Source organism: Bradyrhizobium sp. Rc2d (genome assembly GCF_900099855.1).
Lineage (GTDB): Bacteria > Pseudomonadota > Alphaproteobacteria > Rhizobiales > Xanthobacteraceae > Bradyrhizobium.
The window spans coordinates 1-53,551 of record NZ_FNCU01000057.1 but is presented as its reverse complement, the minus strand read 5'-3'; the positions used below and the strand labels follow the sequence as shown (position 1 = coordinate 53,551).

Annotated in this window: 57 protein-coding genes and 6 pseudogenes; 36 read left to right on the top strand and 27 right to left on the bottom strand. The window is 59.3% G+C overall.

The window, feature by feature from the left end; translation table 11 throughout:
* The coding region (locus tag BLV07_RS39830) for a GNAT family N-acetyltransferase (RefSeq protein ID WP_244551372.1) at positions 1-520 on the bottom strand (520 nt) is incomplete at its 3' end.
* Between the two features lie 233 nt (positions 521-753).
* On the opposite strand from BLV07_RS39830, the pseudogene BLV07_RS39825 reads away from it, so the two are divergent.
* Positions 754-1,385, top strand: a pseudogene (locus tag BLV07_RS39825) (tyrosine-type recombinase/integrase).
* A 125-nt stretch (positions 1,386-1,510) separates the two neighbouring features.
* Here BLV07_RS39825 and BLV07_RS39820 read toward each other — a convergent pair.
* Entirely contained in the window at positions 1,511-2,491 is a 981-nt protein-coding gene (locus tag BLV07_RS39820) for a catalase family peroxidase (protein WP_091897367.1), read from the bottom strand.
* 1,151 nt (positions 2,492-3,642) lie between these two features.
* Here BLV07_RS39820 and BLV07_RS39810 point away from each other — a divergent pair.
* Positions 3,643-3,855, top strand: coding sequence for a hypothetical protein (locus BLV07_RS39810; RefSeq protein ID WP_091897361.1), 213 nt, complete (start codon positions 3,643-3,645; stop codon positions 3,853-3,855).
* 947 nt (positions 3,856-4,802) lie between these two features.
* Positions 4,803-5,141: a cupin domain-containing protein gene (locus tag BLV07_RS46975; protein ID WP_143035655.1), complete on the top strand. Its 339-nt coding sequence runs from the start codon at positions 4,803-4,805 to the stop codon at positions 5,139-5,141.
* A gap of 1,042 nt (positions 5,142-6,183) precedes the next feature.
* On the opposite strand, the pseudogene BLV07_RS39800 reads toward BLV07_RS46975, so the two are convergent.
* Positions 6,184-7,066: pseudogene (locus BLV07_RS39800) on the bottom strand (NAD(P)H-binding protein).
* Between the two features lie 311 nt (positions 7,067-7,377).
* Here BLV07_RS39800 and BLV07_RS39795 point away from each other — a divergent pair.
* Both BLV07_RS39795 and BLV07_RS39790 read left to right on the top strand, forming a co-directional pair.
* On the top strand, positions 7,378-8,217 hold the full coding sequence (locus BLV07_RS39795) for an alpha/beta fold hydrolase (protein WP_176946069.1): 840 nt from the start codon (positions 7,378-7,380) through the stop codon (positions 8,215-8,217).
* A complete protein-coding gene (locus BLV07_RS39790; RefSeq protein WP_091897352.1) occupies positions 8,214-8,612 on the top strand; it encodes a hypothetical protein in 399 nt (132 codons plus the stop codon). Before BLV07_RS39795 ends, BLV07_RS39790 begins: the two co-directional genes overlap by 4 nt.
* A gap of 24 nt (positions 8,613-8,636) precedes the next feature.
* Here BLV07_RS39790 and BLV07_RS39785 read toward each other — a convergent pair whose 3' ends face one another.
* Positions 8,637-9,809, bottom strand: coding sequence for a DUF3734 domain-containing protein (locus BLV07_RS39785; protein WP_091897349.1), 1,173 nt, complete (start codon positions 9,807-9,809; stop codon positions 8,637-8,639).
* Between the two features lie 448 nt (positions 9,810-10,257).
* On the opposite strand from BLV07_RS39785, the gene BLV07_RS39780 reads away from it, so the two are divergent.
* The 9 genes from BLV07_RS39780 to BLV07_RS39740 all read left to right on the top strand — a co-directional run bounded on the left by BLV07_RS39780 (position 10,258) and on the right by BLV07_RS39740 (position 18,998).
* Positions 10,258-11,136 (top strand): LysR family transcriptional regulator, encoded by an 879-nt coding sequence (locus BLV07_RS39780; protein ID WP_091897346.1) that lies wholly within the window; start codon positions 10,258-10,260, stop codon positions 11,134-11,136.
* 154 nt (positions 11,137-11,290) lie between these two features.
* Positions 11,291-11,635 carry a hypothetical protein gene (locus tag BLV07_RS39775; protein ID WP_143035654.1) on the top strand — a complete coding sequence of 115 codons (345 nt, stop codon included), beginning with the start codon at positions 11,291-11,293 and terminating at the stop codon, positions 11,633-11,635.
* Positions 11,636-11,991: 356 nt separating this feature from the next.
* Positions 11,992-12,741, top strand: coding sequence for an SDR family NAD(P)-dependent oxidoreductase (locus tag BLV07_RS39770; RefSeq protein ID WP_091897341.1), 750 nt, complete (start codon positions 11,992-11,994; stop codon positions 12,739-12,741).
* A gap of 95 nt (positions 12,742-12,836) precedes the next feature.
* Positions 12,837-13,760 carry an AraC family transcriptional regulator gene (locus BLV07_RS39765; RefSeq protein ID WP_091897338.1) on the top strand — a complete coding sequence of 308 codons (924 nt, stop codon included), beginning with the start codon at positions 12,837-12,839 and terminating at the stop codon, positions 13,758-13,760.
* A 141-nt stretch (positions 13,761-13,901) separates the two neighbouring features.
* Entirely contained in the window at positions 13,902-14,450 is a 549-nt protein-coding gene (locus tag BLV07_RS39760) for a carboxymuconolactone decarboxylase family protein (protein WP_091897335.1), read from the top strand.
* A 110-nt stretch (positions 14,451-14,560) separates the two neighbouring features.
* Entirely contained in the window at positions 14,561-14,938 is a 378-nt protein-coding gene (locus tag BLV07_RS39755) for an SPW repeat domain-containing protein (protein ID WP_091897332.1), read from the top strand.
* 317 nt (positions 14,939-15,255) lie between these two features.
* Positions 15,256-15,930 (top strand): peroxiredoxin-like family protein, encoded by a 675-nt coding sequence (locus tag BLV07_RS39750; protein ID WP_091897330.1) that lies wholly within the window; start codon positions 15,256-15,258, stop codon positions 15,928-15,930.
* An 87-nt stretch (positions 15,931-16,017) separates the two neighbouring features.
* The gene (locus tag BLV07_RS39745; protein ID WP_091897382.1) at positions 16,018-17,121 is read left to right on the top strand and encodes an alkene reductase; all 1,104 of its coding nucleotides are present in this window, start codon (positions 16,018-16,020) and stop codon (positions 17,119-17,121) included.
* 296 nt (positions 17,122-17,417) lie between these two features.
* On the top strand, positions 17,418-18,998 hold the full coding sequence (locus BLV07_RS39740) for an OprO/OprP family phosphate-selective porin (RefSeq protein WP_091897327.1): 1,581 nt from the start codon (positions 17,418-17,420) through the stop codon (positions 18,996-18,998).
* A gap of 33 nt (positions 18,999-19,031) precedes the next feature.
* Here the strand turns inward: BLV07_RS39740 and BLV07_RS39735 are convergent, their stop codons facing one another.
* Positions 19,032-20,063, bottom strand: a complete 1,032-nt coding sequence (locus BLV07_RS39735) for an AraC family transcriptional regulator (RefSeq protein WP_091897324.1) — start codon at positions 20,061-20,063, stop codon at positions 19,032-19,034.
* Between the two features lie 132 nt (positions 20,064-20,195).
* On the opposite strand from BLV07_RS39735, the gene BLV07_RS39730 reads away from it, so the two are divergent.
* From BLV07_RS39730 to BLV07_RS46970, 3 genes are all read left to right on the top strand, one after another.
* The gene (locus BLV07_RS39730) at positions 20,196-20,732 is read left to right on the top strand and encodes a carboxymuconolactone decarboxylase family protein (protein ID WP_091897321.1); all 537 of its coding nucleotides are present in this window, start codon (positions 20,196-20,198) and stop codon (positions 20,730-20,732) included.
* 44 nt (positions 20,733-20,776) lie between these two features.
* Positions 20,777-21,283, top strand: a complete 507-nt coding sequence (locus BLV07_RS39725; RefSeq protein WP_091897318.1) for a YkgB family protein — start codon at positions 20,777-20,779, stop codon at positions 21,281-21,283.
* 782 nt (positions 21,284-22,065) lie between these two features.
* Positions 22,066-22,485, top strand: a complete 420-nt coding sequence (locus tag BLV07_RS46970; protein WP_143035653.1) for a hypothetical protein — start codon at positions 22,066-22,068, stop codon at positions 22,483-22,485.
* Between the two features lie 720 nt (positions 22,486-23,205).
* On the opposite strand, the gene BLV07_RS39715 is transcribed toward BLV07_RS46970, so the two are convergent.
* Positions 23,206-24,060, bottom strand: a complete 855-nt coding sequence (locus BLV07_RS39715) for a LysR substrate-binding domain-containing protein (protein ID WP_091897312.1) — start codon at positions 24,058-24,060, stop codon at positions 23,206-23,208.
* 187 nt (positions 24,061-24,247) lie between these two features.
* Between BLV07_RS39715 and BLV07_RS39710 the strand changes: the two genes are divergently transcribed.
* From BLV07_RS39710 to BLV07_RS39690, 5 genes are all read left to right on the top strand, one after another.
* The gene (locus BLV07_RS39710) at positions 24,248-24,559 is read left to right on the top strand and encodes a DUF485 domain-containing protein (protein WP_091897309.1); all 312 of its coding nucleotides are present in this window, start codon (positions 24,248-24,250) and stop codon (positions 24,557-24,559) included.
* 4 nt (positions 24,560-24,563) lie between these two features.
* On the top strand, positions 24,564-26,087 hold the full coding sequence (locus tag BLV07_RS39705; RefSeq protein WP_091897306.1) for a solute symporter family protein: 1,524 nt from the start codon (positions 24,564-24,566) through the stop codon (positions 26,085-26,087).
* Between the two features lie 68 nt (positions 26,088-26,155).
* Positions 26,156-26,902, top strand: coding sequence for a haloacid dehalogenase type II (locus tag BLV07_RS39700; RefSeq protein WP_091897303.1), 747 nt, complete (start codon positions 26,156-26,158; stop codon positions 26,900-26,902).
* A gap of 50 nt (positions 26,903-26,952) precedes the next feature.
* The gene (locus BLV07_RS39695) at positions 26,953-28,029 is read left to right on the top strand and encodes a Rossmann-fold NAD(P)-binding domain-containing protein (RefSeq protein ID WP_091897301.1); all 1,077 of its coding nucleotides are present in this window, start codon (positions 26,953-26,955) and stop codon (positions 28,027-28,029) included.
* Positions 28,026-28,268, top strand: a complete 243-nt coding sequence (locus tag BLV07_RS39690) for a DUF2798 domain-containing protein (RefSeq protein ID WP_091897298.1) — start codon at positions 28,026-28,028, stop codon at positions 28,266-28,268. Before BLV07_RS39695 ends, BLV07_RS39690 begins: the two co-directional genes overlap by 4 nt.
* A 445-nt stretch (positions 28,269-28,713) precedes the next feature.
* Here the strand turns inward: BLV07_RS39690 and BLV07_RS39685 are convergent, their stop codons facing one another.
* From BLV07_RS39685 to BLV07_RS39665, 5 genes are all read right to left on the bottom strand, one after another.
* Positions 28,714-28,965 carry a hypothetical protein gene (locus tag BLV07_RS39685; protein ID WP_041751139.1) on the bottom strand — a complete coding sequence of 84 codons (252 nt, stop codon included), beginning with the start codon at positions 28,963-28,965 and terminating at the stop codon, positions 28,714-28,716.
* Positions 28,962-30,611: an IS66 family transposase gene (tnpC, locus tag BLV07_RS39680; RefSeq protein WP_091897295.1), complete on the bottom strand. Its 1,650-nt coding sequence runs from the start codon at positions 30,609-30,611 to the stop codon at positions 28,962-28,964. Before tnpC ends, BLV07_RS39685 begins: the two co-directional genes overlap by 4 nt.
* A 70-nt stretch (positions 30,612-30,681) precedes the next feature.
* Positions 30,682-31,029, bottom strand: a complete 348-nt coding sequence (tnpB, locus tag BLV07_RS39675) for an IS66 family insertion sequence element accessory protein TnpB (protein WP_018272609.1) — start codon at positions 31,027-31,029, stop codon at positions 30,682-30,684.
* Entirely contained in the window at positions 31,026-31,421 is a 396-nt protein-coding gene (gene tnpA / locus BLV07_RS50500) for an IS66-like element accessory protein TnpA (RefSeq protein ID WP_091897292.1), read from the bottom strand. Before tnpA ends, tnpB begins: the two co-directional genes overlap by 4 nt.
* Before the next feature lie 253 nt (positions 31,422-31,674).
* Complete coding sequence (locus BLV07_RS39665; protein ID WP_091897289.1) at positions 31,675-31,974, bottom strand: hypothetical protein; 300 nt, start codon at positions 31,972-31,974, stop codon at positions 31,675-31,677.
* Positions 31,975-32,340: 366 nt separating this feature from the next.
* Here BLV07_RS39665 and BLV07_RS39660 point away from each other — a divergent pair.
* Together BLV07_RS39660 and BLV07_RS39655 are read left to right on the top strand one after the other, a co-directional pair.
* Positions 32,341-32,517 (top strand): annotated as a pseudogene (locus tag BLV07_RS39660) (DinB/UmuC family translesion DNA polymerase); the annotation flags it as partial.
* A 67-nt stretch (positions 32,518-32,584) separates the two neighbouring features.
* A complete protein-coding gene (locus BLV07_RS39655; RefSeq protein WP_091897283.1) occupies positions 32,585-33,481 on the top strand; it encodes a 3'-5' exonuclease in 897 nt (298 codons plus the stop codon).
* Between the two features lie 177 nt (positions 33,482-33,658).
* Here the strand turns inward: BLV07_RS39655 and BLV07_RS39650 are convergent, their stop codons facing one another.
* The 4 genes and pseudogenes from BLV07_RS39650 to BLV07_RS46965 all read right to left on the bottom strand — a co-directional run bounded on the left by BLV07_RS39650 (position 33,659) and on the right by BLV07_RS46965 (position 35,204).
* Entirely contained in the window at positions 33,659-33,907 is a 249-nt protein-coding gene (locus BLV07_RS39650; protein WP_091897280.1) for a hypothetical protein, read from the bottom strand.
* Between the two features lie 211 nt (positions 33,908-34,118).
* A pseudogene (locus BLV07_RS39645) lies at positions 34,119-34,311 on the bottom strand (cold-shock protein).
* A gap of 239 nt (positions 34,312-34,550) precedes the next feature.
* Positions 34,551-34,748 carry a hypothetical protein gene (locus tag BLV07_RS39640; RefSeq protein WP_176946068.1) on the bottom strand — a complete coding sequence of 66 codons (198 nt, stop codon included), beginning with the start codon at positions 34,746-34,748 and terminating at the stop codon, positions 34,551-34,553.
* Between the two features lie 207 nt (positions 34,749-34,955).
* A complete protein-coding gene (locus BLV07_RS46965) occupies positions 34,956-35,204 on the bottom strand; it encodes a hypothetical protein (protein ID WP_143035652.1) in 249 nt (82 codons plus the stop codon).
* A 1,313-nt stretch (positions 35,205-36,517) separates the two neighbouring features.
* On the opposite strand from BLV07_RS46965, the gene BLV07_RS39635 reads away from it, so the two are divergent.
* The 7 genes and pseudogenes from BLV07_RS39635 (at position 36,518) to BLV07_RS49345 (ending at position 41,303) form a co-directional block, all read left to right on the top strand.
* Entirely contained in the window at positions 36,518-37,183 is a 666-nt protein-coding gene (locus BLV07_RS39635; RefSeq protein ID WP_091897275.1) for a hypothetical protein, read from the top strand.
* 34 nt (positions 37,184-37,217) lie between these two features.
* Complete coding sequence (locus BLV07_RS39630) at positions 37,218-37,421, top strand: hypothetical protein (RefSeq protein ID WP_091897272.1); 204 nt, start codon at positions 37,218-37,220, stop codon at positions 37,419-37,421.
* Between the two features lie 3 nt (positions 37,422-37,424).
* Positions 37,425-38,090, top strand: coding sequence for a metallophosphoesterase (locus BLV07_RS39625; protein WP_091897269.1), 666 nt, complete (start codon positions 37,425-37,427; stop codon positions 38,088-38,090).
* 178 nt (positions 38,091-38,268) lie between these two features.
* Positions 38,269-38,517, top strand: a complete 249-nt coding sequence (locus tag BLV07_RS39620; RefSeq protein ID WP_091897266.1) for a hypothetical protein — start codon at positions 38,269-38,271, stop codon at positions 38,515-38,517.
* Between the two features lie 115 nt (positions 38,518-38,632).
* A complete protein-coding gene (locus BLV07_RS49350) occupies positions 38,633-39,988 on the top strand; it encodes an AAA family ATPase (protein WP_244551371.1) in 1,356 nt (451 codons plus the stop codon).
* Positions 39,989-40,171: 183 nt separating this feature from the next.
* Positions 40,172-40,507: a DUF6634 family protein gene (locus BLV07_RS39610; RefSeq protein ID WP_091897263.1), complete on the top strand. Its 336-nt coding sequence runs from the start codon at positions 40,172-40,174 to the stop codon at positions 40,505-40,507.
* 363 nt (positions 40,508-40,870) lie between these two features.
* Positions 40,871-41,303, top strand: a pseudogene (locus BLV07_RS49345) (hypothetical protein).
* Positions 41,304-41,391: 88 nt separating this feature from the next.
* Here the strand turns inward: BLV07_RS49345 and BLV07_RS49340 are convergent.
* On the bottom strand, positions 41,392-41,865 hold the full coding sequence (locus BLV07_RS49340; protein ID WP_091897373.1) for a hypothetical protein: 474 nt from the start codon (positions 41,863-41,865) through the stop codon (positions 41,392-41,394).
* Positions 41,866-42,050: 185 nt separating this feature from the next.
* Between BLV07_RS49340 and BLV07_RS39595 the strand changes: the two genes are divergently transcribed.
* Positions 42,051-42,563 (top strand): DUF1269 domain-containing protein, encoded by a 513-nt coding sequence (locus tag BLV07_RS39595; protein ID WP_091897260.1) that lies wholly within the window; start codon positions 42,051-42,053, stop codon positions 42,561-42,563.
* 49 nt (positions 42,564-42,612) lie between these two features.
* On the opposite strand, the pseudogene BLV07_RS39590 reads toward BLV07_RS39595, so the two are convergent.
* Positions 42,613-43,292 (bottom strand): annotated as a pseudogene (locus tag BLV07_RS39590) (helix-turn-helix domain-containing protein).
* Between the two features lie 783 nt (positions 43,293-44,075).
* On the bottom strand, positions 44,076-44,474 hold the full coding sequence (locus tag BLV07_RS39585; protein ID WP_091897257.1) for a site-specific integrase: 399 nt from the start codon (positions 44,472-44,474) through the stop codon (positions 44,076-44,078).
* 83 nt (positions 44,475-44,557) lie between these two features.
* Between BLV07_RS39585 and BLV07_RS48090 the strand changes: the two genes are divergently transcribed.
* A complete protein-coding gene (locus BLV07_RS48090; protein ID WP_176946066.1) occupies positions 44,558-44,701 on the top strand; it encodes a hypothetical protein in 144 nt (47 codons plus the stop codon).
* Between the two features lie 24 nt (positions 44,702-44,725).
* Here BLV07_RS48090 and BLV07_RS46955 read toward each other — a convergent pair whose 3' ends face one another.
* The 6 genes from BLV07_RS46955 to BLV07_RS39550 all read right to left on the bottom strand — a co-directional run bounded on the left by BLV07_RS46955 (position 44,726) and on the right by BLV07_RS39550 (position 49,116).
* The gene (locus BLV07_RS46955; protein WP_143035651.1) at positions 44,726-45,022 is read right to left on the bottom strand and encodes a hypothetical protein; all 297 of its coding nucleotides are present in this window, start codon (positions 45,020-45,022) and stop codon (positions 44,726-44,728) included.
* A gap of 415 nt (positions 45,023-45,437) precedes the next feature.
* A complete protein-coding gene (locus BLV07_RS39580; RefSeq protein WP_091897254.1) occupies positions 45,438-45,713 on the bottom strand; it encodes a DUF3551 domain-containing protein in 276 nt (91 codons plus the stop codon).
* Between the two features lie 454 nt (positions 45,714-46,167).
* Positions 46,168-47,136: a tetratricopeptide repeat protein gene (locus BLV07_RS39575; RefSeq protein WP_091897251.1), complete on the bottom strand. Its 969-nt coding sequence runs from the start codon at positions 47,134-47,136 to the stop codon at positions 46,168-46,170.
* Between the two features lie 193 nt (positions 47,137-47,329).
* Positions 47,330-47,575: a hypothetical protein gene (locus BLV07_RS39570; protein WP_091897248.1), complete on the bottom strand. Its 246-nt coding sequence runs from the start codon at positions 47,573-47,575 to the stop codon at positions 47,330-47,332.
* Positions 47,576-48,586: 1,011 nt separating this feature from the next.
* Positions 48,587-48,817, bottom strand: a complete 231-nt coding sequence (locus BLV07_RS39555; RefSeq protein WP_091897370.1) for a hypothetical protein — start codon at positions 48,815-48,817, stop codon at positions 48,587-48,589.
* Positions 48,818-48,894: 77 nt separating this feature from the next.
* Positions 48,895-49,116: a hypothetical protein gene (locus tag BLV07_RS39550; protein ID WP_091897240.1), complete on the bottom strand. Its 222-nt coding sequence runs from the start codon at positions 49,114-49,116 to the stop codon at positions 48,895-48,897.
* Positions 49,117-49,226: 110 nt separating this feature from the next.
* On the opposite strand from BLV07_RS39550, the gene BLV07_RS39545 reads away from it, so the two are divergent.
* Together BLV07_RS39545 and BLV07_RS39540 are read left to right on the top strand one after the other, a co-directional pair.
* Entirely contained in the window at positions 49,227-49,538 is a 312-nt protein-coding gene (locus tag BLV07_RS39545; RefSeq protein ID WP_091897237.1) for a hypothetical protein, read from the top strand.
* 190 nt (positions 49,539-49,728) lie between these two features.
* On the top strand, positions 49,729-50,124 hold the full coding sequence (locus BLV07_RS39540) for a hypothetical protein (protein WP_091897234.1): 396 nt from the start codon (positions 49,729-49,731) through the stop codon (positions 50,122-50,124).
* Between the two features lie 392 nt (positions 50,125-50,516).
* Here the strand turns inward: BLV07_RS39540 and BLV07_RS46950 are convergent, their stop codons facing one another.
* Together BLV07_RS46950 and BLV07_RS39530 are read right to left on the bottom strand one after the other, a co-directional pair.
* Positions 50,517-51,647: a hypothetical protein gene (locus BLV07_RS46950; protein ID WP_143035649.1), complete on the bottom strand. Its 1,131-nt coding sequence runs from the start codon at positions 51,645-51,647 to the stop codon at positions 50,517-50,519.
* Positions 51,648-51,660: 13 nt separating this feature from the next.
* On the bottom strand, positions 51,661-52,188 hold the full coding sequence (locus BLV07_RS39530; protein ID WP_091897228.1) for an ImmA/IrrE family metallo-endopeptidase: 528 nt from the start codon (positions 52,186-52,188) through the stop codon (positions 51,661-51,663).
* 286 nt (positions 52,189-52,474) lie between these two features.
* On the opposite strand from BLV07_RS39530, the gene BLV07_RS48085 reads away from it, so the two are divergent.
* Positions 52,475-52,624 carry a hypothetical protein gene (locus BLV07_RS48085; protein ID WP_176946065.1) on the top strand — a complete coding sequence of 50 codons (150 nt, stop codon included), beginning with the start codon at positions 52,475-52,477 and terminating at the stop codon, positions 52,622-52,624.
* A 338-nt stretch (positions 52,625-52,962) separates the two neighbouring features.
* Here BLV07_RS48085 and BLV07_RS39525 read toward each other — a convergent pair whose 3' ends face one another.
* Positions 52,963-53,163, bottom strand: coding sequence for a hypothetical protein (locus BLV07_RS39525; RefSeq protein WP_091897225.1), 201 nt, complete (start codon positions 53,161-53,163; stop codon positions 52,963-52,965).
* Between the last annotated feature and the right edge of the window lie 388 nt (positions 53,164-53,551).

Here is a 53,551-nt window from a genome sequence, read left to right as displayed (position 1 = left end):
AGCCGTGGCGCTCATAAAGGGAAATGTTTCGCGGATTCGAACTTTCAAGGTAGGCGGCGATGCCCTCCTCGTCACATCGTCGAAGAGCGTGTTTCATCAGCAATGTGCCGAGGCCTTGGCCGATCCAGTTCGGATCGGCGGCAATGAGGGGCAGATACCAATGTGGCTCGTGGGGATGATGTTCGGCCATTCCCTGGAGCAGGTGTGGAATATCGTCGGCGATCTCCGGACGCAGGGACTGCGCCATGATTGCGCCCATGGCCGCTTCATCAGGCTCGACGCCGGGCGGCAGCCACAGGGCGGCCGCGCGAGCCCCTTCCGTGATGTAAGCGGTGCCATGCTCGAATGCCCGTCCGCCAAATGCGTGAACGAACTCAGGCATAATCCTGAGATATTCGGATGAGTCGGGCCAAACCCAACGGGCCATTGGATCGGCTGCAAAGCCGAGCACAATGGTGCTGATCGTGCTCGCCTGAATGTTCGCGCCCGCAGATTTGACTTCCGACGCAGCTGACATCATGCCGTCTCCCAGTCGATGGCGTCGGCCAAATTTATCAGATGCCTGTTTCCAAACAGAGCAGAACGGCTGTACCAACGAGCCTTCGCGGCTGCGAAACAATGTCCATTCCGGGTCATTCACTGCGGAGCTAAAGCGGCCCCCAGAGCGCCCCGCGGCCGCAAGCCTCTGAAAGCAGACACGATGTGCGCGTCAACACGCATGCTCGGTACCCTCACAAACCGAGGAGTACGATCATGCCTGACGAAAACAGCCTCTCCGCCAAAGCTCGTCGGACACCCTGGAACAAGGGAAAGCTGATCGGAGCCAAACCTCCGCTGCGGCCAAACCAAGTTTGGTCGATCCGAACCCGGCTCCTGATCGAAAGACGGACCCGCGACCTTGCCCTTTTCAACCTTGCGATCGACAGCAAGTTGCGTGGTTGCGACGTCGTCGCCTTGAGGGTCGAAGATGTCGCTCCGAATGGCTATGCCGTCGATCGTGCGACCGTCCGGCAGAAGAAGACCGGGAGGCCGGTCAAGTTCGAGTTGACGGATCAAACCCGGCAAGCCGTTGACGACTTCTTGAAGGAAGCCGGCAAGAGGCCAGGTGAGTATTTGTTCACTGGGCGCCGCGGGCGCAATCGGGCGATGACAACCCGCCAATATGCTCGCCTGCTCGCCGATTGGGTGGCAAGCATCGGCTTGACTCGAGGGTGTTTGGCACCCACTCCCTGCGCCGGACCAAGGCAACGCTGATCTACCGGCGCACAGGGAATCTGCGAGCCGTGCAGCTCTTGCTCGGCCACACCAAGATCGAAAGCACGGTGCGCTATCTCGGCATCGAGGTGGACGACGCGCTCGCGATTGCCGAACAAGTTGATGTCTGAATCACCTGGGCAGAGCGGACAGGCTCTGCCCATCGGCCGTCAGCAGCTTCGGGCCACCAGGAGGCATTTGCCCAGACTGGGTACCCGAACGCGAACGTGACGATATTATTTCCACGGTTTGACGGTCAGGGATTGCGTCGCGAGAACGAAACAGCATATGCCGCATCGCGGATGTCGATCAGCGGATCATCGGACTTCTCGATTCCATCGGTGAGCTGACCCGGCAGAAACAGCAATCTTTTCTGGACCTCGACACTGTTCTCCGCCGCCCTGTCGATCGTCAGCACTCCAAGCTCTACCACCTTACGATTCGCGGGCCAGGGTTTTGTCGGATCTTTCGTGGAATCGTCCGCCGCAGCGAGTTGTGCCTTGAAGTGAAACGTCACCGGCCCCCGCTTCAGACGATCTGGCAACTCTTCCATCAAGAAGTCCGGTGTCCGTTTCGTCGCGTCAGATTTATCCAGGTGAACGATGTTCTCAGGCAGCATCTGATACCGGACTGCCTGCCTCTCATCCGCTTTGTTGACGAAAACGAACGCATCAATGCCGTTGTATTCTTCGTCGGCGAAGCTGTCTGGCGTGGCCACAGTGCCGAAAGCGGCAGGAACCGAGGGATGGCTCGCCGCGAACTGTTCGAATTTCGTCGGCCTGGTAGCATTCGGCGGGCTGTCCGCCAGCGCCAAGAGCAGGTCGCGAAACTCTTCGCCTGTAGACACAGGAAAGAACTTGAAGGAATTGATCACAATGTCGGTGTCGCTGCCGTCCGGCAGATGGAACTTCACTGCCATCCCGTGCGGATTGGCATTTTCGGACCCATCCGGTAGGTTCGGTACCCCCGAGGAGTCCGAGAAGCGCACCGTCACCGGGATCGTGGCGCCGCTGAATAGAGCCGCTCGGCTTAGCCCTGCGGCTTCCGGGGATGCCTTGAAACTTCCCTCGCCCACAATGCCTTTGGCGTGATTGGCCCGGAATCCGGTGTGTATCCCGAATACCTTGTTCATTGCATTGACGAGCTGTTCCGCGAGGGGCTGGTCCTGGGCCAGTGCAACAACGGGCAAGGCCAAACTCAAACCAACCAGCGCAGCAACGGCTTTGTAGTTTGTCATGGGGGCCTCCTTATGAAGGCGCAGTGGAGTATAGCACCAAAAGGCGGGCTATGTGCGAGTTCAGTCTCGGTATGAGCTCAGTCAGCGCGAGCGCATTCCTTGCCTAGCCGCGCCGCGTTTCTTCTCGCCGAGCGATGGCCGAAATGGTAGAGGAGCCAATTGAGAACGCTGAACGTCGGGTCGAGCATCCACTTCCAGGCGAAAGTCGAGACGATCGCAAGTTGTCCCATTTGAACCTTTGATCGGGCTGTCGGACGAACCATCAATCGGGGGAAACAGAGGTTTCCCATGCGCACAATCTTAGTTGCAATCGCAGCCATTACCTTCGTCGTTACCGGAACAACTATGCTGGGGTCCTATCCGCGTTTGACGAAGTTTCATGTTGCCAGCATAGCGATGGGTCACTGTAAGAATTTCCACAGTCTGACCGGGGCATCTGGTGATTATAGATCGAATTAGGCCCCCCAAATCAACTCGGTCCACCGACGTATGAGAACGACCTGCGAACCGAGAGCAAAGGGCCGCAGGAGCTGCCTGGCGACAGCTCCTGCGGCCGGCGCCGTGGTGTTCCGCACGATCACCACGGCACCTTCTGGTTAACACATAGCTCTGCCGGCGTGCACTGTCAGGCGAACCGTTACTGCCTCAGCTGGAGCTGCTCCAGTCCAGCCTCAATCACTTGGAGGTCCTCAAGTAGCGCATCTCGAGATTCAGCCGGATTGATGCTAGATGTGGACTGTAGCTGTTCGAGCAACTGGCGCCGAAGATCTCGCATATTCTCCAGGGCTTGCCGGTTCTTCAGACGCACATAAGCCGACACGATCGTTTGAATGCTTGTTACCAATGAGTAGCTCCAAAAAGAAAATTCTAAAATAGGTTGCATCGTAACCCCTGCGGCAGATAACCCGCAAGCCGCCCTCACATAGACTTTGGTAACCAACCAGGCCCCAAGATGCCCTTTGGGACGGGGCCGTGGGGGACATACGCAGTCTTGTGCTTAGGAAGAAGGCCCGCCGCCATCAGCCAGCCCCGGCGGTGCCTTCCCGCACTTCGTTGACTTTCAATTTCACGTATATGGATGCCGGAACCGGCGGTGAGCCGTTTTTGTATCGAAAATTTTGCGGCGTCCAATTGCCATTGGAGAACGTTTCATGCCCAAGGAGAATTGTCTGATTGTTCGTGCTGCCGGAAAACAACTTGACCTGTTGCGGGGCGAAGCAGCTCGCATCTCGCAAGAAGCTAACGTCGGCTGGTGGACCGACCGCGCCGAGATCGGCACCAGGTTCTGCTTTGAAGATTCTAAATCAAAAGAGTCATTCGCACTCATCTGCGACCGCCTCGGCATCACCTGCCGAGATGGCTAGCCAATGAAAAATCCGCCTCGCGCGCCGGCAGGGGTTTGGACTGTAGATTGCGATCCGGACTTCTGACCGCACGTGCTTCCAAACACGGCGGCCCGGCAGCATGAATCGGCGGGCCTCGTGTTCACCGCCTCAGCCGGCGGATGTGCCGCAAGCCACTGCCGGTTGCGCTTCCTGTGCGATCGGAGCCGGCGCTTCATGCCAAGCCCCCGTTCCGTAGGCGCTCCTGGAGGGCGTGCGCATGATCCGAGATGATCTGCGTGACGCGGTGCATCCCCTCGATGGCCGTATCCGCATCGGGTTGCGCCAGCATCACGACAGCAAGTCAGTCAGCAGAACGATATTCTGGATGTCCGCCTCATTCTCGAAGCGATCAGGCAGCTGTAGCTCAACAACGTTGCTCATTGCTGCGCCCTCCCATTGTGCTGCACAGCATAAGCTGGAATAGCTCCTCGACGAGGAGGGAGCCGCCTCTACGCCTTTCCAGAGTATGGCGCCCTCATCGAGATAGGGGGCGATCCAGAGCGCTTCGCCCTCTGGAATTTCCCCGCGACTGTCACGGCCAAGGAAATGCTATTGCAGGGATGCCGCAGCGGATTGCGGTTACGGCTGGCGCGCTGGCGGCCTGTTACACGGGGCTCAGCGGGTTCGGCAGGCACGCAAGAGATACGGCGCGCGGATGCGCTCCGGAAGTCGATGATGTTGGTGATGGTGGTGGTCTCAAGATTTGGCTTCTAAGGGCCGCTTGCCGTGACGGACGGCAATGCCGTGGTCTTAGAACGAGCCTTGAGCACACGCGGCGTAGCAGCCTATGAGGAAGCCTCTTCACATGTTCGTATCCTCGGTCTGCCTTCTGGCAATCGCGGGCATCAGCACGCTTGCTGGAGCCCAAACTTCCGCGCCTGGAGTAATGGCGCTCGCGCCGTCCGAAATGAAATGGATGCCGCAAGGTGGCTTGGTACTTCCAGGAATGGAGCAAACAAACCTGGTGGGCGATCCAACCAAGCGCGCCCTACACGGTCCGTTTAAAGTTTCCCGCCGGGTACAAGCTTGCTCCGCATACGCACCCGGATTCCCGGGAAGTGACGATTCTGTCGGGGAATTGGTATACCGGTTACGGTGAAAGGTTCGATCCGGTATCGCTGAAAGAACTTCCTGCTGGACGCTTTTACACCGAGCCCGCAAACGTCGCCCACTTCGTCGAAGTACGCGAGCCTGTATTGATCCAAGTCAGTGGCACAGGACCGAGTGGACGCAAGTTCGTCAATCCGGCCGATACTCCGAAATAGTATTGGGCGGCGACGAGATATGCGGCCCTCATTGCAGCAACTCGCAGACGCCGGATTCGCAGACCTGGCGCAGCGCGTGGAAGTTTGTCTCGCCTTTTCCGCTCTCAGGTTGGACGAGCAGATTGACAACTTCCACCGTGCATTCCGCCTGACCTGATCTCGACTTGGTGGCCGCCAAGGCCGTGCGGTCTCAACAGGGACAGGCTTACGCGTCACATGCTTGTAACTTTCCAGACGTGCTTTTCAGAAATTTTTGACTTGGAGCTGTCTTGTTGCAGCGATGCCCGCATCCCAGTTTTACTATCTGTGGTCAGACATGCGGAGAACGAACAAAATGCGTGTATTATTGGCGATGTTCCTCGCGGTGATCTCACTCACCCAGGCCTACGCAGAGGCGAAAATGAACAGCACAAATGCCGCGTGCAGCTATACATTGGCAAACGGGGAAACGTACAAGATACCCGCGGGCCAGAATCTGTGCTGGCGTGTCCCCCCGCCCTCTTCCAAGGTGTACACGCTCCTGCGTTGTGATCCGCCATTTCAGGAAATCAACCGGGTACAGCAGGGCGATGGCCGCTGCAACAGGTACGAGGAACGGCAATAACCCCGGCCGGACACACGCCTCGACATTGTTTTTATCGCGATGCCACCACCTACCTACCATAGCTGCGTAGCTCAGCCGGTGGAGAACGCTACTCTAATCACGTCCTAGGTTCGAGCCTCATCCCGCTCACAAACGAGTTAATCACTCGTGGCTCTCGAGTAGTACTGCGAGTGGCTTGCAGGACGGTTTCGAGCCGCCGCCGTTCGCGGCCTGGAGTGCGTGCGGTCATCGAACCATCTCCCGCTACGTGATCCTTGCATCAGGCAGCCGGCTAAAACGGCGCTTTCGTCCAGTCGGAATTTCACCTCAGGGCGCTCACAGCACCAGCATGCCCTCTCGAGTCACTCGGCGCCCGATGTTCCGCTCCTATGACGTCGTGCTCGATAAGCCAAACCTGGGTTTGGCAGGGCGCACCGGTCAGACCAATTGCATTGCGGATCAAGCAACGGCATCCTCTGACTTGAACCCCTCCTGGTGTTGCCTAACGAACTCCTGGACAGTCATTGGCGCTCTGCCCGTCACCTCCGCGATGACCTCGTCTTCGCCCGCGAAGATTCCGTTCTGATAGTCGAGGGCCACCGCGCAGAGATGCTGCGTCAAAAACGCTGGCCGCCCCGCCTTCTCGAGGCGCTCTCGATACTGCGGGATCGTGATCGGCTGGTACGTGATTTTCCGGCCGAGCACCTCACTTACCGCTGCGGCAATCCCTGCCTGGTTCATCTCAATCGGACCGTGAAGAGAGTGGGTCTTTCCGGCATGAGGCTCGGGTTTTGTCAGGATTTCTGCAATAAGCCGCGCTTGATCCTCAGCCGCTATCGGCGCGTGGCGGCATTTCGATAACACCTCGTTCGACGATGGCGTTGCGGTTACCCGGATACAGCAGCCATTCCGCGAAAAATGTCGGGCGCAGGTGCGTCACCGGTACTCCGGACCAGTCAAATACGCGCTCGGCGATCCAGTGGTCGCGGGCGGCGTGGCTCTCCGATTCTCGCCGGGCGGAGATCTGCGACATGTTCACGACGGCACCGATGCCCGCCTCCTTGGCCGCTTGCGCGAAATAGACGGTTGCTTCGATCAATCCGGGCTGGATGGGAAAGACGAAATACGCTGCAGCTATGCCGTCCAGCGCGCTTCGGACCTCCTCCAGATTGAGAAGATCGCCGACCACGATCTCGGCGCCGGCCGCGCTTAGCTTGGCAGATCGCTCGTCCTCCTTGTGGATCAGTGCCCGGACATCGAAGCCCTGCTCGAGCAGCTTGTGCGTCGCATTTCGTCCGGTATCGCCGGTCGAGCCGGTGAGGAGGAATTTCGGCTTTCCCATTTTTGCAATTCTCCGCTGCGTCTCAGAACGATCCATGTCTATTGGCTTATGATCATCATTCAATAGAACGAATCAATCAATAGCCGGTGATCGGTGAGCTTATTCCGCGATGGAATAAGTCTTATTGCCGTATCAGGAGTGGCTCGCCGTCGGCCCAGATCGTAAGAGCCAGTGAGTCACGTCTAGAAAAGCCATGCATCGTTAGGAAAAACGCAATGAACGAACCAGGAGGGACGCAAGTGTTGCCCCCGCGCTTCGAACACGTTGAATGGCCGTACGCACCCAAGTTCAGACGCGTCAACGGCTGTCGCATGCACTACATCGACGAAGGCGCCGGTGCTCCGGTGGTTCTCCTGCACGGCAATCCTGCGTGGGGATTCCTGTACCGGAAGTTCGTGAAGCCGCTGGCTGCGGCCGGGCGACGTGTCATCGTTCCGGACATGATCGGATTCGGGCTCTCTGAGAAGCCTGTGCGCGAACAGGCGCATACTCTCGACGGTCACATTGCGAACCTGACAAGCCTGCTGCGCCAACTCGGTGTCCGTGACGCCACCATGGTCTGTCATGATTGGGGCGGCCCGACGGGCTTAGGGTTCGCGTTGTCGAATGCCGACCGCGTGCGCGCTCTGGTCATCATGAGCACATGGGCATGGCCGCTTCCACCGGCCGAATTCCACAAACGCATCTTCCCCTGGCGAATGATGCACGCGCCCGCCGTAGGTCCGTATCTTCTCGGCCGCCACAACGCCCTCGCCGGCCGCGGCATGTATTTGTCGGTGGTCGATCGAAAGAAGTTCGCAGCCGGGGCGCAGAGCATCTACGAAGGTATACTGCCGGATCCGGGAGCGCGTCTTCTGACGTGGACGTGGCCGCGCTGGATTCCGCTCGACGAGAGCGCCCGGGGCTTTTCGCGCTTCGAATGGCTCGAGCGCGAGCTAAGGCGATCGAGATTTCCGACGCTTCTGGTGTGGGGCAGAGAGGACGACGTGTTCGATTACAAGACCTTCGCGATGCGCTTCAAGGAACTCCTGCCGCATGCCGAGGGACCCGAACTGGTGACGGGACGACATTTCCTGCAGGAGGATTCCGGTGCCGAGATCGCGCAGAAGATCAACGGTTTCCTCGACCGCATCGAGAGGAGACAGTCATGACGCAGATCGAAATCATCGATAATCCTGGGCTTAATGGAACGAGAAGGGCACTGGTGCTGACCGAGGATCGGGTCGGACACTACCCCGAATTCCGGGATTTCTTCGTGCGTCGCTTCGCTCTGGATTCTACAGGTTTGTCGCGGCCGGGCTACGTGCGAGCGCCTTCCGGAATGACCTACGCGCTCGTATTCATCGGACGGAGCGGCGAGCCCTTTCCGGACGGGATCGAGATTTACGCCCTGCCCTATGCATTCGAGACCTTGGACGACGCCAATGTCGACACCGATTTGTGGGCGCTGCTCAGGTGGATCATCGAAGGTGTCGGCGGCGAATGGCGCGTCGAGGACCTCGACGCAACCGGGCGCCTCTACCAGCTGCCCGTCAGTGTCGGATAGACATTTCATGGCGCTCACCTCACCTTACTTGGCGGCGAGTGCCGTGAACTCTCCGGCCTCGTGCAGGATCACACCCGACAGCGGATCGAACTGGCCGACCCAGGGCTCTCGCGCGAGCACAGCCTTTGTATGGGCGTAGCCCGCGTCCCAACGCTGTTTGATGCCGGCGGGGCTGAAATCGACGTCTTTTGTATGGTCCTCGTCATCGAGCTGCGGAACCAGCAGCTGCACCACATGCATCCGGGTCTGGCAGCCGTAGCTCATCAATTCGCGCACCTCCGGCTTGTCGCGCTCGGCGTCCGGCAATCGCGCTACGAGCTCGTTGATGACGTGGCGCAACCGGTGTGCTTGCTGGTGTCGCGTGATCTGGCTTGCGATCCGGCTGGAATATTGGACATCCTTATGACGGCTGAGAACCTCGGCCATGCTGGTCGGCTCGGCGCCTACCGGATTCCAGAGGTGCACGGTGAAGATCAGCGAGTCCCTGCGTGGGTTGTCGTCGAGCACCACCTCGGTCGGCGTGTTAGAGAGTATACCACCGTCCCAGTAAAGCTCACCGTTTACGCGGACGGCCGGAAATGCCGGCGGCAGCGCGCCGGATGCCATGATGTGCTTGACGTCGAGCTTGCAATGCCGGCTGTCGAAATACGTCATCTGGCTGGTGCGCACGTGTGCCGCTCCGACGGTGAGGCGCGGGCTTCCCTTGTTGATCAGATCGAAGTCGACGAGCTCGGCGAGAGTGGTCTCAAGCGGCGCTGTCGAATAGTAACCGGCGTGATCCGGCCCCAGTGGGTAGCGATCACCTGCATGGGCTAATGGATTGGGCTTGAAGAAGCCGGGTATGCCTTGCGTCAGCGTGGTCCAGTAGGACCATCGATCAGCGAATCCCGGCAACACGCCCCGCAAGTCCCAGTGGTGAGCGCGCTGCACCCTGCTCCAGAATTCGATGAGGCGTGCCAGCCGGTCCTGCGGCGTGTTTCCGGCGATCACGCTGGCATTGATCGCTCCGATAGATGTGCCGACGATCCAGTTTGGCTCGATGCCAGCTTCTTGCAGCGCCTGGTACACGCCGGCCTGGTAGGCTCCCAATGCGCCGCCGCCCTGCAGCACGAGTACGACTTGGCCCGGAAGGCTGGCCCGGTCCGGTGCGCGGTTCTGCGAGATCGCCGCCGTCCGGTGTTTGATCGGTTGCTCCATTGGAGACATCCTCGTTTCGCTTGTCGGTATGCGCTTGCCCCGCCTGATTCAAATTCCTGGCGAGGCCGTGTCAACTACCGAAGGTGCCACGCGCGGTAGCGCCCCTTCATCCTCGGCCATGGGAGGTGCAGCGCAGCCGCATTTCCAGATGCGGCGCGGCAATGATGGCGAGGCTCGCCATCGCGCTGCCCGTCATCGCATAGGCTAACAGAGCATCCCTTGCTGTCCCGCTCAGGGTCTGAATGGCTTGGAGCGCGAAGACTTTCGCCAGTCATACAGCTTAAGCCTGTAGCGGCGCTTCGGACCTGCATCACGATCGGGTGTTCACGGGTGCTCATCGCTTCTCTCCTTTGCCGAGCAGTTGCTCGGATGCCTGGAGAGATGGCCAATTTCCGCGTGGCGTGGCAGATAGAGCGGAGCGATATCGCTCATTCCTGCGGAGAATAAGATGGATCGTCTGGCTTCGATGGAGACGTTCGTGCGGGTTGTTGAAACTGGGTCTTTCTCCGGAGCGGCCCGGCAGCTTCGGGTGGGACAACCGGCGGTCTCAAAGTCGGTCGCGCAGCTCGAGGAGTATCTCGGGGTCAAGCTGCTGACGCGCTCGACGCGTGGCCTGACCCCAACGGAGGCCGGGCTCGGTTATCTCGAGCGCGCCAAGCGCGCCCTCGAGGAAGCGGCTGAGGCCGAGCGCGCCGCGCGCGGAGCCAGTGCCGGACTGAAAGGCAGATTGCGCATCTGCGCCGCCGTCACCTTTGCCCGGATCCACCTTATTCCGCTCTTGCCGAAATTTCTGGCGCAGCATCCGGAGTTGGACCTCGAGGTCGTTCTGGACGACCGTCAGATCGACCTTATCCAGGAGGGCATCGACGTGGCTCTCCGGATGGGAAAGATGATGGACTCGGCGCTGACGGCCCGCCGTATCGCAAGATGCAAGCGCCTGGTCTTGGGGACGCCTGCCTATTTCGATCGCGCGGGCCCGCCCAAGACCCCAAGTGAACTAAGCAAGCACCAGGCCGTCGTCTATCTCCAAGAAGGCAGCATTTGGTCGTTTCGGCGCGAAAGCTCCGAATTGGCCGTGACCGTTCAAAGCAGATTGCGGGTGACCGCTGCTGAGGGCGTCAGATCTGCGGTGCTTGCCGATGTTGGCCTCACCATCGCGTCGGAGTGGATGTTCAGCCCCGAACTACGATCGGGGGCCGTGCGTGCAGTCCTGTCGGAATGGAGCCTCCCGGCCCTCGACCTGTGGGCCGTGCTTCCGACCGGGCGCGCCGCGACAGCGAAGGCACGCGCGTTCGTGGACTTCTTCGAACGTGCGTTCAACGCATGACCGAGTGAACCAGCCAATACGGTCATGAGGCGTCCGCGGATGAGACGAAGGAGCATGTCTTCGATCCCGGGCGGCATTCAGCGCTTAAGCTGAACGAGTACGGTGACACACAACGGAGTTGCTCATCTCGAGCCTCCTGCCAAGGAGTGTCGCCATGTCCCGCATACCGATTTTGAAGCGCTCAACGCTGAAGACCATCGCAGCTCTCGTGTTTGTCGGCCTGCTTTCCCCAGCAAATGCGACCTACCAAGATCCTGCCAGCGTCTTCCCTGATCTTCCGATTGGCACGACTGCAGATCATCCCGACGCCAAGGCGGCCGTTGCAAGGAGCCGGTCGATGGTGCTGACCTCGCACCTGCCCTGGCTTGCTCCGGTTGGCCATCGCCAACCGCGCCGGGCCGACGTACCCCCAGCTGAGGCCATCGCGGCCTGGGAGCGTCAGCAACAGCGGCTCGACCAGGAACTGGACCGCAAGCTGATCATCTGTCGCGGGTGCTGACGCGGGTCGCGAAGTGATCATTCCCGATGGAAGTAATCTCTGGTCCCACGCCCCCGCTTCCCAGAACGGCGGTCTTCTTTAGCCTCCCGTATGACTCCAACGAAACGGACAGCGTCACCGTCCTCGGGCCACGGCTCAAATGTTTCATCACTGCAGCTTGAGCACCCTAATGAGGCTCGCAACAGAATGGACAGCGTACATCAGTACCCTGTTCGCTTGGTCGCTAACGCGGTACCTGCGAATATTCCAACGCGGAATGAGGTCTATTCATCCCACCTGCCTAGCTGGTCGGACTGCCTCCCCGCTACCTGAGCGCCACGGCCAATCCGGCCGGCTTGACACAGGAGGAAAGAGCAATGCGCAAATTACAGGGTAAGGTCGCTATCATCACAGGTGGCAGCAGCGGCATCGGCTTGGCGACAGCCCATCGCTTCGCAAAGGAAGGCGCGTATGTCTACATTACAGGGCGCCGGCAGAGCGAGCTCAAACAAGCGGTCCACCTGATCGGACACGATGTCACAGCAGTACCAGGTGACGTCCAATCCCTCGACGATCTCACTCGCCTTTATGCCAGAATCGGCGAGGAAAAAGGCGGGATCGACGTCCTTGTTGCTAACTCCGGATTCATCGCGCCCGAGAGACTGGTCGATGTGACCGAAGCGAATTTCGATAAGACCTTCGGGATCAATGTTCGGGGCTTGCTTCTCACGGTTCAGAAAGCGCTTTCGTTGATCCGTGATGGCGGCTCCATCATTGTGATCTCCTCGATTGCAGCATTCAAAGGCATCCCCGGCTACACCGCCTACAGTGCGACGAAGGCCAGCGTCCGTTCCTTCGTGCGCACCTGGACGGCCGAGCTGAAGGATCGCGGTATCCGTGTCAACGCGATCAGCCCGGGGCCAGTTGACACGCCGATTATCGATTCCCAAGCCGCAACGAAGGAAGGCGCCGATGCGATCCGAGCTAACTTCGTCCGAGCCGTTCCACTCAACCGGCTTGGAAATCCTGAGGAGATCGCAGCAGCCGCGCTGTTTCTCGCCTCCGACGAGAGCAGCTATGTCGCCGGCATTGATCTCGTGGTGGATGGCGGCATGAGCGCACTCTGAAAGGCCGATGACCATGCGTGGGCACTATGGCGGAGGCAATGACGTCGCTCCTGCCAGCGTGCACGCACTCGTTTGACTGAAGGAGGACGATCGGCATGAACGACATACTGAGCGATGTCTTTGAGACGATCCGGCTGAGGGGAACGCTTTACTTTCGCACGGACTATTCGCCGCCCTGGGCGATCACCGTCCCGGCTTACGAGCAGGCGGCGCGCTTCCATCTCGTGATCCAGGGGCGCTGTCATATCGGCCTCGCATCGGGTCGCAGTATCAACCTAGGGCCGGGCGATCTGGCCCTAATTCCTCGTGGCCAGCAACATGTCCTCGCCGACAGTGCCGGCCGCACACCCGCACCACTCGAGCGGGTGGTCCAAGAGTCTGGCTATGACGGCAAGAGCGCATTCGTGATCGGCAAAGGCGATCCGCAAGCAACGACGCAGATGGTATGTGGTCATTTGGGTTTTTCGCAGGGCGCCGACCACCCTCTCCTAAGGGCACTGCCCGAAGTGATCGTCATGACGCAAGCGGACCGTGCCCGTCATCCCCTGCTCGACGAGTCGCTGCACCTCGTCGCGCGGCGGGCATTCGCTGATGAGCTTGGCGCAGCCGCTTCGATTTCGCGCCTGTCAGAGGTCTTCTTCATCGAGGCTGTGCGCGTGAGCATGGAACACCATGCCCCGCTGGCCCAAATCATGAATGCAATGACAGACCTCCAGATCGGCCGCGCGCTCGAACTCGTCCACAAGGCGCCCAGCGATCCCTGGTCAGTCGATCGCGTCGCCAAAGCGATCGGCATGTCAAGGAGTCGCTTCGCAACGCGATTTACGGAGCTCGTTGGCATAGCACCAATGACTTACGTCTCCGAATGGAGGTTACAGAAGGCCTTGCTGCGCCTCAATCGCAAGGAAGGCGGCATAAAGGAAATAGCGGCTCAGGCCGGTTATCAATCGCCGGCTGCGTTCAGCAGAGCCTTTTCCCAACGCTTTGGAGTGCCTCCTACAGAGTATCGGGGCTTGTAATCATTATGGAGTTTGCACGTCGTCCCAACTGAATTGCCGATAAGCTCGTAATCAGTCAGCACATCTTTTCATCCGTCCTGATGCTCCTAGGTTGCAGCATGTGCCGCCAAGAGACGGCGCTTCAACCACAAGGAGTCAATCATGCAACGCATTCCTCAAGTCGACCTGGCGCAAGCCCCAGCTGAAGTTGCCGCCACGCTCGGCGTCATCAAATCCAAGATCGGCAAGGTTCCGAACCTCCTCAAGACCATGGCGCAAGCGCCCGCCGTGTTGAACAGCTATCTGGCATTCTCGGGTGCGATCGGCGCCGGCAAGCTCTCGCCGGCACTGCGCGAGCAGCTCGCCCTGGTCACTGCCGGCGCCAATTCCCGTGACTATTGCGCGTCAGCTCATAGTGCGGCCGGCAAAATGGCTGGGCTCGCGCCCGACGAGATCAATCGCAACCTCGCCGGCGACGCCGCCGATGCGCAAGCAAAGGCAGCCCTCGCTTTCGCGCGAAAGCTCGTGATCAACCGTGGCGTGGTGAGCGACGCCGACATCGTTGCGGTGAAGTCCGCCGGCTTCACCGATGAGGACGTGCTCGAGATCCTTGGCAACGTCGCCCTGAATCTCTTCACGAATTACTTCAATCACCTCGCCTCAACCGACATCGACTTTCCCCGTGTCGAAACGGCGTGGAAAAGGCATTGAAATCCAGAATCGTCGCACCGCTCCGACTTGTCGATCATAGCGCACCGATTGGCTGGGAACAGCAATGGCGCGTCACAACGCCAATCGGTTTACCAAACAGGAGTACTCACATGGATCCCCGCTTCGCCACCAAGACAATGCATGCGTACCTGGACTATCCCGTTGCCATCAGTCTGGTTGCGTTGCCCTTCATCCTGGGGCTTGGCACCTCCAATCCTCTCGCAGAATGGCTTGCCGTAGTCACAGGCCTAGCAGCATTCGCTCTAACGCTATTCACGGACCACAAAACGGGCGTGATCCGTATTCTTCCCTACTCGTTTCATCTCTCCGTCGATTTTCTCGTCGGCGGCATCTTCCTGATAGCGCCGCTCGCGTTAGGCTTTAGCGGCCTCGACGCTTGGTACTATTGGGTCAATGGCGCGGCAGTGTTGCTGGTCACCAGTCTGCATAAGCCAGAAGCCACGCAGGCATCATTGGCACACACTTGAGGTCGGGCGGCGTAGCACGGCAAGGTGGCAGCGGTCGGAACCAATTGCGACCGCTGCCAACATCTTCAAAATCAGCCTGATCCTTGGCCAAACTGTTTCTCTCGTCATCGGTCGGGTGGCGTGAATCGTCTCACGTTCGCAGGCGCTCCTTTCTGTTTGTCGACGCCCACTCAAGTATTCCTGGCAGGAATAATCATTAGTCTGACGACATCGCTACTCACCACAGCGTTCTTCTTTAGGTTCTTCGCGCGACCTCGATCCACCTTTGGACCCGGTGCAGCGCCGCAGTCCAAGTAAAGCCGAAAGGAGAACCGTCCATGTCCCTTCAAGCCAAGCTCGACGCTTTCAAAGCCGATTTCGAAGCCGGAAAGCCGCCCTACAACGTTCCCCACCCGGTCATTGAGACGATGCACCGCGCCACCGCCGAACTGATTGCCTCAGGGGCTGCCCAGCGCGCCAAGAAGGCCGGCGATGTCGCTCCGTCCTTCTCGTTGAAGGATCCGGAAGGCAACGTGGTCAACTCCGCCGACCTGCTGAGGCGCGGTCCGCTGGTGCTCAGCTTCTACCGCGGCGTCTGGTGCCCTTACTGCAACATGGAGCTGCAGGCGCTCGAAGCCGCCAAGCCGGCATTCGACAAGTACGGCGCTTCGCTGGTCGCGATCTCACCGCAGACCGCGCCCAACAGCCGTAAGTCGGTGCGCCAGAACAAGCTCTCTTTCCCAATCCTGTCGGACGTGAAGGGCGCGGTCGGCGCCGCGTTCGGCCTGCGCTTCAACCTGCCGGAATATCTGGTCGAGCTCTACAAGCAGCTCAAGAACGATCTGCCGACGTTCAACGATGATCCGAATTGGACGCTGCCGATGCCGGCCCGCTACGTCATCGGACAGGACGGCGTCATCCTCTACTCCGAAGTGAACCCCGACTACACCCGTCGGCCCGAGCCTGAAGACATGATCCCGATTCTTCAGCGGGCGATCGCCGTCAAAGTTTGACGGCACATGAGGCGGCCGGTGGGGCGCAAGCTCTTCGCGACCATCGGCCGCTGTCTCTTCACCCAATCTGTCCCAAAGGAAACGACGATGTCCCAGCTCTTCACGCCGACCCAGATCGGTCCCTATCGATTGTCCCATCGCATCGTGATGGCGCCACTGACGCGGATGCGCTCCGACCCCGGCGATATCCCGAGCGACCTGATGGTCGAATATTACACCCAACGCGCCTCCGACGGCGGGCTGATCGTCTCCGAAGCCACCCCGGTCTCGATCCGCGGCAATGGTTATGCCGGGACGCCGGGCATCTACTCGGATACTCAGATCGCCGGGTGGCGGCGCGTCACCGACGCGGTCCACGCCAAGGGCGGCCGGATCTTTCAGCAGTTGTGGCATGTCGGCCGGCAGTCGCATGTCGACCTGCAGCCGAACCGTGAAGCGCCGGTCGCACCGTCTGCGCTTGTGGCCGAGGGCCACGCTTACACCAAGCGCGGCGAAGCCCCGTTCTCGATGCCGCGCGCCCTCAAACTGCATGAAATCCCGGGCATCATCGAGGAGTTCCGATCCGGCGCCGAGCGCGCGCTGCGTGCGGGCTTCGACGGCGTCGAGATTCATGGCGCCAATGGCTACTTGCCCGATCAATTCCTGCAGGACGGCACCAACAAACGGACGGACGAGTACGGCGGCGGAATCGAGAATCGCGCCCGGTTCCTGCTCGAGGTGACGCAAGCCGCCATCTCAGTCTGGGGATCCGACCGCGTGGGCGTGCGCATTTCTCCGAGCGGCACCTACGGATCAATGTCGGACAGCAATCCACCCGCAACCTTCGGCTACGTGACGACCGAGCTCGACCGCCTGGGCATTGCCTACCTCCACGTCGTCGAGCCGCGCATCAAGGGGACCGAGGAGATCGCGTACGGCCAGGCGCCGGTCGCCACCGAGCATCTGCGGCCAAAGTTCTCGCGGACCTTGATCGCCGCTGGCGGCTTCGCACCGGCTTCAGCAGAGGCCGTCGTCATCTCTGGTGACGCCGACCTCGTCGCCTTTGGTCGCCACTTCATTTCGAACCCGGATCTGCCGGAGCGGCTGCGTCGTGGCCTCCCGCTCAGCCGCTACGACCGCTCGACCTTCTATGGCGGCGATGCCCGCGGCTACACGGATTATCCGACGGCCGACCTGGCGTCAGCGGCGTGAGCCTACTTCAACTTAGATATTGCTCCGGCGGCCTTCACCGATTTCGGTCGGTGAGGACTGCTCAGCTGCGCGGGAGGATGGGGAACCTACTCTGTCCCTTGTCGTCGCAGCTCGGGCGAATGGTTGTTCATAACGTCGTCGATAGGATCTCATGCTCGCCGTCACCATTGCGCTTTCGGGGTATTCGGCTGCACGATCGCATCAGGTGCGGCCGACAGCAGACCGTGCGTTCGTCTCGGCGCAGTCACGCACGCTGGATAGAGCGGGGAACAATTCATCAGCAAGGAGAAGATCGGGTGATCAGGACAACACTTGCAGCAGGAGTCGGTCTAGCAGCAGCCTTGGCGGCGCCGCAGGCCCAGGCACAGTCAGCCAGCAACAGCGAAGAGATCGCACTGCTCAAGCAACAGCTTCATCTGCTCGAGCGAAAGCTGGACCGGTTGCAGAAGCAAACGACGGCAAACACGCAGGCTGCAGCCAAGGCAAATGCAAAAGCAGACGCCACCAAGACGGCGGCCGCCAATGCCAACGCGGCACTTCCTGTCAAGGGCGCGCCTGTAGCATCCGGCGTCGTGGTGACCATGCCAAACAATCGTCCAACCATCTGCACAGCGGACGAGCAGAACTGTGTTTCGCTAACGAGCCGCGTGCATTTCGATGCCGGTGGTTATGACTACCACCCGAACACGGCTGGGACGGTACCACAGCGGCTCGACGACGGCACCAACCTGCGACGCGCGCGCATCGGCGTTCTTGGGAAGTTCTTCGGCGACTGGAATTACGTACTAATCTATGACTTTGGCGGCTCGTCGGACGGCTTTGGCGGCACGGCGCCAGGATCGCTGCCAGGCGGCGGCGTTTCCGGGGTTGAGAACGCGTATCTGAGCTACACGGGGCTAAAGCCCTTCGGCGGCAAGATGGCCATCGAAGGCGGCATCATGGATATCCCGTACACGCTTGATGAGGCGACGAGCTCCAACGATATTCTGTTCATGGAGCGAGCTTCGGCAGGTGTCATCGCGACCAATATCGCAGCCGGCGACTTCCGCTCGACCTTCGGCACGCGCTGGTGGAATGACGTGTTCTGGGCCGGCGCCTACGTCACCGGCCCGACGACCGGCGCCATTCATTCCGCTTCCAGTATCACTCCCCCGGGTACCACCGAGCAGTATGGCGCGGTGGCGCGTGCCGCCGGCCAGATCGTCAGTGGCAAGGACTATTCGCTGCATCTGGGCGCCGATGCCGAGTGGCTGATCCAGCCGCCGCACAATCTCGTGACTGGCGCGCAGACCGTGACCCTGAGCGACCGCCCCGAGCTGCGTATCGATCCCACCGCGCTGATTTCGACCGGCGCCATCGCAAATGCCTCAGGCGCGCAGGTCTACAGCATCGAAACTGCGGCGACCTACGGACCGCTTTGGCTACAGGGTGAGTATTACTGGTTCAATGTGGATCGCGGCGCCGCGACCGGACTGCCTCCGTTCGGCGCGCCAAGCCTGAAATTCCAGGGCGGCTACGCGCAGGCGAGCTATGTTCTGACTGGGGAAACTCACACCTACAATCCGGCGGCCGCGGCCTATAACGGCATTAACCCCACCAACCCGTTCTCGTTGGCAGGTGGCGGCTGGGGAGCCTGGGAGATTGCCGGCCGCGTCTCAACCATCGATCTGAATGATCAGCTCGCGACAGCCACGGGCATCGCCGGCGGCCGTCAGACGATCTACACCGCTGGCCTGAACTGGTACGTTAATCGCAACGTCCGGTTCATGCTCAACTACGTGCATGGCAACATCTCCAAACAGGCAGCACCGACAGGCGCGGCAGACGTGGGCTCAAAATTCGATGCTATCGCGATGCGGACGCAAGTAGCATTCTGATCGCGCCAGGCGGGGCCGTGCCGAAACGCGCGCCTAGAACCTGTTGCGCGGGACCGAGCTGGCTGCAACAGTCCGAGCGTTGTCCTTATCGGCCCGCTCTCTCTCGGTCCTGACCGACATCGCGTCGGTGAGGACCGCCCTTGCGTGCGCCTTGCGCCATTGGGCGGGAGTGATCCCCATTTGGCTCTTGAATGCGCGCTGGAAAGCCGCCTCTGATTGATATCCGACCGTTTCCGCCACCGCACCGGTCGATATCGAAGGCTTTCTCAACTCATTCGCTGCAAGCGTCATCCGGATATCGGTCAAGAGATCGCCCGCCGAGCGTCCAAGCTTTTCCTGGAATTGCCGCGCGAGCGTAGCCCGCGACATGCTGCACAGGCGTGCGAGATCCGGCAGCGACCATGCGCGCGCAGGCTCGTTGAACAGAGCGGCCACGGCCGGTGCCAAGCGGGGATGACCAGCCAGGGCGAGGAGACCGCGGGGGGCGGCGTCGGTCTCGCCGGCGAGCCGCAGCACGAGCGCGAACATCGCCGTGGACAGCGCGTTCAGCATCGCGCGACCGCCCAGGTGATCGTCTACCGCTTCGTTGCGCATCAGCGAAACGAGGCCTGCGAGTTGTGCGGCGCTCGCCGGCTGTCCGCTGCGAGTGCCGGCATGCACCACCAGACGCGGCGGCAAGTAGTTGCGCAGCAGCCGATCGTGCGGCGGCGCAATCGCAAAATGGCCACACAGTAAATCGAGCCGCTCGCCGCTGCCGGCGTTATCACTGATCACAAGATTAAGGTGCTGGTGATTTTGCGCCCGCTTCGCTCGCGCCCCACTGCCGTCGTGCATGATGTGCCGGGGGTTTCCAGGGAGCAGAAGGATGTCGCCGGCCATCAGCTGCAGCGGCTTGCCGCCAGCCGGATCTTCCAGCAGTGCTGAGCCGCCGACGACCGCGTGATAAGGGATTTCGTTCGCCTCGCCCGGCCCCTGGTCGATGCGCCAGGGCGCGCCGTAGGAGCAGCGCAAGTCTAGCCGCCCCCGGACCGGCATCATCTCGAACAGCCGGCTGAGCCAATCCATGCGACCTCCTGAATGCGACCAGCATGAGACGATGGAGCATATAGTCGAGCCGATACAGCATTCAAAGTATCATGGCGTGGTCATACTGTCACTCCGCAATCCGTTCACCAAACCTCACAAAGGAGTGCCACCGTGTCCCGTCTCTCAGTCCCCAATCTCGAAACCACAACCGGCCCGTCAGGCCAGATCTATGCGCAAATCAAGAAGACCATCGGCAGCGTGCCGAACACCTTCGCGGCCCTTGCCGCCCATGGTCCGGCTGCCCTCAAGTCAGTACTCGCCGCCGATGCGGTGCTCGCGGCGGGCACACTGACCAAGTCCGATCAGGAGGTCATCAAGCTGGTGATCAGCGAAGCAGCGGGTTGTGATTACTGTGTCGCCGCCCACAACCATCTCGCCAAGCTCGCCGGCGTGAAGCCGGAGCCGCTCAAGCAGCTCCTTGGTGGCCAGCACACTGGCGACGCCAAGCGCGACGCGCTAATCGGCTTTGTCCGCAAGCTTGCGCAGTCCAGGGGTACCGTCAGCGACGAGGATTTCGTCGCGATCAAGGCCGCCGGCTATACCGACGCGCAGCTCGTGGAGATCAGCCTGGCCTTCGCGACGACTGTCTTCACCAACGTCTTCAACCGCATCAACGACACCGAGATCGACTTTCCCGCAGTCGCGTGAAGCGACCGTGCGCGCGTCAGATCTTGCATGAAAGGATTACGACCATGACCACGCTTGCCAACACCACGCAAAATCCTCTTGTCCGCGCGCTGCACAGGTCCGGCCTGCTTGCGGATGATCTCGACTACCACGCCGTCCGAGCCTCGATGGTGATCATGTTCTTCTTCTTCGGGTACCAGAAGTGGTTTCCGTACGAGTTCGAACGATTGGTCCCATTCATCAGCAACGGGCCACTGATCTGGTGGCTATATCCGGTCTTTGGTCACGCCGGTGCGAGCTATTTCCTGGGCGTCTCCGAGTGGACGTTCGGAACCTTGCTGATCGCCGGCTTTTGGGACAAGCGGCTCGGCGTTCTTGGCGCGCTCGGCGCCACTGGCACCTTCATCGCGACCGTCACGATCATCCCGTTCATGCCGGAGGGCTGGGACGTCGCTGCGGGAGGCTTCCCTGCCATGACCGGCAACGTGCCCTTCCTGATGAAGGACGTCGTTCTACTCGCCGTTTCGCTCTACCTGCTAAGGCAGGACGTGGTTCGCCTGACGCGACACTAAGATGGCACTCTGCTGATGGCGACGCGTCGCCGGCGAGCCCGTCGCGCTCGCCGGCGATAGCGCGTTCGGCGATGGAGAACGGGTGCGGCGGAGAATACGTGGGTCCCAGAGTATCTCGAATCTTATAGATCGCACTGTACCGGCTGATCCGAACAAGGCAGTCGCTTTCGAAGAAGAGATGGTCACAATCGCCTGGACGGCTACGCCTCCAACGTTCGGCTGTGCGCGATAGAGGGTAAGACCTCAAAAGCTTGCAGTTTCGTCTTCGCGATTCCGCCGAGCCGCCGCGCCAGCGGCCCAACCGACTTAAATCGAGCCGTCCGTCTACCATGCCGCCGACCTGGCGCTGGTAATCTGAGAAAATGCATGACCGCATCCCAACAGATGGTGCGGGATGGTAATCTGAACTCCAGCAGGCTGGCCTGCTACGCCGGTCTTCACCCTTCGGCCCCGACCTGTGCACGCGCTCTCGCTGATCGTGAGATTGAGGCTTGAGCGATTTCGCGCCGCACCGCCGATCCGCCGACAACCGCGTACACGGGATTTCTCCGACCTCGCCGGGCCCTTTCAATGCGCCAGGGCGCGCAGAAGAGTCGCGCAGATCGAGCCGGCCGCGCCCCGGGATCACCTCGACAAGTCCGCTGAGCCAATCCATGGCTCGCTTGCGGACACCTTAAAATTGAGACGATAGAGCATGTAAGTGATACCTCATGGCATTCAACGTCTCATCGCGGGTTCTTACAGTCACTCTTCAAATCGGTCGCTGCTCAAGGAGTCTCACTATGTCACGTGCTTCTGTTCCCATCTCTGAAGCCGCCACCGCCAGCACAGAAATCTATATCCAGATCAAACGAGCGTTTGGCAGCGTGTCGAACATCGTCGCGGCAATTCGTGATGGTGAGCCAACCCTACATGCCGAACGCGACGCGCTGGTCCGTTTCATCCGTACTATGGCACGAACGAGCGAAACCACAGGCGACGAGGACGACTTCGCGACGATCGGGACAACTGGGTACACGGAGGCAGCGTCGATAGACATCAATCTCGCCTCTAACATCCCGGGTAGATCTCCACGCATGATTAGTTTCTCACATTGGGGAATGATCGAAATTCCCTCCACGCTGTACTTCTCGAAATCGGTCAGCATCGTCACGTCGTTTTCAACGGCATCATCGACGAGACTGACCACGACCAGCCGTTAACAATCAGTCTCGATTTTCGACCTCGCTGCTGGCCTTCGGAAGCGTGACCCACGGCTTCGTCCAACATGAGCTCATGGCCTCCTTCGGCACGTCTGTTCGTACGAGGAGAGCTATCAGAACGGCATCGATGTGTTCGTCGCAGGCCTGCCTACGCTCATAAGACCGACGCGAACAGCCAGATAGCTGGGATCCATCGTTTCTGACTTTGTGGGATCTGCAACGAAATCTGGTGGCACGAAGGCCCCTGACCGACTAGGGCATCGCGGTGGGAAGCTACTGCCTCTTGCAGTCTTGCGGTTCGGTCTCCCGCTCTGTATGGGCAGTGATTGGCTGTTAGCCTGGTCTCGTGGTGGCCTTTCCATGCTCAGCCACAGATTATCGCGATGACGATCAGCTAATCGCCCGACGCAAGGGGCCAGGATGGTCCAGCCAGTCATTGAGCCTAGGAGCTTCAAACTCTACCAGCGTGCCGGCCCCATTGGTCGCGCACCTGCATCACCGGGAAATCCTCGCATCTTTTTCCAGAAGTCAGCGGGAATCTGCTTGCGGCCACGCCCAACCGGCACTGGCTTGAGTACGCCGACTGGGCGGAGCCAATCTTACGGGAGCCGGTTGAGATACCTGATGGAAAGGCCGCAGTCCCACAGCGACTAGGACATCGAATGAGGTGGATCACGATGTGATCGCAAAGTTCAGGCTAGGCCCCGAGAACTGGCCGGCCTAGGAGTCGGTAAGACTGTCAGCCAAATAATTTGCAAGCTCGCTGACCACGCGCGACTTGCTGCGCCGCCCGTACGAGTAGACAAGTTCTACACTCGGAAGATGCGGCAGCCCCAGTCCATGACGAACCACGCGTAAGGGGGGTGTCACCAAAGCGCGTGCAAGCACCGTTATACCGAGGCCCTCTACGGCGGCCGATTTGAGGCACTCGAAGCTTGGGCTGACAAAGCTGACATGCCACGGTCGGCCGCGTTCCTTCAACGCAGCCACCGCGAATCGTCGATACGCGCAACCCTCCGGAAACAGGATGAGAGGTAGGGAGTTCAGCGTGTCCGGCGAGTAGTGGGGCCCGCTCGCCCAAACAAGTTGCTCGCGCAATGCAACGATTCCGTTTTTGGCTCCGGTCTGCTGCTTGAAGAACGCCAAATCGAATTCGCCGCGCGCACTGCGCTTCATCAGATCTTCGGACTGGTTGGCTTCGATCTCCAGCCCGACCATAGGGTGCTTGTTCTTGAATTGCGCAAGCCAAGTGGCGAAGTTGCGCCCGAAGAAATCGTAGGGCACTCCGAGCCGCACGGAGCCCATCAGCATATCGTCGGACATTGATGCGTAGGCTTCGTCGTTGAGCTGCAGGATACGCCTTGCGAATTGCAGCAGCTTGCCGCCTTCCGAGGTCAGTTCGATGACGCGCCCTTTTCTACGAACCAGCAGGCCCTTGCCCACCTGAGTTTCCAGCTTCGCTATCTGCTGGCTCACCGTCGATTGCGAACGACCGACGCTGTCGGCGGCTCGCGAGATGCTCATGCTTTCGGCGACGACAACGAAGGAACGAAGACAATCGATGTCGAAGTTCAAGGATCAACTCCATAATCGGATATTGCGATAGTCATCATCACGATTATTCATTTTGTCACTTAAAGCCCATTTCGTAAAGATGCATATCCCGGTCCAGCTTGTTTCAGCCGGGTGAACTCGCAGCGGCATGCGAGAACAAGAAAGGCCGCCACTTAAGGCGCAACCTTGAAAACATAAGGGGAGGACCATGGTCCACACTGGGTCGTCACTGGAGGCTGCACACGCCTCCATAAGGGTCTTGGTAGGAGAGAAACTCCGGTATCTCGTGCCAATGACGGTCATCTTTATGACGTGTTACATCGGAGTCACCATTCTCGCGGGCTTTGACAAGGAGGTCGTTGGAACGAGCATCGTCGGTTCCGTCAACCTCGGCTTCGTCCTGATAGCACTCAATTACGTGCTGTCATGGGGGCTTGCGATAGCCTACGGCTGCATCGCCCAAAAGAAGTTCGATCCGCTGGCAGCGCGCGCCGCCGCCGCTTCCCGAAAAGCGGAGTAGTGCAATGAACATCACTTTGGGAATTTTCACGGTTATACTGCTGATCACCATCGGGATCACTTATTGGGCTGCCAAGCGAACGGCGACGACCAGTGACTTCTACGCGGCCGACAGTGGACTTACGGCCGCCCAGAACGGCTTTGCTCTGGCGGGCGACTGGTGCAGCGCCGCGGCGTTCCTGGGCTTCAGCGGACTTACCGCGCTCTACGGAATGGACGGAGCGCTTTATGCTCTCGGCCCGCTCGTGGCGTTCTGCACCGTGCTTTTTCTTATAGCCGAGCCGATGCGCAACACGGGCAAGTATACGCTCGGCGACATCGTCCGTAGTCGAATGCAAACCAGAACCTCGCTTCTCGCCGTCATCGCGGGAACGGTCATCGTCAACTTCACCTATCTGATGCCACAGATGGCAGGCGCGGGAGTTCTCGTCCGGCTGCTCACGGGCATTTCGTACGATTGGGCAGTGGTCTTCGTCGGAATCAGCATGATCGTCTATGTCGCATTCGGCGGCATGCTGGCGACAACATGGGTCCAAATCGTGAAGGCGGTTCTCATGATGAGCGCAGGAGCCATCATTCTGGTGATGATCCTGACGATGGTGAAGTTCAATCCGTTGCTCCTCTTTGAGCAAGCCGAGAAGAAATACACGGCAAGTTATTTGCTGCCGGGCAATTATCTGAAGAACCCGTTCGACCAGATCTCGCTCGGATTGGGCTATGTCCTCGGCCTCGCAGGTTTGCCCCATGTTATGACACGCTTCTATACGGTGCCGGATGCCAAGGCGGCGCGACGTTCCGTGGTCTGGGTAATGTTTCTCGCGGGTGTTTTCTTCGTCTGCACGACCATTTTCGGTTTGGCCGCCGCGGATTTTCTCGGTCAGGACACCATCCGGGCCGCAGACAAGGGCGGCAATCTCGCGCTTCCCTTGCTTGCTCAGTATCTCGGCGGAGGCAAAGGAAGCCTCGGCGGGGATCTCTTGCTCGGCTTTGTCGCCGCGGTAGCCGTGGCCACTATCCTGGCAGTGGTTTCGGCTTTGACCCTGTCGACATCGAGCGCCATAGCGCATGATTTTTACGTCAACTGGGTCAAGCACGGCCGTGTAGAAGGCAAGCACGAAGTCTGGATCGCGCGGGCGAGCGCCGTTCTGATCGGAGTGCTTGCGATCGCACTCGGCGTTCTCGCCCAGGGCGTCAACGTTGCGGTGCTGGTTATTCTGGCTATCTGCGTAGCGGCAAGCGCCAACTTTCCAGTGTTGGTACTGTCGCTCTTTTGGCGGCGATTCAATACAGGTGGCGTGATCGGCGGAATGACGCTGGGGCTCGTATCGTCGGTCGTGCTGGCAATGATCGGGCCGGCGATGCGCGGCGCAGATGCATTGTGGCCGCTCGTCAACCCAACGATCGTGTCGCTGCCGCTGGGCTTCCTCGGTGCTGTGCTGGGGACATTATTGGCCGGTCGCGACTTCGACAACGAAAAACGCTTCGACGCGTTCCTGTTCCAGGTACACACCGGCGTAGAACCGAAGTGAGCCGACCTCCCTCATGCCCCTTCGTGCGAAGTCACCGAAACTCACATCCCCGAACGAGAGCTAATCCAGTGGCCATCAAAGCAGTTGTTTTCGACGCCTACGGTACCCTTTACGACATCCAGTCGGTTGCCTCGATCACTGACGTGGCATTTCCGGGCTATGGAGAAATGATCACGCAGATCTGGCGCATCAAGCAGCTCGAATACACCTGGTTACGCTCCTTGATGCGTCGCTATGAGGATTTCTCCGTCATTACCCGCGAATCGCTCGCATACACATTAAGAACTCTCGGCTTGAAGTACGATGCCGGCGTGTTCGAGCGGATCATGGACAAGTACGTACATCTCGATCTTTATCCGGACGCGAGGCGGACCCTGACTGATCTGAGGCAGTACAAGCTCGCCATACTATCAAATGGCAGCTCGGACATGCTGAACACCCTCGTTTGCAATACCGGTTTGGACGCAATCCTCGACGCAACCATCAGCATCGACTCGAAGCGGATATTCAAGCCTAGCCCGGAGGCCTATTCGCTAATCGAACACCACCTCGGGGTCACGCCCGCGCAGGTTATGTTCGTTTCCTCCAATCCATGGGATGCCATCGGTGCAAAGTCGGTTGGCCTGAACACGGTCTGGATTGAGCGGGTATCGCCTGAAGCGATGGCGGAAGCCTGCCGGAATAGCGATCTTGTGCCGCCGCTGACGATGTTCAAGGCGCTGCGCATGCAGATGGACGAACACGGCTTGGCGCCCGACTATCGAGCCCATGGACTCTCGGCACTTGCCGAGATCCTTTCGTCCGTACCAGCGTAGCGATTACCCAGCAAGATAACGATACCAGAATTAAGCTGAAGGAAGGCTCCATGTCCAAGTACAACATTCTTATCCTGGGTGCATCGTACGGTTCACTTCTCGCGTCGAAGATCCTCTTTGGCGGTCATTCAATTAAGCTGGTTTGCCTGCCGGCGGAGGCGGACCTCATCAATTCCGAGGGCTTTCGCGTCAGGATTCCGGTTCGCGGCCGAAGCGAACCGGTCGAACTCGATTCGCGGCGGCTACCCGGCCGAGTCTCTGCGGCGGAAGCCGCGGAGGTCGATCCGCGAGAATTCGACCTCATCGGCTTAGCGATGCAGGAGCCACAGTATGGATCGCCGGGCGTTAGAGAACTTCTTAAAGCGATCGCGATGTCGCATGTGCCGTGCATGTCGATCATGAACATGCCTCCACTACCCTATATGAGGCGCATTCCGGGAGTGAATTCTGAACTGCTCAAGCCGGCGTATACAACGCCGGCCTTATGGGATGATTTCGATCCGGCGACCATCACGCTGTGCAGTCCAGACCCGCAAGCGATTAGGCCGCCAGACGAGAAGGTGAACGTACTTCAGGTCACGCTGCCGACCAATTTCAAGGTTGCACGCTTCGATATCGAGACGGGGAACGAGATCCTCCGACAGTTGGAGCGGGAGATCAATGACGCGCGGCTCGATACGACCGAAGGCAGGATTGAGTTGCCGGTGAAGCTGCGGTTCTACGAATCCAAGTTCGTTCCATTGGCCAAATGGGCGATGCTGATGGCCGGCAACTATCGCTGCATTACTGAAGACGGTATGCGAACGGCACGAGAGGCCGTCCATTCTGACCTGGAAGCCTCGCGATCCATCTACGACTTTGTGCTCGACGTGTGCGTGAGTGTTGGCGCCTTGCGGGACGAGTTGGTTAGCTTCGAGAAGTACGCCGCAGCCGCCGACGGCCTATCGCGTCCTGCGTCAGCCGCTCGTGCGTTGAATAATGGCGCTCCCAACATCGAACGGGCGGATAAACTGGTTCAGCTCGTCGCAATGCAGAGCGGCATGAGCCATCCAATCCTCGAGGAAGTTGTAAACCTCGTCGATCGGCGGCTGGAGGCCAATCGGAAATCAAAGTCCGCAGCAGCATGACAACGCATTTTTTGCCGAAAATATCCCGCAAACACGGGCACTTCGTGTTTGGCGTGATCCAATCCGGCCTGACAGCTGCGATTGCTTCCGGCGTAGCGAATTTTCACCTTGTTAAGGAGGGCGTGTTCATCCTCAGCTGGCTCGGGACTTGGCTGACGTCCTGGACCTTGATGGTGCCCATTGTGCTGATCGCCGCGCCAGTAATTCGCCGAATAGTGAGTTCTATTAGCTACGAGTAAGTGGTTCGAGCCCCGTCGTCTTACAGGCGGAAAGCATCAATCCGGATCGGATCACCCGCTGGCAGGAGTGGGCCCTGATCAGGCAGACAAGCTCGACCCCATCGCTACCGGGCGTATCTGGGATGACAGACAACCCGTAAGACCGCACCCGGGGCACCTAAACCTGCATGATTCAGAGTGTAAGCGTCATGGCTCTTGGCGGAGCAGTGACGAAACCCAGCTACGGAGCGCCTTTTTACGTGACACTAGTTTAGCGGCAATTTCGTCGGAATTGCCTATTCCCGACTGCTTGCAAGATTCCAGGATGCACTCGTCGCTCAGCGATTCAATTGCTGCCAAGACTGCCTCAACGCAGCCAGCATCACGATTGTCCATGAGCTGCTGAATAATCGCTACGCCGTCAAGCCCATCGTACGCATCCGGCGTAGGCCGCAGGCTGGTTGGATCATTCCCGTTGCCAGCGCGTGAGCAGCTTGGGGTTTTCTTTGTAGAACCTGACGAGCTCGATCAGGTTTTCGATGCCAAAGTCGGTGAACGCCTGAACACCATCTTCGCCGACGCCATAGACCCAGATCAGGCCGTCCTCGATCTCCATTTCGATGGCAATGTCGCGCAGCCAGTCTTCGTCTTCACCGAGGTCCTTTGCGACCTGGGTGATGGTGGTGACGTGATGAACCTTGTTGACGTGCGTGGTCATGCCGCTCGAGCGGAGAACGCTGACGCCGGCGTCCAATTCCAGGGCAGAAGCTCGTCCAGCCGGTGAGCTGGGTGGGCGGCGATGCGGGCAAGGATATCCGTGAGCCAGGCCTGTGGATCGACGCCATTCATTTTGGCCGTGATGATCAAGCTATACATGGAAGCCGCGCGCCGTCCGCCGCGATCAGAGCCGCAAAACAACCAGGATTTTCGTCCAAGAGCGATGCCTCGCAAGCCTCTTTCGGCGGCATTGTTCGAGAGACAGACTCGTCCGTCCTCCAGGAACAGCGTGAAGCTCGTCCACCGCTTCAGGATGTAGTTGAACGCCTTGGCCAGGTCGTGCCCACGGGACAGCTTGGCGAGTTGCTCGCGCATGTAGACCTGAAGGTCCTCGACCAGAGGCCGGCTCAGCGTCTGTCGCATCTGAAGACGCTCTTCGGCGCTCCTGCCATTGATGGAGCGCTCGATCTCGAACAGCGTATCGATCCGCCGCACGACCTCGACCGCGATCGGCGAGAGCGGGATCTCCTTCTTGCCGGTGGCCTTGCGACGCGCATTCTCTTCGATATCGGCCATGGCGAAGAATGGGCGCCGCGCATGGACCCAACACGCCGCTTCCCGGATCGGTCCAGGGTGGCGTCCCGCCAGATAGAGCTGGTTGTACCCGTCATAGGCGTCGGCCTGCAGGATGCCGGCATACCCCGCCAGATGCGCCTGGGGATGCTCGCCCCTGCGGTCGCGGGAGTAGTAGAACATCGCCGCCGGCGGCCCGGCGCCGCCAAACGGCCGATCGTCCCGGACGTAGATCCAGCACCGTGCCATATCGGTCTTGCCCTTGGCCAGCACCGGCACCGTCGTATCATCGGCATGCAGGCGCTCGGCCGCCATCACATGGGCTTCGACCAGGCGCAGCAGGGGATCCAGCGACGCACTGACCGATCCCACGGCGTCCGCCATGGTCGACAGCGCGATCGGCACGCCTTCCAGGGCGTAGCGCTCAGCCTGGCGGTTTAAAGGCTGATGTTGGCCGAACTTCTCGAACATGATCATGGCCAACAGGCTCGGGCCGGCCCATCCCCGTGCGACGGCATGGAATGGCGCCGGGGCTTGGCTGATCTTCTCGCAGTCGCGACAGGAGAACTTTTCCCGCACCGTCTCGATCACCTTCCACTGGCGCGGTACCACTTCCAGTGTCCTCGTCACGTCCTCGCCGAGCTTGCGCAGACGGTTGCTGCCGCAGCACTCGCAAGCCGTCGGCGGCTCGATCACCACTCGTTCGCGCCGTAAATGCTCAGGGAACGTCTGGCGTTCGCCGCGCTGGCGCGTAAATCCGCGCACCGTCGTCGTCTTGGCCACGGCCTGTTCCGCCGCCAGCTCGTCCTCGGTGGCGTCGGCTTCCAGCTCCTCGAGTGCCAATGCCAACTGCTCGATCAGGCGCGACGAACGCTCCGACCGCTGGCCGTAGATCTGATGCTTTAGCTTGGCAATTTGCAGCTTCTGCTGGGCAATTAAAGCTTCGTCCTCGGACGCCTTCGCATGGGCGACCGCAAGTTCAGCGGCGATCTCCAGACCCTTCGCGCGCTCGACTGCCAGCGCCTTCTTCAGGGCAGCAACGTCATCCGGAACAGCGTCGCGCTCGGCATCCATGCGACGCAGTGAATCACAGATTGGAAGCGTTGGGACTCCCCAAAAATACAAAATCTGCTGGATTTGGTGCTCAACCCGCGCTTCTCGGTCGCCAGCTCAGTTGTGGATTCCGCCAGTCGATCCCTTCCAGCATATAGGCCATCTGTGCCGCTGAGATCGATACCGCGCCGTCCGACGCCGAAGGCCAGATGAACTTGCCTCGGTCCAGGCGCTTGGCATAGAGCGACATGCCCAACCCATCATGCCAAAGAATCTTGACCAGATCGCCGCTGCGGCCCCGGAAGATATAGAGATCGCCGGCATGGGGATCGCGCTTCAGGCTCTCCTGAACCGTAAGAGCCAGGCTTCGCATGCCGCGGCGCATATCGGTGTGGCCGGTCGCGATCCAGACTCTGACGCCGCTCGGAATCGGAATCATCGTCGTCGCAAGAGCTCAAGAACCTGCTGCAGCGCCTCAACGTCCACGTCACGGTCAACGCGAACGCGACAGCCGCCCCCGAGCTCAATCTCGATGATTCCAGCCCTTGAACGCTGCGCCGGCGGTGAAGACGCCAGTTGTGGTGCGCCGATCGAGATCGGAGCCGCCACCGGCGTGATCTCGACGGGAACAAGAGCGGGCGCAGCATCTCCGCCCAGTCGCCCCTGGCGCGCCTGTCGACGCCAGGTGAACAGCAGGCTATGAGCCACCCCGTGCCGGCGTGCCACCCCGCAGACCGTCTCGCCGGGCTGCAACGTCTCTTCGACAAGGCGGACCTTCTCGTCGTAACTCCATCGCCGCCGACGCTCGGCGCCCAACACATTGACCTGCATTCCCGACGTGACCTTAAAGCTAGACTTAAGGTCAAATCCTCAGGCCGCCTCGCAAACTGCACAAGGCGGCCTTCGCCGGAGAGATACAGCCCATCGGCCCTCCACTCGAAGCAATTTCCGAGGTCTATGGCTTCAATATAGAGGTTACCTTCTCCATCGGGAGTGACTACGAAGTTGCAGTCCTTGCCGTGGTCTCCAGCCCCAATCCAGAGCAAAAACGGGATGAGACCGCTCGCCTTTTTTAGGGCAGCGATTATGTCTTCTTGTGCGCGCTTTGCGCGAGATAGAGGGATGCTATCAATACTGCGCACACGAGAGACCACAGCTGCGTTACCAGCGAGGATTCCCCACTCGACCTTTGCGACCGGCGCAAGAACCAGTTCGCCAAGTTGGAAGCCAGCCATTCCTCCCCAAGCCTGTCATACTTGAGATAGCCGAGTTCATCACCGCGCTTTACCCAGATGCCCGAACCCTCTTCTGGCTTGAACCGACTCACATCGGCCTCCCAAAGCTTGGGTTCTCGGCTGGTTTGACCACTGGTGCGCATTTTCATTTTCCGTCCTTGCCTGATACTTATGCAATCACCGAAGAGCGCGACGCAGCAGTCTCATAACAGCCTACAGTCAGACGTAAACTCTTAATCCTCAACGCGCTAGGCTTTCGCTGCCAGTTTTCGTCCTGACCTCTTCGATTACGGCGCGATACTCGGCTTCGGTCTCGATCTCGGTTCAGTTGAACTTTCCTCGCAAGGGCCGTCTACTCGATGATGATCCGGTCGATGGGACAGTACGGTGGCTCCGGGATGCGGGCCAAACACCAATAGTACTTCAACAGCAGGTTCAGGACCTTTTGCGCAACGACATACCAGTAGATGCCGTCCCGCAAAGGTGTCGGGGATGATTGGCTGCCGAACTCGACCACACGCAGCCGGTCCGTCCCTGCGGCCGTCGCGAACCGGAATGATCTCGCAGAACTGGCGATCGGCCTGCTGGAGGAAAACACGCCTCCTCCCAAGCCGGTTCGCCTTTTGGGGGTGTCGCTGTCTTCCCTTCAATTCGGGGATGATGCGGAGCCGCAACTGGATTTCGGGCTTTGACCCGGATTAGATTTGTACCGACCAGCCGCGATGCGCGGGAGCCGCAGCCGGAGGACCGCAACACCCAATGCTTGAGAACGACCTAACCCTGGCCGCCATGGCTGAGGCATTGGCCAAATCCGCTGACTATCGCGTCCTTCGGCGCCTGGTTCGCCGGGAGACCTACACTCCATCCGACGGTCAAACCACTAAGACGGGCATCCTACTCGACGTGGAGACCACCGGTTTGGATCAGCAGAAGGACGAGGTCATCGAGCTTGGAATGGTCAAGTTCGACTACCTGCCTGACGGGCAAATCGCGGGTCTCAGGGATGTCTTCTCATCCTTCAACGAACCGTCCGCACCAATTCCGCCGGAGGTGATTGCGCTCACGGGGATCACGAACGAGATGGTCGCAGGGCAGCGGATCGACGAGGCAGCCGTCTCATCGTTCGCCGACGACGCAGTGATCGTCATCGCCCACAACGCGAGCTTCGACCGCAAATTCGCCGAGCGTTACTGGCCAGTATTTCAACGGAAGGCCTGGGGCTGTTCGGCGACGGAGGTCGAGTGGAGGAAGAACGGCTTCGAGGGCTCTCGCCTGGGCTACCTCCTGAACGGCGCCGGCTTCTTCCACCAGGCACACAGGGCGGTCGATGATTGCTATGCCCTGCTTGAGATTCTCGCACTCGAGCTGCCGGCGACCGGCAAGCCCGCACTTGTCGCCTTGCTCGAGCAGGCCCGCAAGAAGACGATGCGGGTGTGGGCCGAGCGATCGCCTTTCGACCTCAAGGACTCCCTCAGGCGGCGCGGCTATCGTTGGAGCGATGGAAGCGATGGCAGGCCGCGGTCATGGTACGTCGACGTCGAGGAGAGCAAGCTCGACGACGAAATCGCGTTTCTCAAGACCGAGATCTATCTCCAAGACGTAGAGCCGCGCCTGCAGACGTTGACGGCCTTCGACCGGTTTTCGATCAGGGCGTGAAATCGGGGGTGGTCTCATTCGTTGTGGAACAACAGAGGCTGCTTCGCAAGTTTTCCATTCGGAAGACGTAACCGAGGCTATCAAGGTCTATCGAGAACTGTCCGACGCCATGCGCCTAAGCCGGCTTGCACTTCGCAAGTGCCCGCCCTTTCCGATCGATAATTTTGAATGCTCGTATCAGCGGTGCCGCAGACCGCCATGCACATTCGGAGAGTGGGCCGTGATCAGGTTTTTGTGCTTCCGGGCCGCCGCTTCGGCCTCACGAGCAAGTCGTTCAGCCTTTAATCTCTCGCGGTTTGCATGAAACGCCGCTTGTATACGTTCGTACTCGGACATCGCTACTTTGGCATCGGTTTCCTTGAAGACCCTTTGCGCCTCACGTTGGGCGGCAGTGGGCGGCTTCCATCCGTAATTATAAGCGGTCATTCCCTCCTCCTTCGGTGATAGCCGTAGGGGCTTGTTGGGTCAGACCGTCAAAGTCTCTTCCTGTTTTTCAGTTACCGCAATCGAATATTTGCCAGTCGTTCCTGCGCCGGCCATAGATCCGCCCGGCTGGCTCACGGTCACCTGCAACGGGATTCCGGTCCATCACTTCGCGCAGCGCGCGCAGAGGCCGGCAATTGACGCGGTCTTCCCGTCAGCCGATCCGCAGATCTTCCGCGGACATTTTACCCGAGCGCCCCGCCCTCAGCGCGTAGCTGATCCGCGCGCCCTCGGCCAAGCCCGTGTACCAGGCTTTTTCGACGGCACTGATGTGCAAGAAGACGTCTGAGCCGCCGTCATCGGGCTGAATATGGTCGTTTAAACCACTTCACTTTACCGGTCGCCAACGTCAGTGTCTCCGAACAACAAAGGTTTTCCCCGAAGTGGAGCGTAGCTTGACTGCGGACGCCTGACTGTACGATTTCCGACATAAGAGCGAGCGGCCATTATATCGCCGTCTAAATCGGCGCTTCGTCTGGATGGTCAGATGCTCGGCCTACGTACTCGCGCGTTTAGGGGCCGCCCATCGAGAAGGTGAGAGGCTCGCCAGCGTGAAACGGCGGGCCATTTCCACGGTGAGAAGATATTAGCGCCACATGGTGGGTGAGTTCAGGGCTTTGTGACCTGCCGCTTTCAACGCGTCTATCGAGAGTTGCCCCTGTGCCGCAGCTTCGAGGATCTTCGACGCAACGCGCGCTCTGGCGCCGATCTCATTGACGGGAATATTCTCGCAAACTTCCTCGAGCACCGCCCTGAGAATCGCAGTCATTTCGACGTTAAACATGCCCTGCTCCCGACGTTGAGAGGATGCTGAACGCCGCACGAGCGGAATATATTCGCTCAGCAGCGCCCGCCATACATTGCGGTCTGGGCCCTGAAATCCCAGCGCTGACGAAATTCGCACTCGTCTGTCAAAGTTTTGCGACATAGCCAGCGTCAAACTGGCCTGCATGGTCGAGCGAGCCGACCTAATGCGAGTGTCCCGGTCCGTCTAACGCCGGTCGGTGGGATGAACGGCGGTTCCTGCTTCTAACGCCGCGGCAATTGTTGCGCGCCAAGCCATTTTGGCGTTGCGCCCGATTTGCGAACAACTGGTCAGGAGAAACGCGACCCGGCTGCATTGCCAATTCGCTCCCAAGCTGGGCTCGAAGGAGGCTCGTGGGTAACTGACGGTCATTGCCACGGCAGCGACGAAGGCGACAGCCATAAGCGCGAGCGTCCCTGAACTTTGAAATTTCATGGGCATGCTCCGGCTTTCGATGCGCGAACGTTATGCCCCGGCTTACGCATTCCAATTGTGAGCTATTTCACAAGTCCAATAAAAAACGGCTAGCCTAAAAAACCGAGCGGCTTCAGGTCCAAACAGAGCGAGGCCGGGCGTCGGCTTCCAAGCCGCCTGGCAGGAGCTCGCCGCGTTGCACGAGTCCGGCACCTATGTCCGGCGGTTGAGGACAGAGGCCGCCAACTGACCCGCCGTAGGAAGCAAGCCCCGGCATTGGAGGCTAACCCAACCGGACCTCGCAACCGTCCAATCGCCCTGGGAGAAGGACTCGCCAACCACGGTTAGCTTGCATAGGGCGGCGTTTATCCGGACGTCCATCGGCCTCGGGCGCGCCGACGTGATCGCTGTCCGACGATCAATACCGCGAGGACGATGACCCCCATGGCGTCAACTACGAGTGCGTAGGTCTCATATGGCAATAGCCGTTCCTATGTATGGCCAAGCGCCCGCAGCGTAATCGAGTCTCGATTTGCGCTCGGTTCGCTTTGCGACACTGGGCGGCTCTTACTTGCCGGCAGCCTTCCGCCGGACGTTTTGCATTCTAAGGCCGCGGGTGCGCGTCGTCTGTGCGTTGGCGCGCATCTAGCGCGACAGGAACCTAGGGGACCGCGGGCAGTTGATCAGCAGTCCCCGACAGGCGGGGTTTTTCCCACGCGCGAGAAGCGCAGGCTGGCAGCGCCAGCAGCGTCCGCCCGTACCACCAAGGCATCGATTGAACCCCTGAGGACCGGTTGTGCCTTAATCGTCGACGGTCATGTCAAAGCGGCCCTGACCGGCCGGTATCAGGGAGGCAATTGAACGACCAGTTGCGACTGGACTCGGATGGAACAACGAAAATCGGATGGTTGACTCCGATGGAACCAAAATTGACTCGAATCCTGCGCAAAATTCCCCTTTGAGTCGTTAGGTTTTTTTGCTCCTCAGACTCAATTCTAAACCGAACCGACATCCACCTCTCTACTCCAATTGAGCGACTAGAGTCGGCAGACTGAGAAACGACGGAAGAGAGCTGGCCTAGAATTCGGCCTCGCCGCATGATTTCGACTTATTCCGTCCGGCGCGACTGCTTGTCCATTTTTGCTTGCAATGTCGCCCCTTATCTGGCTGCGGCATGCAGCATCTAACTGAAATGTCGCCAATTTTGTCGAAGCTGGCAGCTTCTTTCGCGCGGGGGCGCTCACGACTTTTCTTATATAAATATATAAGACGGTTGACTCCAATCTATGTTCCTGCTTTGTTCTAGGAATTGGCATTGCTGTTGAGGTCGCGTGATGTCGGGCTCCCTGCGGAAATGGCGGCTTGAGCTGGTCGAGAGTTGTCCCGATCTCCTCTACCTAGGCGGCGATCCGCCATCGGCCAAGGGTTTTCCAGGCGCCAGAGACGGCTGGGGCGATCTCGCCGAGCGACCTTGCGCCCACATCTGGGCGGCCGACAACGAGACGTTTCACGCAACGCAGATCAAGGAAAAATACGGAACGTTGCGGAATGCTGTGAGCATGAAGGTCATCACGATCATGCAGGACGGCGAGCTCGCGACGAGGTTCGTCTACGTGCGGACCGACGGCGACGTGACGGTGTTCGACCGCAATCTCAAGTTTCGCTTCCGAACCGACATCTCCGGCACCGAGACGACATGGCAGATCCTCAGGCAGGTGGTGCCGGCAATCGTTCGTGCCGAGATCGCCCGTCTCAAGATCGAGGCTCTTTCTGCTCGGTGCCGCACTGGCCGGCGCCCCGGATATCCGAACGAGATCGACCCGGATATCCCCCAGCGGACGCTGCGGCGCGCAGTTCGGCATCGACCTGATCTGCTATCCGGAAGACGACGAGTTCTACAGCCCGGCCACCATTTTGATGGGAGTCGACTAGAACGGCCGGGTCCAGGCGACCGGAGAGATCTTCTGGATCGATACCGGCCGCGAGTGGGCGGTCTGTGAGGATTACTTGGTGGACGCCGGCGGAGGAATAGCGATGGCCAGATTTCGCTGCCGCGCATGCGGCCAGGAAGGTGAGTTCACCTACGATCCGACGCGGCACGAATGCCCGCGCTGCGGCTCGCCCGGCGTGCAGTTCGCACTCGGCATAGACGAGATGCCTGAAGAACTCATCGACCGGATCGTGCAGGCGCTGAGCCAGGCCGAGCCGCTGGACGACCATCCAATCGACGAGGACTGAACCGTGCTGTTGTGGATCCTGTCAGATCTGCATGTCGAACTGACCCGCGGCTGGGACCTGCCGTCTGGCGATGCGCGTCCTCGGTTCGACGTTCTGGTGGTCGCCGGCGACCTCATTCCACGCGCGGAGCGCGGGGTGAACTGGCTGCGTGAGCGCGTGACGGATCGCCCCGTCATCTATGTCATGGGCAATCACGAAGCCTACGGCACCGACATCCTACGAACGCTCGAGAAGGCCAGGGCCGCGGCTGCCGGCACGAACGTGCACGTGCTGCAGCACGACTCCATCCGAATCGGTGACGTCGCCTTCGCCGGTGCGACGCTATGGACGGACTTCGATCTGTTCGGTGATCAGCATCGCGCAATGATGGTGGCCACCGAACGGATGAACGACTTCCGCAAGATCAGGATCAACCGCTATCTTGATCGCTTCCGGCCGGGACACGCCCTAGCTCGGCACCTCCAAGCCCGCGCCTTCCTCGAAGCCGAAATGCGCAAGCCGCGCGGCGGGCCCCTGGTGGTCGTCACGCATCATGCACCGATCCCGAGCCGAGCGCGCCGCCTAGGCCCGTACGATCCCGGTGCGTGCCTGGGACAACCCACGCTTCGATCCAAACTTCGTCATCGAAATCTAATGAGGCTGGTTATGACCGATATCGACGGCCGTTGAAATTACGCCCCCGCAAAGTACTCGGTGGTTCGGCTCATTCGCAGCTCCGCCGAGAGATCATCGGCCGTATCACTGTTGACGAACGAGGCAGCGCGGACGGTTTAACGGCACTGCGTCGCACACCCGCATTGGAACGGATTGCGCCGGTGGGTACGAGATGCACGATAGGGATACTGGAATGCCCGAGGTCACCTACTACGTCGTTCTGCCTTTTATCGCGACGGATGGCGGCATCGCGCCTGGCGAGCCTGTCCAGTGCTTCAATCCGAACTCAGCGGTGATGCGCGCCCAGGCCCTCTCACACAAGCCTGGCTATGTCGGCGCGCTTGCGTTCAGTCGGACGGGTGATCCCGCGAAGGGGGATTTCCAGGACGCCAAGATCATTCGCAAGTTCGGCAACGTTCCAGAAGATCTCAGTGCGTTGTGACGCAGCTGTGCGGCGCTCATCCGCCGGCGGATCGCGGAGCGATCTTGCGCAAAGTGCGACCTGTGCATAGCGAGGAATTGATATGCCTCAGGATGTAACAACCAAGAGCTCCTCGATGCCTTTGCCGGTGAAGCTCCTGTGGCAGCGCGGCTGGCCGCCCGCAGCGTTGCTCTTCTGGTCTCGCATTAGCGAGATCGAAAATGTATCGCGCGATCAGGTTGCCGGCGATTTCTGGTCCGGCAAAAAGGAGCGCAGCAAGGTGGCCTGCCGGAAGCTCGCCGACCTCTTGTTCGCGGCAGGCCACGGCCAGGAGGCGATCGCGGCACTAATGCTCGCTGCCGACCCGGCCAAACCGCAAACGTTTGAGATCGTGCTGCCGCAGCTTGGCTACGCCATCGAGCATCTCTGGGACTGGCCAGTTGCCAGCATCACAAGAAATCACGCCTTGCGGCGCCTGGGCGTTTGGTGGAACGCAGCAAGAGGCGATTTTCGAGACGATGAGCATAGCATCTTCTTCATTACTCGGCTCGAGATGCTGGATCAGGAGAGGGCCCCCAGCGACCTAGCCGTCACAGATGAGCAGACTCGACCCAAGCATCGATACGAGCCCAAAGATTTCAGTGTTGTCGTCATACAGAAGGACAAGGCAACCACGCTTAGCAAGGATCAGTCCGGGTTCAAGGACCTCCTCGATGTGAGATTGCCGCTGGTCGTCGCGCGCGATCTCAATACCGTGCGGACGACGCTGATGACGGAATACCCGCACGCCACCACTGCCATCGATCTTGTGCTGCGCGACCTGCGGGAAGGCGAGCCAGTGTGGCTAAAGGCGGTCCTGCTAACTGGGCCTGCTGGGGTCGGCAAGTCGCGTCTGGTGCGCCGGCTCGGTGATCTACTCGGGATTGGCGTCTACCGCTATGACGGCTCCGGCGCTTCCGACAACATGTTCGGCGGTTGCCCCAAAGCGTGGAGCAGTAGTATTCCGTCAGCACCAGCGCGCGCCATCAACCAGATGCGCATTGCCAATCCTATTGTGATGATCGATGAAGCGGATAAATCGGGCACCTCGACGCACAACGGCCGACTCTGGGACGCTCTGTTGCCATTTCTCGAGCGCGAGACTGCGGCGAGGCACCGCGACGTCTCGCTCGACGCCGAGCTCAACTTGTCCTTCATCTCGTACATCGCTACCGCGAACTCGGTCGAGTCCCTCCCCGCTCCCTTGAAAGACCGGTTCCGTATCATCAAGGTGCCGGCGCCCCGTATCCTTGATCTGCCGCTCCTTGCAGCAAACGTGCTTCAGGAGCTCGCCGTCGAGAGTGGGGAGTACGGATTCGTGTGGCCCCTAGCTCATGACGAACTCGAAGTGATAGCCCGCGCCTGGGAAAGGACCGGATTGAGCATCCGCAAGCTGCAGAAGATTTTGGAAGCTACGATCAAGGCGCGAAATGCCAGCGCGGTCAGGCACTGAATGTCGCTGGTGCAGGAGGCACCCAGACCGGACCAGGAATCCAAAGCTGGCGAAGACGACAGATCAGCGTGGCTGGATGGCAATGGAAAATGGGCAAGAAGCTGCACGTCTTTGTCAATCCGCTGACGTTCCAAGCTCGCCCGAAAGCATGAGCAATGCCTAGATGAATTTGGAATCCTGCACATGTCAACCGACGACATCGACGCAACCGGACAGCTAAAGCTCGACTTCGAGTCATATCTGAAGGGTGAGGAGCCGCCGCCGTCCGAACTCGCCTGCGCCCCACTGCTTGAGAGCTGGCGCGCGATCCTTGTGAAGCCCAAGGTCGAACACGGTACGTTGCCGGTCGTCTTCGTGTTAGTGGGATATGTAAGCGGCCATCCGCTGTATACTAGCGCCCGGGCAATTCATACGTCACAATTGATCTGGCTCGACCGTAACCGCAAGTGGGCTCGCACTTGGAATCGGCTCTACCGGCTCGGAGACCCAACAGAAGATAGACCACTTGTCGGGAGTTAATAGCACGGCATGACGATCAAGATCGAAATCACACGCGTCAAAGGTCGCTCAGATTATACAGCTGGGCAGGACCACTGAATTACTGGATTTGTTACCGTAACACGTCGACCAACCCTTTAAAGCCGCGCAAGGATATTTGGCGAGCCGGCGCCCCGGAAGTGAGATTCGTTCGGCCGCGCCGAGAACCGATTTCCGCCTTTGGCCCAACAGGTCGGAGCCGCTGGTGCGTCGGCGAGCTGGCCGATGTCTGGGGACCTCGTCAGAACCGCCGTTGATTTAGATCAAGCTTGGATGCATCCGATCTAAGAGGATTGGCAGGGAGCAAACTGCACGGGCTGTCCAATCTATCGGGGGAACGACAGCATGAAATGCTGGGCGGGATTGTTGATCGTCATCCTCTTAGTATTCTGCTCTCCCGCCAACTGTGCCGCCGTGCGGATCACAGATGACCCCGGCGGACGAATAGGCAAATACATCTACAAGTATCAACGCCTCCGCGCTTCGGGCCAGAATGTGATCATCGATGGTTTCTGCACGTCGGCTTGCACCATCGTGCTTGCGACAATACCAACGGACAGGATTTGTGACTTCGCGGGCCGAGCTAGCGTTCCACGCCGCGAGGGATATTGGTCCTCGCGGACGGCCTGTTACTAACTTTGGCGCGACCCGCATGGTCTATTTGATGTACCCTTCGCCAGTGCGCCGCTGGATCGCCCATCGCGGCGGCTTAACGCCTCGCACCATATTTCTGCGCGGAAATCCACTACAGGCTATGTATCGCTCATGCCCATCCTAAGCCCGCGAGGAAGAAGAACCAAGGGTGGCGAGAACCGTGCCAACGGGCGGCGGCCCCAAGGGTCGCCGTCCGCGCTCGATCGATTTAGTCAGTACCTATATCCATAAGGATACTGACCCGGGCAAACGTAGTTGCCGGAGGCGTCGTAGTAGCAGCCGCTGTTGTAGTTGTTGTAGTAGCCGTAGGCTCCGGCCGCAGCAGCAGCCCCCACAGCGGCGGCACCATAGCCCGAACCCGGGCGATAGTAGCCGCGCCCGTAGCCCGGATGACCCGCGATCGGACGGCCCGGACGGCCCGCTATTGGATGCGAAGGCCGAGGACCTCCGGCCACGCGGTAGCCGCGACCACCATGGATGCGTCCGGCATGAACGGCACCGCCCCGGACGTGGGCAGCGCGCATGCCTCCGCCATGGAAGCCACCAGCGCGCATCCCGCCGCCGTGAAATCCTCCTCCACCGCGAAAGCCGCCACCTCCACCACGGCGAGCAAATGCGTCATCGGGAACGAGGCTTGCGACAATAAGAACGGTTGCTGCGAGAGCGGCGAGTGCATACCGAAGCATCATACTCCTCCCTCCTATTTGGATGGTTGAACGGTGAGTTCCGCGATGCGCTGGCTGGTCCGAACAAGCTCGCGAAGACGAAGCCGTTCAGGAGCGTTATGCGCTCTTGCATGGAAGATTTGATGTAGATCAATAGCAGCGACAATCATTTGGTCTGCGGTCAAGTTCCCAAAAGGAGAACTACCATGAGTGATCTAGTCGTGATCGCGTTTCCCACCGAAGCAAAGGCGGAAGAAGTTCGCCAGAAACTTCTGACAATGCAGAAAGAGTACCTGATTGAGCTTGGTGATGCGGTAGTCGCGGTGAAGGACGCTCAAGGTCACATCAAACTTAACCAGCTCATCAATACCACCGCCGCGGGGGCAGTTTCGGGCACGTTCTGGGGAGCGCTTATTGGCTTGATCTTTTTGATGCCGCTGGCGGGCGCTGCCCTCGGTGCGGCGTCCGGCACTCTTGGCGGATATCTGACCGATATCGGCATCGAGGACAAATGGATGAAGGAAACGGCTGCCGCCATTCAGCCCGGAACCGCTGCCCTCTTCGTGCTGGTTCGCAAGGTGACGGCCGACAAAGTGCTTGAAGGTCTCAAGGGTGAAGGCGGCACTGTGTTGAAGACGTCGCTCGACCATACGAAAGAAGCGGCTCTCCAAGCCGCTCTGGCAGGCGTTCAGGCAAGTGTGCCTTCTCCTTCCTCCTGAGTGCAAGTTTTCTGCGGCTCGGCACCAGCTCAGATTTATCGACTTCGTGCTAATCTTGCAGGGCGAAGCTCGCAAGCCGCTGCCGGTCGAGAAGCACGATCTCGCGTTGATTGCTGCCAATGAATCCGAGGATGCCCGCGTCAGTCGGGACAGCCCACGAGACACAGTTTCGAGCGTCAGACCAAGGTAGTCCGCGATGTCACGGCGCGTCATTGGCAGCGACATTACACCAGCGGCGGTCAGCCGCTCGTCCATCTCAAGCAAGAACGCGACTACCTTTTCCAGTGCGGTTTTACGGCCCAGCAGCAGCACATGGTTTTCCGCGTGCTGTAGGTCGCCTGTCGTCATGCTCAGCAGATTGCGTGAGACAACAGCGTCAGTCTCGGCCACCGCCTCGAGGCTTTGCCGCCTAATCAAGCGAATAGTGGTCTTAACGACCACTTCGACGGTAAATCGATGCGTCCCACCGTTCTCCAGCCCAAAAATATCGCCGACCAAGTGAAACGCACCGATCCGGCGCCGACCATCCGAGAGCAATTTGTAGCTTCGCACCGCTCCGCTTCTCACCTGATAGACGAACTCGGCAGGCTCCTTCTCGCCATAGATTTCGGCGCCTTTTTTGTAAGTGAATTCACTTAAACTGACGACCGGATTTGAACTGCTCGTCAGGCCGAGATCATTGAGCGAATTGGGACGAGGCGTCCGGTCTGTGGTGATGCGCACAAACATGAGCTGACTCCCGAACAATCAATTCAGCCGAAGTCAAACTTTCTTGCGCAGGGTGAGAAGTTCAAGATACTAGATCTCCGTAAAAACGAGAGATTTCAACCACTGTTCTCACGTTCGTTGTATCAAGGGACAGTGCGGCACCTTGGTGCAGGACACTTGGCGAACAAGCCGGCCGTGGAAACATAGCCAATTGAGCGGCTAGGGCCTTATGAGCGCAATTCGCAGCGGCACTCGGCCGCGCAAATCGAGCAGATCGCGGCATCGATCCGCGAGTGGGGCTGGACAATGCCGATCCTCACGACCGACGACGGGATGGTTCTGGCCGTCACGGGCGGCTCGCGGCGGGGCAATTGATCGGGATCGCGGAGGTGCCGGTCATCGTCGCACGCGGTGGAGTGATCAGCAGAAACGTGCCTATGTCATCGCCGACAATCGACTCACCGATGCGAGCGATTGCGACGACGAGATGTTGCGGCTCGAATTGAACGACCTCCTCGAATTGGCTTTGAGCTATCGCTGACCGGCATCACCGAGGGCGAGTTGTCGCGGCTGGTGACGCGGGTCTCACAGTGTCCCAATCCTTTAGTGCAGATCACTCCTTCGCGCACGAGGGACCAATAGCTGCCACTGTCCGTGATCACCTCGGTCGTCTCTCGCAGAGTCTTGGTATCGAAGGTGCCCATCTCATCGCTCATGATAGCTGCTCTCGCAAGGAGGCCGCCGCGGCGCCCGATGCTTCCTCCTCCATGACGTTTGTAACCGCATCTTTTGCCAGCGCGTAAGTCATCTCTTGGCGACGAGAAGGGCCTCGTCGGCGATCGTAGGGTCCGACATCATGTAGTAAAGCGTCATTTCGATGTCTTTGTGCCCAAACAGGTCGAACAGCACCTTGGGAGCTCCAACGACGCTCAGTGCGACCAGGCGCGCGACGGTGTGTCGCCAGCGATGCATGTGTGCGGTACCGTACGCGACCGCACTGCCCTTGACCTGCGCTTCCTCGGTGCCAATGATGATCCTGATTTTGAGTATCGGGACGCCATAAAACGCGAGAAGGACGCGGCACGCGCCCACCCGAAGTCGCGCGCCGCCCGCAGCACCGGTCGCCCTCGTGGGAGACCGAAGGCCGAGATACCGGCATGGAAGCTTGCCGGCTTCAACAGCAAGCGAACCTACCAGCGCCATAAGGCGCCGGGAAACTGGCGCAGAATGGCACCAAAAATCCGTCACGCCACATAAGTAAGAATGGGGAGCGTGACGGAATTTCGGTGCCACGACTGAGTGCCACGCCGATCGCAATCATCCGCGCCAACGCGCTCGATGTCGCCGGCATCGACTTCGAGAAGTTCGGCATCACCGCGATCAGGGTGATGCGCGGCCAGAGCGTGGTCGCGGCCTGCAGGCAGCCGTGACCATGGACGGCGAGAGACCGGGCGCTATTGCGTCTTCAGGAGCCCGTTGGCGTAATCGCTCTTCGGATTGTACCCGGAGTCATGAAGATTCTTTAGATACAAGGCATGATCCTTGCTGCTCACACCGCCCTGCCAGACCGGAGATGGACCCATGCGCGCAAATGCGGCGTTTGGGTTCGGACGGGTGTATGGGGTTGGGTTCATCGCGGCGGCAGATGCGCTTGGCTTCACCGCGCGAGTGTGATGAGTCCGTTGCGCTGCCAAAGTGACGGAAGTGGAGAGCGCGAGGATAGCAAGGCTGACAAGGATGCTTCTGGTCATAGTCATCCTCCCGGAAAAAAGCCCCAGCACCAACGATACTGAACTAGCTCAGAGGGTTTTTGTTCCAACAATGGCTTGGATGCTTGGGGGCTGTTGTCAACTCTTCCTGCTCGGCCTTTGGCAGCGCCGCCAGCCTTTGCCAGCGCGAGGACTGCGTCTAGGTGACGCCGAGGTCGGTGAGCTTTGGGGCGGTGGCCACCGGCGTTTGCTTCGCGCGACCGCCGGTCTTGCGACCTACGTTGGCGGCTCGATCCTGCACCTGACGATGGCCAGACCCTCAAGTCGCCGATGAGTTCGAGGTTATCGGCGGCAGGCTGACCTGCACGAGCCGGCCGATGACGACGACGATTGCCCATTTTGAAGACCCGGGACCGGAGCCGGCGCCCACGCCGCGCGAAGGAAGTCCCGGCCCCCGCTATCTGGAGGGACTTAGGTATCGGCTGTGCGGCGCTGGCGGCTGCGGAGACCTGCCTGAGTGAAAGCGCGGATTTTCCGCGCAATATCCCTTGCGACCGGACACACTCTTCAGACACTGTTCACGCGTTTGATAGGCGCAGTAGCCGGGATAGTCGTATGCCGCGCCCTGTATGCACCAGGGATAATCATAATCCGCTCGCGCAGACCCTGTGCCCACAACGCCAGCAAGGACTCCGGCGCCCAACGCCAAAAGCGCCAACCGTGTGTTGCGCATGACCTGACCTCCCTCGACGCGCGAGTGCTACCTTGCCTTGAGTCAGGTTCTGGGAAGCCGCTTTATTCCGTCGCATTACTACGGAATCGCCGGGCGAGCTCTATCGACTCACGTGGGCAGGCAACAAAACTCCCAAGATCGAAAAGCTCTGACAGGCGGTCGGTTCCTCCTTAGTCCCCCGACCGGGCACACGCATCTGCGCTTTCGGATTTTTTTCGACGGTCGGCTCAGCGGACCAGCACTGCGATGGCGGCCATAAACCCCAGCACCAGAATGGTGCCAGCCGCGAGGGCAACTAAATCGATCGAAGGGTTATGGAGGTGAAGGCGCATCGTAGCCTCCTGCATATTGCCCCGCCTTCAGGCCCCGCCGCCTTGGGTAAAGAGGGGTCCGTGGCGACGGGACCCGCGGCCAGGGGATGGGGCCGCACATAGGCAACGGTCGCTGTGGGCGATCACGCGGCTGCAGCCTTTAATAACTGAGCGATGCGATTGTCGTACCCGGGCCGGCTTGCTCTAATCGGCGCAATGAAGTGGCCTTCTGGACCATGAACTTCTTTCATGCGTTCGGACCATTGCCGGGCGTCGTCGCGCCGCCCGAGCGCCATTGTGCAGCAGCACAATACTTCGAAAGTCGGCCCAAACACAGGACGCAGCGTCAGCGCTCGGTTTGCGCTTTCGAGCGCCTTATCCGGCAAATCGACAAGAAGTTCGGCGTAGGCCAACAGGATATGCCATGCCACGTTCTGCGGATCATTGGGGTTGAGCGCGAGACCGTGCCGCAAAGGAGCGACAGCTCGATCTGCATCGCCATCGAATAGACGCGCCATCCCAAGAACGAGGTGAGCGAGCGCGAAGCTCGGATTGAGCTCGATCGCGCTCTGCGCTGCGAGCGCGCCGGTGTTGGCGGAGCCCGCGTAGCAGCTCACGATAGCCAAAGCGTAGTGCGCATAGGGATCCCGCGGGTCGAGCGCGACCGCGCGGGTCGCCGCCTTCGTTCCCTCGTTGCCGTCGGCGATAATGTCATCACTCCACCCATACGCGATGATTCCGGCGCTGACCCGAGCGAGCCACGCATGCGCCTCCGAGAGATCCTGGTCGACTGTACAGGCGCGGCGGAACAGATCGCGCGCGGTGCGATGTCCGTCCCGGGTTACCTTGTGAAAATGCCACATGCCCTGCCGCACCAGGTCCCACGCCGTCATGTTGCCGGTGTGGCGGACAATCGCCAGGCGCGACTCGCTCTTGAGAAGCTCAGGCTCGATCGCCGCAACGACGCGCTCGGCGATTTCATCTTGAATGGCGAACACATCGGCCATTATCAGGTCGTAGCGTTCGGCCCACAAATGTGCGCCGTTGCTCGTATCAATCAACTGAGCCGAGATGCGCAGTCGCTCGCCGGCATAGCGCACGTTGCCGTGCAACGCATAGCGCGCGCCGAGCTGATTGACGGCTTTGTCCCGGAGAGCAAACGCTGACCCACGGACAACGACGCGAAACCACCGCCTGAACCGAATTATACCGCATACCGCTCGCCCCCTATGGCGCAGCCCTCTTATCCAGTCCGCTCTGCCAGTCTCTCATCTTCGTACCAGGCAAGTAGCCTCAGTTGGCCATTTAGATAGACTTACGCCGCTCGCGCTCAGCGTCGTTCGCCGCCTTGAGCCGGTCTCCAATGTAATCCGAGATTTCGCCAATTTCGGCCTGCAAGTCGGCTTCCGAAATACCCTGCCCCTTGGCAGCCTCAATAAGACGCCGGCTGAGTTCGGCCACATCCTGCGAGGCGCCGGCAGTCCGATACTGCTCGACAGCGTGGATGCTGTTCTCGGTCCAGAAATCGATAAATTCGCGAGCCTTGGTCACCGCATTTCCTCAAAGGCAGCCTAGGCAGCGTTAGCGCCGGTCGACAAATAGAGCAAGTAAAGCGCCCCACTCTCGCGAATGAGGCGCTTCAGTGTCGGTCAGGACTGCCGAGCGCCCAGCAAGATGACCTCGTCATCCGAGGCCCGCACTGCCCACATCATGCGCGCGTAATCGATCCGGAGCTTGCCGTCAGGGTCGTGGCGTGCTGCCCATTCGTGGAGGTTGCGTGTCGAATCCCCCACGACACCACAATGAAGACCGCCCCTGGCAACAATGGGATCGCAGCCCTTGGCCCGCAGGCCCGTATAGTACGTGTATGCGCAAAAAGGCGTGGAGAGATCGATAGCAGCGCTAGCCTTATGATTTAGATTGTTCATTTACTTCCCCGAGTAGTCCGGCTCATTTGACCGGCCCCGAAACTGTGGTACCAGAGATTCTATGAAACGTCAAACCTTGGTACCAAAGAAAAAGCGCGGGCCCCCGGCCACTGGCAAAGGCACACAGATTCAGGTGCGCCTGCAGCCTGACGACCTATCAGCTGTTGACAAGTGGATGGCTGAGGAGGGCGCACGGACAAGGCCGGAGGCAATTCGGACACTGATGCGGCGGGGGCTGCGCGCCCATCCGAAAGCGTAACCCTCAAGTGGCTGTGTGCAGCTAGGTGTATGTGTGCCACTTCCATCCGCGTGCCGGAACTTTCCAAGTGGTGTCCCGTTGCAACCTGATGCCCCGCACGACATCTCGATCCTGGACGCCAGAGCAAATCGACTTCCTTCGGAGTTCGGCTGAAACCGGCGTTTCGGTTTCTCGCACCTCGGTCGTGCTCAAGCGCTCTATGCAGTCCGTCCAAACGAAGGCGCGCGAGATTGGTGCCCCATTTCCCACGATGCACCAGTTGCGACGTAAACGGCTGGCAAACGAGGCGAAGGCCTTATCGGCAGAGGGGTTACCTCTTCCCTAAGCCTCAAGGCCCGCAGCGTGCCCCAGCCGCCAGCCCGTCCCCACCCCGTGCTACGCGTACGGTGGCACTTCCACCAGCGTGCCGATCAATCGCAACAGCGCTTGCTGCTCAGGACCCTTCACGTCCGCCCGCAAGAAGTCGCCGAGTTCAATGTGTGAGAGTCGCCCTCCGGAAGGTGCATTCGGTTGATGGATGATGAATGCGTTTCCGTTCGTTGGCTCCCGCCCTAGGAACCAGGCGTCCCCGTTCGGACTGCGATAGAGTTCACGACGTTCGGTCATGGGACCCTCCAATTGACAAAGGCTCCCCAAAAGGGCGTACACCACACTTAAGTGCCATGAGCGGTTAAGCCGGAACATCAGGACAGCCCGGCTTTGGTGTTCACCTCGCGAACTTCTCCCGGTCGTAGGCCAAGTGTCGCCAACTCATCGTTCGCGATAAGCCCGCTCGGACTAGCCGCCCAGCCCTCTGGGATGGCGTCCAACACCAGATGCACAGCCGCATCTTGATCGGGGGCGGCCGCCAACCAGTATCGGTTTAGACCATCGTCGGTGGTCACCCGAACAAGATGAATTTCCATGCACTGCAATTCTCTTGGGCGGGTTTGGTTTCAATACCTGACACGGCTAAAGAATAGTTGCCACTCTTCGGTCGCTCGCCCTATGGTCGCGTAGGGTGTAGGGGATCTCAATGGGATTATTCAAATCTAAAGAGAGCTGGGAGCGCACTTTCAGGCTGAGAAGTCACTACGGCGCTTCAAAGGGAGTCCTCGCCGTACTGTTCTGGTTCTGGGGCCTCATCGGGCTGCTATTCAATGCCGGCACTCTATTCGGGCTCACCGGCAATATTGGCGTCGGGACATCCGCCTATTTGACCGCAACATGCCTGGTGTGGATCGGCGGTATGGTGCTGTTTGGTATCGGCGCCCTACTCGCTCACACAAATTTTGATGGTGAGCGGCCGATTGAGGAAGACTACGGCGACGTTCGGGTAACGCGGTAAGGCGCAGATATTCCTCTGAGGGGAGCGAAACCATTGAGCGATTTCAAAATCGATCTCGCAAGTAGCACTGGTTGCGCCAATTGCTCCGCTCAGGTGCCGCTAGAGTCAGAGACGTGCCCGAAGTGCTCCACTCCCGCCGCCTCGTCTCAATTTCCATGAATTCTTTGCTGAACTGGAGCGCAGAACAATTATGGACGGCCGCTTTGGCGGGCTTGTCTTGGGGCGCGATGGGCATGAAGATGACATACCCTTATACCAACACCAGGGTGGTGGTGTGTTCGCGATCGTCGGCATGATGCAGGGTGGCGAATACATTCTGTCCGCAGAAGCAACAAAACTTCATCTGCCTAGACTGAATGAGATCAACTCTGAAAAAGGAACGCCGCTGAACTTTTCACCCTCCCCACAGAGCGCAGTGATAGATACAAATCTGATGGCTCCCTATGGAGGGCTCTGGGTGGCCTACGGTGGTCAGTTCATTGTAAATCGATTTGCGACGGCAAAATATTTTGATGAACTGGAGAAATTGAACGTATCGTCTACTGTTGAACGATTGCGAACAGTAGACCACGACCAGCACGACTAGCACACCCACCGCCAGTGCTCATCGAGTCATGTCGCGGGTTAAGGTGACCTCAAAAAACGCGCGGTCGATCTGGTTAGAGAACGGTGCTTGATCAATGAGGCTCTTTCTTCAAATCGCGCTTCTGGCCGTCGCGGTCGCGCTGAGCCAGGCTTCTAGAGCTGCCCCGGACTTCCAGAGCGGAAATTTCATGCTCCCCCACTGCCAACATTACGTTACCGATAACTACCGATATGAGGTGTGGGATGGCGACTGCGGAGGTACGGTCGATACTCTTCGACCTGCATCAACCGTTCCGCATCCTCGCGATGACCGCGCTCAGCCAAGCATGGCCCTGCAAATATGCGCTCACGCGGCGTCGAGCTGTAACGCCATGGGCAAGCTGGGCGCGCCTCTTACTTCAGAATCTCCTTGAGCACGCGCTCGGCAGTTTTCTGCTCGGTCGCTGCCCCTTGCTCATTTTTTGCGAGACCGGCCGCTTTTTCGTCGGTGCGCTTCAGGGATTCATCAACCCAATAGTTGCGAAGCACTTCAATCCGCCGCGTGTGCCGCTCAGGCATGTCTGCAAACGCAGGGTGTTGGTTCCCCATGATGTAGGGCGTGAAGCAATACGCATCATGTTCTCGCACAAACTCAGTGCAAAACTTATAGACTAGCTCGGTCTTCAACGGCTGCAGGTTTTGTAACTCATCTTCTTTTCCCTCCAGGGAGGGAGATGGCTTCATGTCGATCCAGAAAATGGGATATGGAAGGCCACCGAAAACGCGTTTGAAGCTCTGTCGCCCCGCAAAAAAGAAAGACAATTCTTCATAGTCAAACGTCTGCGGTTTATGAAGAAGATGAAGTCCAATCGCGTGACCGAGCATCAACGCAAGCTCCAACGAAAGGACCATTCGTCTCGGCGTCGACATCTGAGCTAGCCTGAACCCGGTATCGATCGCCGGCCCTATGAAGTCTCTAGTAAAGTGCATTTGCTTTTCACGATCCTCGTAGAATTCGTGAAGAAGCTGAAGATTGCTGTACAATTCATCGTCTTCTTCGACGACGCCTGCACCATTTTTAACTGACGGACGGAAAATCACTTCAGCATTGTGAACGGGGAAACCCGCAATCCAGGCGGTCGATTTTAGATCCAACGTTTTGAACTGCGTCCGCAATATCTTTCGATATGATCGAACCGTCGAAACCCAGGCATAAAGGGTCGACAGAACTTCTCGGTGGTCGGTCAAATGCTTCGTGTATATGACCTCGTCACCAATACTCTTCCAAAGTTCTGGCGATGGACCAGTAGGCCAATTGATCGAGTTTGCCTTCTCCTCACAGATTGACCATTCTTTCGAAAATGTTCGCTCTACACCGCGATAGAATTGCGCGATGGGTTCGAACCACGGTTCAGATCGCGGGAATTCATCTTCCGCCGAGGCACCCTTGCCCGCCTTCCCATCGGCAGCAGACTGCTTGAATGCAGTCGACCCTACAATATCGACGCTTAGGAATATACGCAGGCTTGGTGTAAATGGGCTCACGGCTAAGTGGGCCTTACGCCGCCAATCCGAGATATTGCGCGCGAATATTCGCCGCCTCGCTGGAGACGCCGAACCTATCCGCAACCCGGGCTATTGAGCCCGACATGGATGCGTGGGCCTCCCTGAAGGCGCTCGCCGGCATCAGAAATCCTGCGGCAAACCAATTGGCTTCCCACTCTACTTGGCCAGAGCCATAGCGTAGAGCCTCCATCCGCTCGATTTGAGCACCATTACGTTTTGCATAAATGAAGTGAAGGAAATAGTGACCAAGTTCGTGCGCAATAGTAAATCGGTCGCGTAAGCGCCCGGTATGCGAGGCAAGTAGGATTTCGAAGCTTCCTTCACGTTCAATGCGAATTGAGCCGGAAGAAAATCTCCCAAAGTCGAGTATATTCTGACTCAGAATACGTCCACCGAGCTTGGCCACGATCGAGGAAAGTTCATCGCCGGGCTGGTAGCCGAAATGAGCGGCAACATCCGACGCGAACTTGTCCACTACGGCTTTGGGAAGACCGCATGGAGATGGTGCGCTATAGTTCATGGACGAAAACGCTCCGGAGCCGGAACCTTAAGATAGGCTGATTCGGGGCCTCTAATAGTAAACTTCTGGCTTCTTTGTAAAGAAATTGGCCCATTTCTCCATCTTTCAACCCCCGTCTTGGCGGCTTTTTTCGACCCAAAGCGATCTATTTCGGTCTCTTTCCCATCTTCCCTCACTCATGCGCTCAGATAGCGCGTGCCGGATGCCTTAATTTCGGCTCAGATTTTTCAAAGTCCCCGGCAACCATCGGCCGCGTTCGGCGTCATGCTCAATTGCGGAGCGCGCGATGGACGACGACGAGGAACAGCAAGAGCATGAAGATCAGATCATGCGCTACCGCATGATGGAGCGCGACGTCACCGATCCGCTCGCACTCGGGCTCCTACACGATATCGTCGCAGAATTGGAAGCGGCCCTACGGCTTGCCAACGAATAGCGCACCCTCCCAATGCTATTGGGTCGACAATGGCGGAAAACAACAGCACACAATTGGCCGAGCAAAGCGCGCACGACACACAACGATGCCCTGCTTGTGCAGCCATTCCTAAATTGCTCCACTCGATCTCCGATCCGCACAGCGGTCGGATCGTCCGTGTGTTCCGGTGCCAATGCGGCGAGCACATCTGGCGCGATTAGCTGCCACTAGCTCGATCAGGACCGCTAAAGGCCGATCACCCTCGAATGAGAAAGGCAGCGCCGCAGGTCTCAAAGGATCTAATCGCCAACAAGCTTGATGGTTGGATGCTCGTCCACGTTCGGCGACCTATCTGCAGCTCAACGGCGAGGTTTGTTCCCATGCTCAGTACCGGGAACGATTGACGGTGCGCGCTCCTCTAATTTCCGAAGCCGTTCGATTTGCGTTTTAAGGCTCTCCGGTTGGTCCGGCTCAGGCTTCAGCGCCGCGCGCAATTTCTCGCCGATCTCTTTAGCGATTGCCCGGCTGTATTTATGGTCTATGTCGATGCGGCGGGGCATAACGGAACTCCGTGCCTACCCCTTTCTCGCAGCTTCTCCGCCTGCGAGCACGGCTGCCCCTCTACTAGTGGAACCGGAGACCGTCGCTTTTGGCTATCTACGCGAGCGCTTGCATTCAGAACAGCGGACCGCTCGCAGCGGCCTTTGGCTATCCCGCGATCTGCGCCGTATCGGTAACGGCGAGCGGCGGTCTCGTGTTCTTCCAAAGCCTTGGCAGGCGCTTTCGTTCCTTGGGATCGCGACGCAGGCCTCCATTCGAACGAGGAAACGAACAGCACTCGGAACCATTTCTAAGAGCACCCTGTTAGTTCATGGCTAGAAGGGAGGGACAAGATGAGAACCGAATATCTCGCTGCGGTTGCAATAGCTGCTCTTGTCGCTTGTACAG

Bases quoted from the DNA above. Each gene is read 5' to 3' on its own strand.
- BLV07_RS39530 (WP_091897228.1), bottom strand. From the start codon at position 52,188: ATGAACTATAGCGCACCATCTCCATGCGGTCTTCCCAAAGCCGTAGTG.
- tnpC (WP_091897295.1), bottom strand. From the start codon at position 30,611: ATGGATGCCGAGCGCGACGCTGTTCCGGATGACGTTGCTGCCCTGAAG.
- BLV07_RS39755 (WP_091897332.1), top strand. From the start codon at position 14,561: ATGGATCCCCGCTTCGCCACCAAGACAATGCATGCGTACCTGGACTAT.
- BLV07_RS39540 (WP_091897234.1), top strand. From the start codon at position 49,729: ATGGACGGCCGCTTTGGCGGGCTTGTCTTGGGGCGCGATGGGCATGAA.
- BLV07_RS39795 (WP_176946069.1), top strand. From the start codon at position 7,378: ATGCACTACATCGACGAAGGCGCCGGTGCTCCGGTGGTTCTCCTGCAC.
- BLV07_RS39635 (WP_091897275.1), top strand. From the start codon at position 36,518: ATGTCGGGCTCCCTGCGGAAATGGCGGCTTGAGCTGGTCGAGAGTTGT.
- BLV07_RS39695 (WP_091897301.1), top strand. From the start codon at position 26,953: ATGTCCAAGTACAACATTCTTATCCTGGGTGCATCGTACGGTTCACTT.
- BLV07_RS39750 (WP_091897330.1), top strand. From the start codon at position 15,256: ATGTCCCTTCAAGCCAAGCTCGACGCTTTCAAAGCCGATTTCGAAGCC.
- BLV07_RS39595 (WP_091897260.1), top strand. From the start codon at position 42,051: ATGAGTGATCTAGTCGTGATCGCGTTTCCCACCGAAGCAAAGGCGGAA.
- BLV07_RS39820 (WP_091897367.1), bottom strand. From the start codon at position 2,491: ATGACAAACTACAAAGCCGTTGCTGCGCTGGTTGGTTTGAGTTTGGCC.
- BLV07_RS39640 (WP_176946068.1), bottom strand. From the start codon at position 34,748: ATGTTTAACGTCGAAATGACTGCGATTCTCAGGGCGGTGCTCGAGGAA.
- BLV07_RS48085 (WP_176946065.1), top strand. From the start codon at position 52,475: ATGGACGACGACGAGGAACAGCAAGAGCATGAAGATCAGATCATGCGC.
- BLV07_RS39650 (WP_091897280.1), bottom strand. From the start codon at position 33,907: ATGACCGCTTATAATTACGGATGGAAGCCGCCCACTGCCGCCCAACGT.
- BLV07_RS39610 (WP_091897263.1), top strand. From the start codon at position 40,172: ATGTCAACCGACGACATCGACGCAACCGGACAGCTAAAGCTCGACTTC.
- tnpB (WP_018272609.1), bottom strand. From the start codon at position 31,029: ATGATTCCGATTCCGAGCGGCGTCAGAGTCTGGATCGCGACCGGCCAC.
- BLV07_RS39765 (WP_091897338.1), top strand. From the start codon at position 12,837: ATGAACGACATACTGAGCGATGTCTTTGAGACGATCCGGCTGAGGGGA.
- BLV07_RS49350 (WP_244551371.1), top strand. From the start codon at position 38,633: ATGCCTTTGCCGGTGAAGCTCCTGTGGCAGCGCGGCTGGCCGCCCGCA.
- BLV07_RS39770 (WP_091897341.1), top strand. From the start codon at position 11,992: ATGCGCAAATTACAGGGTAAGGTCGCTATCATCACAGGTGGCAGCAGC.
- BLV07_RS46965 (WP_143035652.1), bottom strand. From the start codon at position 35,204: ATGAAATTTCAAAGTTCAGGGACGCTCGCGCTTATGGCTGTCGCCTTC.
- BLV07_RS39690 (WP_091897298.1), top strand. From the start codon at position 28,026: ATGACAACGCATTTTTTGCCGAAAATATCCCGCAAACACGGGCACTTC.
- BLV07_RS46955 (WP_143035651.1), bottom strand. From the start codon at position 45,022: ATGACCAGAAGCATCCTTGTCAGCCTTGCTATCCTCGCGCTCTCCACT.
- BLV07_RS39550 (WP_091897240.1), bottom strand. From the start codon at position 49,116: ATGGAAATTCATCTTGTTCGGGTGACCACCGACGATGGTCTAAACCGA.
- BLV07_RS39710 (WP_091897309.1), top strand. From the start codon at position 24,248: ATGGTCCACACTGGGTCGTCACTGGAGGCTGCACACGCCTCCATAAGG.
- BLV07_RS46970 (WP_143035653.1), top strand. From the start codon at position 22,066: ATGTCACGTGCTTCTGTTCCCATCTCTGAAGCCGCCACCGCCAGCACA.
- BLV07_RS49340 (WP_091897373.1), bottom strand. From the start codon at position 41,865: ATGCTTCGGTATGCACTCGCCGCTCTCGCAGCAACCGTTCTTATTGTC.
- BLV07_RS39630 (WP_091897272.1), top strand. From the start codon at position 37,218: ATGGCCAGATTTCGCTGCCGCGCATGCGGCCAGGAAGGTGAGTTCACC.
- BLV07_RS39685 (WP_041751139.1), bottom strand. From the start codon at position 28,965: ATGACCACGCACGTCAACAAGGTTCATCACGTCACCACCATCACCCAG.
- BLV07_RS39665 (WP_091897289.1), bottom strand. From the start codon at position 31,974: ATGAAAATGCGCACCAGTGGTCAAACCAGCCGAGAACCCAAGCTTTGG.
- BLV07_RS39810 (WP_091897361.1), top strand. From the start codon at position 3,643: ATGCCCAAGGAGAATTGTCTGATTGTTCGTGCTGCCGGAAAACAACTT.
- BLV07_RS39545 (WP_091897237.1), top strand. From the start codon at position 49,227: ATGGGATTATTCAAATCTAAAGAGAGCTGGGAGCGCACTTTCAGGCTG.
- tnpA (WP_091897292.1), bottom strand. From the start codon at position 31,421: ATGCAGGTCAATGTGTTGGGCGCCGAGCGTCGGCGGCGATGGAGTTAC.
- BLV07_RS39760 (WP_091897335.1), top strand. From the start codon at position 13,902: ATGCAACGCATTCCTCAAGTCGACCTGGCGCAAGCCCCAGCTGAAGTT.
- BLV07_RS39725 (WP_091897318.1), top strand. From the start codon at position 20,777: ATGACCACGCTTGCCAACACCACGCAAAATCCTCTTGTCCGCGCGCTG.
- BLV07_RS39735 (WP_091897324.1), bottom strand. From the start codon at position 20,063: ATGGATTGGCTCAGCCGGCTGTTCGAGATGATGCCGGTCCGGGGGCGG.
- BLV07_RS39525 (WP_091897225.1), bottom strand. From the start codon at position 53,163: ATGCCCCGCCGCATCGACATAGACCATAAATACAGCCGGGCAATCGCT.
- BLV07_RS39620 (WP_091897266.1), top strand. From the start codon at position 38,269: ATGCCCGAGGTCACCTACTACGTCGTTCTGCCTTTTATCGCGACGGAT.
- BLV07_RS39585 (WP_091897257.1), bottom strand. From the start codon at position 44,474: ATGGCGCTGGTAGGTTCGCTTGCTGTTGAAGCCGGCAAGCTTCCATGC.
- BLV07_RS39705 (WP_091897306.1), top strand. From the start codon at position 24,564: ATGAACATCACTTTGGGAATTTTCACGGTTATACTGCTGATCACCATC.
- BLV07_RS39555 (WP_091897370.1), bottom strand. From the start codon at position 48,817: ATGACCGAACGTCGTGAACTCTATCGCAGTCCGAACGGGGACGCCTGG.
- BLV07_RS39745 (WP_091897382.1), top strand. From the start codon at position 16,018: ATGTCCCAGCTCTTCACGCCGACCCAGATCGGTCCCTATCGATTGTCC.
- BLV07_RS39775 (WP_143035654.1), top strand. From the start codon at position 11,291: ATGTCCCGCATACCGATTTTGAAGCGCTCAACGCTGAAGACCATCGCA.
- BLV07_RS39780 (WP_091897346.1), top strand. From the start codon at position 10,258: ATGGATCGTCTGGCTTCGATGGAGACGTTCGTGCGGGTTGTTGAAACT.
- BLV07_RS39655 (WP_091897283.1), top strand. From the start codon at position 32,585: ATGCTTGAGAACGACCTAACCCTGGCCGCCATGGCTGAGGCATTGGCC.
- BLV07_RS39790 (WP_091897352.1), top strand. From the start codon at position 8,214: ATGACGCAGATCGAAATCATCGATAATCCTGGGCTTAATGGAACGAGA.
- BLV07_RS39785 (WP_091897349.1), bottom strand. From the start codon at position 9,809: ATGGAGCAACCGATCAAACACCGGACGGCGGCGATCTCGCAGAACCGC.
- BLV07_RS39580 (WP_091897254.1), bottom strand. From the start codon at position 45,713: ATGCGCAACACACGGTTGGCGCTTTTGGCGTTGGGCGCCGGAGTCCTT.